At 43.0% G+C, this 57,671-nt stretch carries 48 protein-coding genes (1 of these 48 running past the window's edge); 22 read left to right on the top strand and 26 right to left on the bottom strand.

Annotation, left to right across the window (positions count from 1 at the left end; all coding sequences use genetic code 11):
• The 4 genes from ychF to B879_RS08440 form a co-directional block, all read right to left on the bottom strand.
• Nucleotides 1–176, bottom strand: partial view of a redox-regulated ATPase YchF gene (gene ychF, locus B879_RS08455; RefSeq protein WP_009184750.1) — the beginning only. It extends 922 nt beyond the left edge of the window; only the first 176 of its 1,098 coding nucleotides appear in the window; it begins with the start codon at nt 174–176; its stop codon lies beyond the left edge, outside the window.
• Nucleotides 177–192: 16 nt separating this feature from the next.
• A complete protein-coding gene (locus B879_RS08450; RefSeq protein ID WP_009184749.1) occupies nt 193–1,275 on the bottom strand; it encodes an AI-2E family transporter in 1,083 nt (360 codons plus the stop codon).
• A 119-nt stretch (nt 1,276–1,394) separates the two neighbouring features.
• Nucleotides 1,395–1,724 carry a DUF3276 family protein gene (locus tag B879_RS08445; RefSeq protein WP_009184748.1) on the bottom strand — a complete coding sequence of 110 codons (330 nt, stop codon included), beginning with the start codon at nt 1,722–1,724 and terminating at the stop codon, nt 1,395–1,397.
• A 184-nt stretch (nt 1,725–1,908) separates the two neighbouring features.
• The gene (locus B879_RS08440; RefSeq protein ID WP_009184747.1) at nt 1,909–2,256 is read right to left on the bottom strand and encodes a 4Fe-4S binding protein; all 348 of its coding nucleotides are present in this window, start codon (nt 2,254–2,256) and stop codon (nt 1,909–1,911) included.
• A 154-nt stretch (nt 2,257–2,410) separates the two neighbouring features.
• Here B879_RS08440 and B879_RS08435 point away from each other — a divergent pair, with 154 nt between their 5' ends.
• Nucleotides 2,411–3,427 carry an aldehyde dehydrogenase family protein gene (locus B879_RS08435; RefSeq protein ID WP_009184746.1) on the top strand — a complete coding sequence of 339 codons (1,017 nt, stop codon included), beginning with the start codon at nt 2,411–2,413 and terminating at the stop codon, nt 3,425–3,427.
• Here B879_RS08435 and B879_RS08430 read toward each other — a convergent pair.
• Nucleotides 3,420–5,183, bottom strand: coding sequence for a sensor histidine kinase (locus B879_RS08430; RefSeq protein ID WP_009184745.1), 1,764 nt, complete (start codon nt 5,181–5,183; stop codon nt 3,420–3,422). The two genes, B879_RS08435 and B879_RS08430, sit on opposite strands and share 8 nt — an antisense overlap.
• Before the next feature lie 93 nt (nt 5,184–5,276).
• Between B879_RS08430 and B879_RS22980 the strand changes: the two genes are divergently transcribed.
• The 5 genes from B879_RS22980 to B879_RS08410 all read left to right on the top strand — a co-directional run bounded on the left by B879_RS22980 (nt 5,277) and on the right by B879_RS08410 (nt 13,756).
• Nucleotides 5,277–5,765, top strand: coding sequence for a TIGR00366 family protein (locus B879_RS22980; protein WP_009184744.1), 489 nt, complete (start codon nt 5,277–5,279; stop codon nt 5,763–5,765).
• Nucleotides 5,723–6,583: a TIGR00366 family protein gene (locus B879_RS08425; protein ID WP_009184743.1), complete on the top strand. Its 861-nt coding sequence runs from the start codon at nt 5,723–5,725 to the stop codon at nt 6,581–6,583. Before B879_RS22980 ends, B879_RS08425 begins: the two co-directional genes overlap by 43 nt.
• 127 nt (nt 6,584–6,710) lie before the next feature.
• Nucleotides 6,711–8,972, top strand: a complete 2,262-nt coding sequence (locus B879_RS08420) for an aconitate hydratase (RefSeq protein ID WP_009184742.1) — start codon at nt 6,711–6,713, stop codon at nt 8,970–8,972.
• A 397-nt stretch (nt 8,973–9,369) separates the two neighbouring features.
• Nucleotides 9,370–10,512: a porin gene (locus B879_RS08415; RefSeq protein WP_238542107.1), complete on the top strand. Its 1,143-nt coding sequence runs from the start codon at nt 9,370–9,372 to the stop codon at nt 10,510–10,512.
• Between the two features lie 202 nt (nt 10,513–10,714).
• Nucleotides 10,715–13,756 (top strand): PAS domain-containing hybrid sensor histidine kinase/response regulator, encoded by a 3,042-nt coding sequence (locus B879_RS08410; RefSeq protein ID WP_202949601.1) that lies wholly within the window; start codon nt 10,715–10,717, stop codon nt 13,754–13,756.
• On the opposite strand, the gene B879_RS08405 is transcribed toward B879_RS08410, so the two are convergent.
• Both B879_RS08405 and B879_RS08400 read right to left on the bottom strand, forming a co-directional pair.
• The gene (locus B879_RS08405; RefSeq protein ID WP_009184739.1) at nt 13,744–14,667 is read right to left on the bottom strand and encodes a tetratricopeptide repeat protein; all 924 of its coding nucleotides are present in this window, start codon (nt 14,665–14,667) and stop codon (nt 13,744–13,746) included. The genes B879_RS08410 and B879_RS08405 overlap by 13 nt on opposite strands.
• A 16-nt stretch (nt 14,668–14,683) precedes the next feature.
• A complete protein-coding gene (locus B879_RS08400; protein ID WP_009184738.1) occupies nt 14,684–15,757 on the bottom strand; it encodes an AI-2E family transporter in 1,074 nt (357 codons plus the stop codon).
• 136 nt (nt 15,758–15,893) lie between these two features.
• Here B879_RS08400 and B879_RS08395 point away from each other — a divergent pair, with 136 nt between their 5' ends.
• Entirely contained in the window at nt 15,894–16,886 is a 993-nt protein-coding gene (locus B879_RS08395; protein ID WP_009184737.1) for a cation diffusion facilitator family transporter, read from the top strand.
• Between the two features lie 406 nt (nt 16,887–17,292).
• Nucleotides 17,293–18,741: an amidohydrolase gene (locus B879_RS08390; RefSeq protein ID WP_009184736.1), complete on the top strand. Its 1,449-nt coding sequence runs from the start codon at nt 17,293–17,295 to the stop codon at nt 18,739–18,741.
• 92 nt (nt 18,742–18,833) lie between these two features.
• Here B879_RS08390 and B879_RS08385 read toward each other — a convergent pair whose 3' ends face one another.
• From B879_RS08385 to B879_RS08375, 3 genes are all read right to left on the bottom strand, one after another.
• Nucleotides 18,834–20,870 carry a M3 family metallopeptidase gene (locus B879_RS08385; RefSeq protein ID WP_009184735.1) on the bottom strand — a complete coding sequence of 679 codons (2,037 nt, stop codon included), beginning with the start codon at nt 20,868–20,870 and terminating at the stop codon, nt 18,834–18,836.
• Between the two features lie 797 nt (nt 20,871–21,667).
• Nucleotides 21,668–23,539, bottom strand: coding sequence for a CocE/NonD family hydrolase (locus B879_RS08380; RefSeq protein ID WP_009184734.1), 1,872 nt, complete (start codon nt 23,537–23,539; stop codon nt 21,668–21,670).
• 68 nt (nt 23,540–23,607) lie between these two features.
• The gene (locus B879_RS08375; RefSeq protein WP_009184733.1) at nt 23,608–24,255 is read right to left on the bottom strand and encodes a hypothetical protein; all 648 of its coding nucleotides are present in this window, start codon (nt 24,253–24,255) and stop codon (nt 23,608–23,610) included.
• Between the two features lie 76 nt (nt 24,256–24,331).
• Between B879_RS08375 and B879_RS08370 the strand changes: the two genes are divergently transcribed.
• The 5 genes from B879_RS08370 to B879_RS08350 all read left to right on the top strand — a co-directional run bounded on the left by B879_RS08370 (nt 24,332) and on the right by B879_RS08350 (nt 29,661).
• Complete coding sequence (locus tag B879_RS08370; RefSeq protein ID WP_009184732.1) at nt 24,332–25,570, top strand: tetratricopeptide repeat protein; 1,239 nt, start codon at nt 24,332–24,334, stop codon at nt 25,568–25,570.
• A gap of 209 nt (nt 25,571–25,779) precedes the next feature.
• Complete coding sequence (locus B879_RS08365) at nt 25,780–26,262, top strand: Lrp/AsnC family transcriptional regulator (RefSeq protein WP_009184731.1); 483 nt, start codon at nt 25,780–25,782, stop codon at nt 26,260–26,262.
• 53 nt (nt 26,263–26,315) lie between these two features.
• On the top strand, nt 26,316–26,858 hold the full coding sequence (locus B879_RS08360) for an NUDIX domain-containing protein (RefSeq protein WP_009184730.1): 543 nt from the start codon (nt 26,316–26,318) through the stop codon (nt 26,856–26,858).
• 11 nt (nt 26,859–26,869) lie between these two features.
• A complete protein-coding gene (locus tag B879_RS08355; protein WP_009184729.1) occupies nt 26,870–28,234 on the top strand; it encodes an MATE family efflux transporter in 1,365 nt (454 codons plus the stop codon).
• A 65-nt stretch (nt 28,235–28,299) separates the two neighbouring features.
• On the top strand, nt 28,300–29,661 hold the full coding sequence (locus B879_RS08350; RefSeq protein ID WP_009184728.1) for a M24 family metallopeptidase: 1,362 nt from the start codon (nt 28,300–28,302) through the stop codon (nt 29,659–29,661).
• A gap of 380 nt (nt 29,662–30,041) precedes the next feature.
• Here B879_RS08350 and B879_RS08345 read toward each other — a convergent pair whose 3' ends face one another.
• The 14 genes from B879_RS08345 to B879_RS08280 all read right to left on the bottom strand — a co-directional run bounded on the left by B879_RS08345 (nt 30,042) and on the right by B879_RS08280 (nt 42,594).
• The gene (locus B879_RS08345) at nt 30,042–31,262 is read right to left on the bottom strand and encodes an MFS transporter (RefSeq protein ID WP_009184727.1); all 1,221 of its coding nucleotides are present in this window, start codon (nt 31,260–31,262) and stop codon (nt 30,042–30,044) included.
• Nucleotides 31,263–31,358: 96 nt separating this feature from the next.
• Nucleotides 31,359–32,460 (bottom strand): peptide chain release factor 2 gene (prfB, locus tag B879_RS08340; protein WP_157231565.1). Its coding sequence is split into 2 segments (ribosomal slippage): nt 31,359–32,399 and nt 32,401–32,460, totalling 1,101 coding nucleotides; the frame shifts between segments, so codons are not numbered across the junction.
• A gap of 61 nt (nt 32,461–32,521) precedes the next feature.
• The gene (locus B879_RS08335; protein WP_009184725.1) at nt 32,522–33,037 is read right to left on the bottom strand and encodes a hypothetical protein; all 516 of its coding nucleotides are present in this window, start codon (nt 33,035–33,037) and stop codon (nt 32,522–32,524) included.
• A 399-nt stretch (nt 33,038–33,436) separates the two neighbouring features.
• Nucleotides 33,437–34,504: a branched-chain amino acid aminotransferase gene (locus B879_RS08330; RefSeq protein ID WP_009184724.1), complete on the bottom strand. Its 1,068-nt coding sequence runs from the start codon at nt 34,502–34,504 to the stop codon at nt 33,437–33,439.
• 4 nt (nt 34,505–34,508) lie between these two features.
• Nucleotides 34,509–35,057, bottom strand: a complete 549-nt coding sequence (locus tag B879_RS08325; protein WP_009184723.1) for a cob(I)yrinic acid a,c-diamide adenosyltransferase — start codon at nt 35,055–35,057, stop codon at nt 34,509–34,511.
• Nucleotides 35,058–35,136: 79 nt separating this feature from the next.
• Nucleotides 35,137–35,859 carry an ABC transporter ATP-binding protein gene (locus B879_RS08320; RefSeq protein WP_009184722.1) on the bottom strand — a complete coding sequence of 241 codons (723 nt, stop codon included), beginning with the start codon at nt 35,857–35,859 and terminating at the stop codon, nt 35,137–35,139.
• 78 nt (nt 35,860–35,937) lie between these two features.
• Entirely contained in the window at nt 35,938–38,745 is a 2,808-nt protein-coding gene (locus B879_RS08315) for a tetratricopeptide repeat protein (RefSeq protein ID WP_009184721.1), read from the bottom strand.
• Nucleotides 38,745–39,032: an Asp-tRNA(Asn)/Glu-tRNA(Gln) amidotransferase subunit GatC gene (gene gatC, locus B879_RS08310; RefSeq protein ID WP_040400381.1), complete on the bottom strand. Its 288-nt coding sequence runs from the start codon at nt 39,030–39,032 to the stop codon at nt 38,745–38,747. Before gatC ends, B879_RS08315 begins: the two co-directional genes overlap by 1 nt.
• A complete protein-coding gene (locus tag B879_RS08305; protein WP_009184719.1) occupies nt 39,029–39,793 on the bottom strand; it encodes a lysophospholipid acyltransferase family protein in 765 nt (254 codons plus the stop codon). Before B879_RS08305 ends, gatC begins: the two co-directional genes overlap by 4 nt.
• 2 nt (nt 39,794–39,795) lie before the next feature.
• Nucleotides 39,796–40,170 (bottom strand): globin domain-containing protein, encoded by a 375-nt coding sequence (locus B879_RS08300; protein WP_009184718.1) that lies wholly within the window; start codon nt 40,168–40,170, stop codon nt 39,796–39,798.
• A gap of 187 nt (nt 40,171–40,357) precedes the next feature.
• The gene (locus B879_RS23175) at nt 40,358–40,540 is read right to left on the bottom strand and encodes a four helix bundle protein (RefSeq protein ID WP_010608189.1); all 183 of its coding nucleotides are present in this window, start codon (nt 40,538–40,540) and stop codon (nt 40,358–40,360) included.
• 59 nt (nt 40,541–40,599) lie between these two features.
• Nucleotides 40,600–40,854 carry a GIY-YIG nuclease family protein gene (locus B879_RS08290; RefSeq protein ID WP_009184717.1) on the bottom strand — a complete coding sequence of 85 codons (255 nt, stop codon included), beginning with the start codon at nt 40,852–40,854 and terminating at the stop codon, nt 40,600–40,602.
• Nucleotide 40,855: 1 nt separating this feature from the next.
• Nucleotides 40,856–41,020, bottom strand: coding sequence for a four helix bundle protein (locus B879_RS08285; protein WP_009184716.1), 165 nt, complete (start codon nt 41,018–41,020; stop codon nt 40,856–40,858).
• A 203-nt stretch (nt 41,021–41,223) separates the two neighbouring features.
• Nucleotides 41,224–42,594 carry an NfeD family protein gene (locus B879_RS08280; RefSeq protein ID WP_009184715.1) on the bottom strand — a complete coding sequence of 457 codons (1,371 nt, stop codon included), beginning with the start codon at nt 42,592–42,594 and terminating at the stop codon, nt 41,224–41,226.
• 164 nt (nt 42,595–42,758) lie between these two features.
• Here B879_RS08280 and B879_RS08275 point away from each other — a divergent pair, with 164 nt between their 5' ends.
• From B879_RS08275 to B879_RS08265, 3 genes are all read left to right on the top strand, one after another.
• Nucleotides 42,759–43,934, top strand: coding sequence for a LysM peptidoglycan-binding domain-containing protein (locus B879_RS08275; protein ID WP_009184714.1), 1,176 nt, complete (start codon nt 42,759–42,761; stop codon nt 43,932–43,934).
• A gap of 383 nt (nt 43,935–44,317) precedes the next feature.
• Nucleotides 44,318–44,872, top strand: coding sequence for a hypothetical protein (locus tag B879_RS08270; RefSeq protein ID WP_009184713.1), 555 nt, complete (start codon nt 44,318–44,320; stop codon nt 44,870–44,872).
• A 1-nt stretch (nt 44,873) separates the two neighbouring features.
• Nucleotides 44,874–45,629, top strand: coding sequence for a TIGR02757 family protein (locus tag B879_RS08265; protein ID WP_040400380.1), 756 nt, complete (start codon nt 44,874–44,876; stop codon nt 45,627–45,629).
• A 712-nt stretch (nt 45,630–46,341) separates the two neighbouring features.
• Here B879_RS08265 and B879_RS08260 read toward each other — a convergent pair.
• Nucleotides 46,342–49,503, bottom strand: a complete 3,162-nt coding sequence (locus B879_RS08260) for a VPS10 domain-containing protein (RefSeq protein WP_009184711.1) — start codon at nt 49,501–49,503, stop codon at nt 46,342–46,344.
• A 336-nt stretch (nt 49,504–49,839) separates the two neighbouring features.
• Here B879_RS08260 and B879_RS22625 point away from each other — a divergent pair, with 336 nt between their 5' ends.
• Together B879_RS22625 and B879_RS22620 are read left to right on the top strand one after the other, a co-directional pair.
• Nucleotides 49,840–49,992, top strand: coding sequence for a hypothetical protein (locus tag B879_RS22625; RefSeq protein WP_157231564.1), 153 nt, complete (start codon nt 49,840–49,842; stop codon nt 49,990–49,992).
• A gap of 558 nt (nt 49,993–50,550) precedes the next feature.
• Entirely contained in the window at nt 50,551–50,703 is a 153-nt protein-coding gene (locus tag B879_RS22620; RefSeq protein ID WP_157231563.1) for a hypothetical protein, read from the top strand.
• A 314-nt stretch (nt 50,704–51,017) separates the two neighbouring features.
• Here the strand turns inward: B879_RS22620 and B879_RS08255 are convergent, their stop codons facing one another.
• The gene (locus B879_RS08255) at nt 51,018–51,749 is read right to left on the bottom strand and encodes a hypothetical protein (RefSeq protein ID WP_157231562.1); all 732 of its coding nucleotides are present in this window, start codon (nt 51,747–51,749) and stop codon (nt 51,018–51,020) included.
• A 923-nt stretch (nt 51,750–52,672) separates the two neighbouring features.
• On the opposite strand from B879_RS08255, the gene B879_RS08250 reads away from it, so the two are divergent.
• From B879_RS08250 to cysQ, 4 genes are all read left to right on the top strand, one after another.
• Nucleotides 52,673–53,668, top strand: a complete 996-nt coding sequence (locus B879_RS08250; protein WP_009184708.1) for a mannose-1-phosphate guanylyltransferase — start codon at nt 52,673–52,675, stop codon at nt 53,666–53,668.
• Between the two features lie 911 nt (nt 53,669–54,579).
• A complete protein-coding gene (locus B879_RS08245; protein WP_009184707.1) occupies nt 54,580–55,890 on the top strand; it encodes a nucleotide sugar dehydrogenase in 1,311 nt (436 codons plus the stop codon).
• 138 nt (nt 55,891–56,028) lie between these two features.
• The gene (locus B879_RS08240; RefSeq protein ID WP_009184706.1) at nt 56,029–56,379 is read left to right on the top strand and encodes a four helix bundle protein; all 351 of its coding nucleotides are present in this window, start codon (nt 56,029–56,031) and stop codon (nt 56,377–56,379) included.
• A 200-nt stretch (nt 56,380–56,579) separates the two neighbouring features.
• Complete coding sequence (cysQ, locus tag B879_RS08235; RefSeq protein ID WP_009184705.1) at nt 56,580–57,332, top strand: 3'(2'),5'-bisphosphate nucleotidase CysQ; 753 nt, start codon at nt 56,580–56,582, stop codon at nt 57,330–57,332.
• Nucleotides 57,333–57,671: the final 339 nt, after the last annotated feature.

Genomic DNA, 57,671 nt, shown 5'->3' with positions numbered 1-57,671 from the left:
TTTACCAAACCCTCCAGGATTTTAAGCCTGTTGTCAGGAACTGTTACCACACCCACATTGGGTTCAATCGTACAGAAAGGAAAGTTGGCTGCCTCAGCCTTGGCACTGGATAGCGCATTGAAAAGGGTAGATTTACCTACGTTGGGAAGTCCAACGATACCACATTGTAAAGCCATTTTTTGATTTTTTCTTTTACAGTTTAAAGATGCTGTATGCCCTGTAACCTTTGTAGAACTCCAAAAAGGATACCCTAAATATTGTGTAAACAGGTATCGCAAAGATCATCCCTAGGATGCCTGCGATTTTTGCACCGGCAAAGATAATAACAAAAATTTCAAGAGGATGCGCTTTTACCGATTTAGAGAAAATTAATGGCTGAAGAACCACATTATCGGTCAATTGTACCACTGAAAAAACAGACAGTATCTTAATGACCATGAATAGAATCTCATTAGAGGCCTCAAAGCTTCCCGTGGAAAGGCCCACAATAACACCAAAAGTGGCCCCTAAAATAGGACCTGCATAAGGAATCAGATTGGCAACTGCTGCAAACATGGCTATGGTGAGCGCATACTCGATGCCCATTAAAGTAAGGCCAATTGCAGCCAAAGAAAAGATACAGCTAAGCTGTATGACTAAACCCACAAGATAATTGGAAAGCAATCGCTCTACTTTGTTGAATGTCGCTACTGCCAATTCAAAATAAGCATTGGGTACCAAATTCATGATATTTCTTCTCAAAAGGCCATTTTCGAGTAACAGGAAAAAGGTGATGAATGAAACGGCCATGAAACCCAATAAAATAGAGCTGGTGGTACTGAATATGGTATTGATGATTCCCTGTACATTGAGACTACTAAAGCTGCTCACCATATTCTCCCTGACCTGTTTGATCAGAAAACCGGGCTCACTATTGATGATCTCATATTGAAGTAATAAATCTTCTAGTTTTCCAATGGGATTTTGTATCTGCTCGTAAAGGTAATCCAAATCATAACTGCTAATGACCTTGATTTGGGTAGAGATCAGCGGTACAAATAAAGCGCCTATCAAAAAAACAATAACACCTACCACCGCATAGGATATAAAAATGGCAATCCACCTCGGTACGTGCTGTCCAAATATATGAAATGCGTTAATCCTGTTCGTCAAAGGACGTAAGATCGCAGCAAGAACAAGAGAGAAAATGAAGTATAATGTGATATTGGAAAAATACCAGCCAACTGCAAACAGTAGCAGTAAGATCAATAAAAGGATTAGAATTGGCTTTTTCATATATCAACAAAAAGGAGAAAGAGGCGACCTTTACAACCCATTAACCCAACAGGTTGAAAAGAAGACAAACAAAGTCTGTCATTTAGCTTCTTTCTCCTAAATAAACTAAAAAATGGGAATTAATCCCATTTCAATTCATCGTCAAACTCATTTTCTGACTCTTCCCTGTCAAATTGAGAGAAATCAAAATCTGACATCAAATCATTTTTAACATGGTCTACTGCATCCTGTAATGCCTCGACGAATTTGGCAAAGTCTTCTTTGTAAAGAAAAATTTTGTGCTTCTCAAAGGTGAAAGTGTCATCTCTCATCCTTCTTTTACTTTCTGTGATCGTCAAGTAATAATCATTGGATTTTGTTGACTTTACATCAAAAAAATAAGTCCTTTTACCTGCTTTTACTCTCCGTGAGAAGATTTCTTCTCTGTCGTTGCCTCTGTTGTCTTCCACTTTCAAAAGAATTTATTGTTTGTATTTGGAATGATTTGCGGAACAAGTTACGGGATTTCAAAAAATAAATTCAAGGGATTTATCAGATTTTTTAAATAAATGCAGGTTTTTTTAAAGTAAACAGCTAAATATCAGAAGTATTTGAAAGAATCAGCTGCAAAAATAATGGGGACTTAAGCCCCCATTATTCTCCATGCATGTAAATTTTCTTGGCCAAAAGCTCTTCCTCTGACTCTCTATGGTCAGGATCATCTACGCAGCAATCGACTGGACATACAGCAGCGCACTGCGGCTCTTCGTGAAATCCGGTGCATTCAGTACATTTGTCTGTAACTATGTAATAGAACTCGTCAGAAACTGGTTCCTGCTTTTCATTGGCATCCACAACAGTACCGTCTGGAAGTGTCACTTCTTTTAAGTTTGTGCCGCCGGCCCAAGTCCATTCTATACCACCCTCATATATTGCCGTATTAGGGCATTCAGGCTCGCATGCACCACAATTGATGCATTCGTCAGTTATCATTATAGCCATAATAGGTTCAATTTAATTATTCAAATTCCCTTCAAAATTACTAAGCAAATAACATTGGATGCAAAAAAAAAGTTGTCATGCTAAGTAATTTATATTCATTCTATCCAAAGATACTTCTTTTGAATTAGATATCTTTGCGGCAGATTTGAAGCTTATGACTGTAGAAGAAAGAATAAAAGCATTTGGAGAATTAGGAAAGGCCATTAAAAGCCTGAAAGAAGAGGATTTTCAACACATAGCTGACAGGATTGAAAACAACAACAATTGGTTTACACCACAACATACCCGATTGGCTTTTCAGGCCCTGTCTTTACAATTGAAAGAAGACCAAATCAGGCAATGGGTAGCACCCTATGATCTTAAAGATATACCTAAACCAAAAGATATCGGAATTCTAATGGCTGGAAATATACCTGCTGTAGGCTTTCATGACCTTTTGGCTGTTTTGATCGCAGGTCATCATGCTTCGGTAAAATTGAGCTCTTCGGATCAGGTATCCATACAATGGCTGGTAGACACTTTAATTGCCATCGATTTCAGGTTTGCGCAAGCTGTTTCTTTTGAAGAAATGCTCAAAGGAAAGGATGCTTATATCGCAACTGGCAGTGATAATTCTGCCCGGTATTTCAATTATTATTTTGGTAAATATCCTCACATCATTAGAAAAAACAGGACTTCCATAGGTATCCTCAATGGAGAAGAAAGTACAGCCGATTTACAGGCTTTGGGAATGGACGTACTCCAGTACTTTGGTTTAGGATGTAGAAACGTTTCCAAAATATTTATCAAAGAGCAACAAAGTCTTGAAAAGTTTTTGGATAGCATCAGTGGCTTCCATTTGATCGCCAGTCATCATAAGTACCTCAACAATTATGATTATAACAAATCAATTTATCTGGTCAATCAGGAAAAACATCTGGACAATGGGTTCTTGCTCCTTAAAGAAAGTGAGGAATTGGTTTCACCCATAGCCGTGCTGTATTATGAATTTTATAAGGATAGCGATGACCTGGCCATGAAATTAGATGTGGTTAGTGAAAAAATTCAGTGCATAGTCAGTAAAAATGCTTGGTATAAAAATAGTTTTGCTTTTGGAGAAGCCCAATGTCCAGCCCTAGATGATTATGCAGATGGGGTAGATACCTTAGCATTTCTAAAAAGCCTTACATGACAAGCATATCATTTTTGGGTAGGCTGAAACTGAAGGCACTTCCCTTATTCAATTCACTTTCAATATGGAGCACACCACCATTCTTGGCTATGTAGTCCCTGACCAAAACCAAACCTAAGCCTGTGCCCTTTTCCCTGTTTTTACCAAAAGTGGTGAAAGAAATGCCCTTTTTTAACTTTTCGAGGTTTTCCTTGCTCATTCCGGTACCCGTATCTATCACTTGTATAAAAACAGAGTTTCCCTGATCTGTAGCTGATAGTAAGACCTGATCCCCCCTTCCACAATATTTAAGGGCATTGCTGAGGAGGTTACGGATGATGAGGTCTATCATATTCCTATCGGCAAATACCATGAGCATTCCTTCTTTTTCCAATTTGATCCTGGTTCCCCTATCTATTGAAAACCGTTCAAATAAAGTCAGGTGTTGATCCATCATTTCCCCTATGTCGAATGCTTTTTTCCGTATCAACTCTCCCTTCATCTGGGTGCTCGTCCATGCCAAAAGGTTTTCCATTAAAATGGATACTGCATCCAAATTTTTAGAAATTTCCGGCATCAGGTCAAAAAACTCCTTTTGACTGACCATTCCTGTGCTTGTCATTTTTATCAGTTCGCGTAAACCAAAAATCGGGCCTTTTAGGTCATGAGAAATGATGCTGAAAAGCTTGTCTTTTAAGTTGTTGAGGTCTTTAAGTTCCTCGGCTTGCCGCTGAATCCTTTCGGAATTTTTTCTTTCCTCAGAAATGTCATCAAAAAGAAGTATGATTCCATTCAGTCCCTGGTTTTTATCAAAAACCGGAGTGATGTTGACCAAGAGCCGCTTATGAACCCCTTTTTGACATAGAAAATCAATTTCGAATTTTGGGCTGATTTGATGGTCCTTCAATTGTGAAAATACTGTCTGCTGAGGAAAAACTTCTTCAAGTCTTTTCCCTACTAATTTTGACCTGCGTAAATTAAGAAGTGCTGACATGAAGGGATTGATGTCTACAATTCGGTTTTTAGGGTCTATTACCAATATGCCTTTGTCCAATGATTCGATTACCTTGTCCCTGAATATGGGTTTGATATCGAAGAGCCTAAACCGCAGCAAAGCAATTCCTACCAAAATATACATCAATAAAAAGGCAAAAGGGGTCAGGTCTATATGGCCAAAAGGTTTGAAACCTAAGATATAGGCCAAATTAAACATCCAGGGAAAAAAACCTGCACTACTGAGTAAATAGGTCTGTTTTCTGTATAATGCATTCCCGTGCTTAAATCTTGTCAAGAGAACAACATTCCCTAAAAACAAACTCAAATAAAAATAACCAATATGTACATAATACCAAGGACCGGTTTCGATATGGAGCAGAGGAAATGGACCTGAACTGTCCACCGTAGTTTGTGCATAATACCATCCATGGTAACTATTGCTAAGCACCAGCAGGTAAGTAATTGTTGGGACAATGAAAATCAAGTAAAAAATCTTTCCTTTCGTCCACCGTTCTAAACCTGCATAGGAAATTGCAAACCATAACCAAGTGGCGGGAGCAAAAGCAATTCCTATATATTCTATTTTGATCCAAAAAAGCATACGCTCCAGGCTTTGGCTGGACAATTCAAATCCATAGGCCAGGGACCAAACCGATACCAATAACATGGTAAGGGCAAACCATCGTATGACTCCTGTATGCTGACTGATCAAAACGCTGGAGATTCCAGCAACCAAGAGTCCGGAAACCAATAGGATGATAGAGAATAAGTTAAGCTCCAACTTTTAAGTTTTAAATATTAAAGTTAAGTAAATCCGATTTTTTTACCCAAAAGAAATTTTAATATTAGCCCTGAGAAATGGACCCTAGCCGCTATGCAACTTGTAAAAAGATTTTCATTTCCTTCTACTTTTGAAATTGCACTTCTACTCAGTTTGATTGTTTTTGTTGCTGCTATATGGTGGACCAGGCCGTCAGATGTATCTTATATTGAATATGGTTACACTGTCCTTAGCTTTTGGAAATCGGGTTTTTGGGACCTTTTGGAATTCACCATGCAAATGGTCCTTATATTGGTGTTTGGGCATACGCTGGCACTATCCAAGCCTGTTGATAGCCTGCTGAGAAAGCTTTCTGGGATGGTGAATTCAAACACCCAGGCGGTACTGTTGACGGGAAGTATGGCCATGGCTGGAGGTTACCTCAATTGGGGTTTCGGTTTGGTTCTTGGGGCGATTTTAGCCCGAAAAATAGGGGAATCTGCGCAAGAAAAAAAAATTCCATCAACTATCCATTGGTTGCTGCTTCAGGGTATCTGGGAATGTTGGTCTGGCATGGAGGCCTTTCCGGCTCATCCACCCTGAAAGTAGCAGAGTCCGGCCACTTCCTTCAAGAAGTCATTGGCTTGGTACCCATAGACCAAACTGTTTTTTCTGCTTATAATTTATGGGGCAATCTTATCTTGATACTTGTACTACTGGGAGTCATGTTTTGGCTTTCACGCAAACAATATGGAAAGGTAGCATTGCCATCGATCACATTCATTTATGAGGGCAAAGAGGTAGGAAGAGACAAAACTGGCCTGCTTGTAGGTGCTTTGATGGCTATGCTTATCATTGTCGAAATCCTCAAAATCCGGGACCAAGACTGGTCATTTATTGATCTGAATTTTGTTAACTTCACCCTTTTGGCTTTGGGTTTGATGTTTTTTGGTAGCCTGAAATCTTTTGCCTCAGCCCTGAGCCATGCCGTGAAGGGAGCTACGGATATCATATTACAATTTCCTTTCTATGCCGGTATTTTGGGTATGATGAAATATTCAGGATTACTACTTATGCTCGCCGAGGATATGGTGTTTCGTTCTGGCCCACAAACTTTCCCAGTGTTATCATTTTTAAGTGCTGCACTGGTGAATTTTTTTATCCCTTCAGGGGGAGGTCAGTGGGCTATCCAAGGGCCAGTCATGATGGAGGCAGCCATAAAAATGGGGCTGGACATCCCCAAGATGATTATGGCATTTGCTTACGGGGATCAGTTGTCCAACATGCTACAACCCTTTTGGGCTTTACCATTACTTAGCATTACCGGGGTGCCCGCTAAAGAAATTTTCAGGTATACGGTGTATTTTTTTCTGGCCGCAACCTTGGTTTTTGGCTTTTCCGTTTGGCTTTGGGTTGCTTAAGCCTCTTTTTTTAAATTGGTTATAAATAAAACTGTCTGGCAGAATTTCGCTTCCATTTTTGCACTGAATTTTTATCTTTGCGGACGATTTGTAACCTAATGAACATTTACCTCTAAATATATTTGAAATGGCTTTTGATATAGAAATGATCAAGGCGGTCTACGAAAAATATCCCTCTAGGATAGCGGCTGCCAGAAAAGCTGTGGGAAGACCACTGACCTTGACCGAAAAAATATTATATGCACACTTGACAGAAGGAGATGCCGCTGCAGCTTACGAAAGGGGAGTGTCTTATGTGGATTTCAACCCTGACCGTGTGGCTATGCAGGATGCTACTGCACAAATGGCCCTTTTGCAGTTTATGCAGGCAGGCAGGGATAAAGTAGCCGTTCCTTCTACTGTTCACTGTGATCACTTGATTCAGGCTGAAGTAGGTGCTACCGCTGACTTGAATAAGGCTAAAGATAAAAATAGGGAAGTGTACGACTTTCTTGCTTCTGTTTCCAATAAATATGGGATCGGATTCTGGAAGCCTGGGGCGGGTATCATTCACCAAGTAGTCCTTGAAAATTACGCTTTCCCAGGAGGTATGATGATCGGAACAGATTCACATACACCAAACGCAGGTGGTCTGGGCATGATCGCCATAGGAGTGGGTGGAGCAGACGCCTGCGATGTGATGGCCGGCTTGCCCTGGGAACTGAAATTCCCCAAACTCATCGGTGTTAAATTAACCGGAAAATTATCGGGCTGGACTGCCGCTAAAGATGTCATCCTCAAAGTGGCAGGGATACTGACTGTTAAAGGTGGAACAGGTTCCGTTGTAGAATATTTTGGTGAAGGAGCTACCTCACTTTCAGCAACCGGAAAGGGGACAATCTGTAACATGGGTGCAGAAATTGGCGCTACAACTTCAATTTTTGGTTATGATGAAAAATCTGAAGCTTACCTAAGAGGTACAGAAAGAGGAGATATTGCCGATATGGCCAATGCCATCAAAGAGCACCTAACCGGTGATCCTGAGGTGTATGAGCAGCCTGAAAAATATTTTGATCAGGTAATTGAAATTAACTTATCGGAGCTAGAACCCCATATCAATGGTCCTTTTACACCGGATCTGGCTTGGCCACTTTCCAAATTTGCTGCAGCAGTTAAAGAAAATGGATGGCCGGCAAAATTAGAGGTAGGGCTTATAGGCTCGTGTACGAACTCTTCTTATGAAGATATTTCCAGGGCAGCTTCTCTTGCCCAACAGGCAGTAGATAAAAAATTACTGGCCAAATCAGAATACACCATTACCCCAGGATCAGAGCAGGTACGCTTTACCGTAGACAGAGATGGCTTCTTGGATATTTTTGGAAAAATGGGTGGTGTAGTCTTAGCCAATGCTTGTGGTCCATGTATAGGACAGTGGGCTAGACACGGTGCTGACAAACAGGAAAAAAACTCTATCATCACCTCTTTCAACAGAAACTTTGCGAAGCGTGCGGATGGTAACCCTAACACCCACGCATTTGTGGCCTCTCCTGAAATCGTAACGGCCTTGGCCATCGCGGGAGACCTTACCTTCAACCCAGTGACTGATACTTTGACCAATGAAGAAGGTCAGCAGGTCAAATTGGATGAGCCAAGAGGTTTGGAGTTGCCAACAAAAGGGTTTGCTGTGGAAGATGCAGGATACCTAGCCCCGGCAGAAGACGGTTCTCAGGTGGAGGTTCTTGTGGATTCTAAATCTGAAAGGTTACAGTTATTGGAGCCCTTCCAAGCTTGGGAAGGAACAGATCTTCATGGCCTGAAGCTGTTGATCAAAGCCAAAGGCAAGTGTACCACGGATCACATTTCCATGGCAGGACCATGGCTGAGATTCAGAGGACACCTGGATAACATTTCCAACAACATGTTGATTGGGGCAGTCAATGCTTACAATGGTGAGACCAATAAAGTCAAAAATCAACTGACTGGAGAGTATGGAGAAGTTCCCGCCGTTCAACGTCAGTATAAACTTCAGGGCATAGGTTCAATTGTGGTGGGCGATGAAAACTACGGAGAAGGTTCCTCAAGGGAACATGCTGCCATGGAGCCTCGTTTCCTTGGAGTAAGGGCGATTTTGGTGAAATCATTTGCCAGAATTCATGAAACTAACCTGAAAAAACAAGGTATGCTGGCATTGACTTTCGACAACCCTGCAGACTATGACCTGATTCAGGAAGATGATGCGATTGATATCTTGGGCTTGACCTCTTTCGCTCCAGGGAAGCCTTTGACAGTGGTGCTAAACCATGCCGATGGAAGCAAAGACGAAATCAAGGTCAACCATACCTACAATCAGGGCCAAATTGCTTGGTTCAAAGCAGGGTCTGCATTGAATCTGATCAAGGCAGGTGTATAAATCTTGAGGGGATGACCCATTACCGGCCGGTTGAATTTCAACCGGCCTTTTTTTGCGCTTTCTTGAACCCGAATTATGCATTAGGGTTTGTAATAGAAATTCTAATTCATATTTCGGGTTGAAAGTATGAGAGGATTTTTCCACGCTTCTGTTGGGTTGCAAAACTTTGCTTTGCCATGGGCCGTTTTAGTAATGCTGAATTTTTAAATCCTCAAAAATGCATTACAATGTTTCAAATTGTCTTTGTTTAACAGAGCGTATCAATATTTGTAAAATTCATTTATATTTAATCCGTTTTGAAACCAAAAAGTAGGTGGATACTATGATCCTTAGAGCTGGTAAGGGGGTTGTATTTTTGATAACTCTTTTCTTTTATTTTCATTTTTTTTCATCCACAATGGCACAAGTGGTGGAATCCGATGAAAGGGCTTTGATAACAGTTGAAGATGGGGTCAGTTTTTCCAAGGACTCTTTGTTTTTGATGAATTTTAGATTCAGGATGCAAAATCGAGCAGGGTTAAATACCTTGGAAGGTGATGACTTTAGGGTCAATCAATACGAAATGCGGGTGAGGAGACTTAGGTTGCGGTTTGATGGTTTTGTCGGCCACCCCAGGTTGCAATATTATATTCAACTCGCATTTTCCCGGGCAGATCTGGATTTGGAAAATGCCCTGATTGCACAGCCTGTGAGGGATGCGATTGTATATTACATCGTAAATGACAATCTGTATTTTGGGTTTGGACAATCCAAACTTCCAGGCAACAGGCAAAGGGTAAACAGTTCCGGTAACCTGCAATTTGCAGATCGTTCCACGGCTAATGCGCTTTTCAATATTGACCGGGATTTTGGCTTGTTTGCCTATAAAACTTTTCCCTTCAGAAAAGGTGGGGAATTGCAGATAAAAGGAGCTTTGACCACAGGAGATGGCAGGAATGCGTCAGCTGTTGATGATGGGTTGAGCTATACTGGGAGGCTCGAGTATTTGCCTTTTGGTTCATTCAGGAATAATGGTGATTATTCGGAAGGGGATCTTGAATTTGAGCCAAAGCCCAAACTTTCAATTGGGCTTACCCTATCCGCCAATGAAAAAGCAAATAGGACAGGAGGCCAATTGGGGCCAAGCCTTTTTGAACCCAGGGATATGAACAGCTTTATAGTGGATGGTGTGTTTAAATATATGGGTTGGGCTGTATTGGGAGAATATTTGGAGAGAAGGTCCCCAGATCCATTTACAAGTAATGATCTCGGTGAACTCCGGATTGTGCAGGTAGGGTGGGGAATCAATACCCAGGTCAGTAGAATGTTGGACAGAAAAAATGAACTGGCTGTAAGGTATTCTAAAGTGACACCAGATGCGGAAATCCTGCAGTTTCAGGATAGGGTAGATGAGGTATTGCTTGGCTTTTCTAGGTACGTCAATGGCCATAGGATTAAGTTTCAGGCTAATGTAGGCTACAAATGGTTAGAAGGCCTCTCAAGGTTTGACAATGCAGGCAACTCCTGGACTGCTATGTTTCAGGTAGAATTCGGAATTTGATGGCTAAAAAACAAAAATATAGATTTTAAAAGCAAAATATTTGGTATAAAAAACAATTTGATGTATGTTTACACGGATTATTGTATAGTACCGCAATTTTCACCCATTAGTGTACAGTTACAGACAGTTTTATATATAACTTCCGATGAAGGAAAGAGGTATAAATAATACTTTTAAGAAGATAATATTCGAATCCAGCGAAATGGTTTTTTTAGCTGATGATTCCTATCCCTATAATATTTTTTATAGCAATCAGGCTTTTGAAAATCAGATAGGACAGTTTTTGGATGAAAGAAATCTGGTGGGACTAGGACTGGACATCAACTCCTACATATTCAATGAAGAGCTGATTTTGACCTTTATGGGTGTGGAGTATACCTTTTTCCTGGAATTACCTCAGGAGAATGCATCCAATTACTTTTTATTTTATAAAGGAAAGGAATTGAGAGGTCAGGGCCTGCCCAATAAAAACGATTCACAGTATTTCTTCAGAAATGCCATCGATCTGATTGGTATCGGACAGGAGTCTTTTCTTACCTGGGTCAGTAGTTCCATAAAACCCATCTTGGGTTACAGCCCGGAAGAAATCATCAACATTGAACTTTGCAGTTACTTTCACCCTGATGATCTAGAAAAGGTTAAATCCTTGCTTTTCGATATCAGACAGGAACGAAAAAACACCAACTTTGAAGCTAGATTATTAAGTAAAAGTGGAGCATATCGCTGGTTTGAGTTCAATGTACACTTTATTGTGGGTAAGTTCTACGCCGTAGCCAGAGACATAACCGCATTTAAAACCACACTTGAGCAAAAGCAAGAGCTCAATGAGCTATATGCTTTAGGAGAAAAACTTAGCCATCTAGGCTTTTGGGAGATCAATACAGCGAGTAACAGCGTATATTTCTCCGATGAACTTTGTGCCATTTTCGGTTTAAAGAAGTATACTGAATTACCATTGGAGGGGATGATAAACCTCTTTCAGCCAGTAGATAGGGCCTTGGTAAAAAATGCCATTTCCTCCTTGATTTCTTCCAGTAAGGAAGTTGACCTGTTGTTGCAGGTAAAGGCTGGGGAAGATGGCTTAAAATGGATACAGCTTTCCGGAAGGGCACAGGTGCTGACCAATCAGCCTTCCAGAATTTTTGGGACCATTCAGGATGTCAGCAAGGACCAGGAATACCTTAACCAACTGGCCTTGTTCAAAGAAATCCTGGAGGCATATCCCGATGGGGTCTTCTTGACCAACCTTTCTGGGGAAATCATATTTTTCAACAAAGAAGCAGTCAAAAAGTATGGAGCTGAGGATGCCCAAAGTTTCCCTAAGGAAATTGCAAAGCTTGAGCCTTTGTTTGAACAGAAGGAAGTATGGGAAAATCATATCAGTCAACTCGGCTCAGAAGGTATAAAAACCTATCAAAGCAAGATTCATCAGGAAAGCGGTGAAGACCTGAATGTTGAAATTGCGGCGAAGCTGGTGCAAATTCAAGAGACCAGCTACATTATTTCCAGTGTAAGAGAGATATCAGAAATAAGGCAAATATCCCAAACTGAAAAGGTGCCATCAGATTTTCTTACTCATTTGACCGAACAGATTCCCGGTGCACTTTATCAGTTTGTTGTCGATAAGGAAGGGGAAATGAAGTTTTCCTACATGAGCCCGGGAATAAAAAATCTATTGGGATTGAAGGATAACGAGCTGGCAGATTTCAAAGATGTGGGCAAAGCCATTTCCAAAGTCCACCCTGAAGATATGGCCAATGTACTCACATCAACCGTTTCTTCCGCTAGAAAACTCAGTCCATGGACATGTAAGTTCAGGATTATAAAGCCGGAGAGCCAAAACTATAAGTGGGTTTTGGGAGCCGCCAAGCCTGAGCTTTTGGAAAATGGAGATGTGGTATGGTATGGCTACCTCACCGATATTACGGATCAGAAGCAATTTGAGGACAAACTTAAGGATGCCAAAGAAGAAGCTTTGAAAGCCAGTCAGATCAAATCGGAGTTCTTGTCCATCATTAGTCATGAACTTAGAACACCGCTCAATGCCATTTCAGGATCAGTGTATTCTTTGCTACAGGATGATCATACCACTGTGCAGGCTGCTGCTTTCAATACCATCAATTTTGCAGTAGATAACCTGATTACCATGATCAATGACCTGCTGGACTTCCAAAAAATTGAAGCCGGGAAACTGACCCTGGAGGTAAGCCCAATGAATTTGGAAGAGGTCATCAAGCATGTGATCAGCGGTTTGGAATACCATGCAAAAGATAGTGGCAACAAACTGAACCTTCATTTCAATAAAGACATCAACATGGAGGTCAAAGGTGATAAAGTAAGGCTTTCTCAAGTGCTAAATAACCTGATCACCAATGCCCTAAAGTTCACAGATAATGGTAACGTTGACCTGACTGTAGATGTAAAGAAGAATGAAGCTGATCGCATTAGGATTTACTTTGAAGTCAAAGACAATGGCATAGGTATAGCCCCTGAACATAAGGATAGGATTTTTAACGAATTTGATCAGGTTCAGCATTCCTTCAGTAAAAAATACGGAGGCACTGGCTTAGGGCTTGCCATCACGAAGAAGCTGTTGGGACTTATGGAAAGTCAGATCAACCTTCACTCTGAAATCGGAGCCGGGTCAACCTTCTTCTTTGAAATTGAATTTGAAAAAGTATTTGGCCAACCGGGCTTGGAGGCCAATACAGAGCATAAACCTGTAGTTGAAATCAAGCCGGCCAAAGTTGAAGCCGCACCACAGGTAGAAGCCGAAAAAGAAGCACCTGAAACTGAAACCCCTCAGGTTGAAAAGGAAGAAACTGTAGCAGAGCCGGAGAAGCCTGAAGTGAAAAGACCAAAATCTTTGGCTGAAGTCAAACTTTTGATGGCAGAAGACAATGACGTCAATGCCTTGGTACTGGGGAAAATCATCAAGAAATGGGGTATCCAATACCACAGGGTGAGTAATGGTAAATTGGCGGTGGAAGCCGTTCAGGATGGTGAATATGATTGTATCTTAATGGATATTCAAATGCCTGTCATGAATGGATTTGATGCCACCGAAAAGATAAAAGAAATAACCGATGTACCCGTATTGGCACTTTCTGCAGCAGATAAGGTTGAAGTCATGGAAAGGATTGAAAAGACGGGTTTTGATGGTTATGTAGCCAAACCTATTGATGCTTCGGAGCTCTTAAGGAAAATCAAAGAGGTACTGAAAATTGCGAGTCAAAGCGCTTGAGTTAACTTAAGGTAAGCTTCAACAAGCTCCATGTCAGGGGCTTTTTCATAAACATCCTCCAAATACCTCAGGGCTAACTCTTTTTGGCCTTTTTTAGCATAATAGATGCCTTTGTTTCTCAAGGCATACAAGTTTCTGGAGTTTTGTCTTAAACTGAAGTTGATGTCTTCCAGACCACTTTCCAGATCGCCTAAATAGAGTTTGTATAGGCCTCTGTTATTGAAGTAATAAGCATCCCTTGGGTTGAGGCTTATGGCTTTTTCTACTTCTCCCAAAGCCAAATCAACACGCTCTTCCTCGAATAAGATCATTGAACGTAAGTTGTAAATATTGGCCTCCTCAGGGTTGATTTTTTCTGCCTTTTGAAGTGTTTCCTTGGCCTCACCAAAATTTCTTTGCTGAAAGAGTATGATGGCTTTATTCACCAAGAGATCTGAATTTTCCGGTTCGAGCTGAAGCCCCTTTTCAAAAGCGGCCAAAGCATCGTCATGATTATTTAACTGTTCCAAAACCAAACCATGGAGGAAATGGCTTTGCCAGTTATCGGGAAAAAGCTGAATGGACATTTCGGCATCTGATAATGCCTTATAATATTCACCATTATCCAATAGGGCAAGCCCTCTTTGGAAAAGAGAAGTCCTGTGCGTCCTTGAAATAGCCAATACTGCACCATAGTCCCTAATGGCTTCATCCAGCCTATTGGTCCTTTGATATACCAAGGCCCGATTATAAAGGGCATCGATAAACTCCGGATCAATTTTAATGGCTTCAGAGTAAAAGTCTATCGCCGATTTGGTGTCGTTCTCTTTGAGTTTCTCATTCCCTTTCAATAAAAAACGACCTTTTTTATCTTCCTGACTGTCACAGCTTATCAGGATTCCTGTAAGCAATAGGGCCAAAAGCCATCTCATTGTCATGATCTTTATTCTATGTTTGATTTTCTCTTTCCTCTCCTAACAACAAAGCAAAGGGCAAAGTTGCCTCATTCAGTTCAAAAATTTGACGGAGTACAGCCAAAGTTGGAATGATGATAATCATCCCGGCAATGCCCCAAATGGCTGCCCCAACCATCAAGCCTAGAAAAGTGACAAAAGCATTGAGGTTAACATTGCTGCCAACAATTTTTGGGGTAAGGAAATTACTTTCTATCAGTTGTATCACCTGAAAGGCTATGACAATGCCTACCGGATACCAAAGGCTGTCTTTTGTAAGAAACGCAAAGATGGTAGGTAAAATAGCGCCCAGAAAAGGACCCAAAAAAGGAATGATATTTAAAACCCCTGCCAATACGCCAAAGAATATCGCATGCTTGATGCCAAAACCAAATAGTATACCTGTATTCAAAACGGCAAGAATGGCCATAACTTTCATGACACCTATGATATATTTTTGGATAACCTTTCTCAGGTTTTTGATTTCATTTTCTACCTTTTCAGGATCATGATCTTTGAAAAGATGGGAGATAAACCGTGTAAGGTGATCTCTATAGAGTAAGAAAAAAAACATGAAAACAATCAAAAGGACAAATGAAGTCAAAGACCCCAAAGTCCCAAAAATAAAATCTGCTACACTTCTGCTGTTGTCCTGTAATAGACCAATCAGGTAATCCTGATCAATCCCCTTGCCTATACCTGTCTCAATCTTTAACTTATCAGAAAGGAAAACTTCCAAATCTTCCAAGTACTTGTTAAGCCTTTCCCCTACATTGCCCAAGTCTCTGCTGAAGCTCGCCACCTGCAGGGCAATGAAGGTCAATAAACCCAAAATCCCTAATACTGCGGTCAGCATAGATATAACGGCACTCAATACACGTGATATTTTTTTCCGCTCTAGCCAGTTGCCCATAGGTACCAAAAGTGCTGATATGTATCCTGCTAAAAATAAGGGGATTAGAAGGTTTTTTCCCAAAATGAGAATAAACACAATCACAATAATCAGCAAAAGTACCGACAATACTTTTAAATGTGTGGGTAGCTGTAGTTTGTTTTTATCACTCGTCATATCAGCGAAAAGGAACTGTGGATAACAATTAATATGTTGACAGGTTGATACTTAGCTAGGGATTTCATATATGAAACCGTGAAATCCGAGGCAATTCTTAAATTTAGTTTAATTTTGGCACTTTAACCCCAAAGGAGTGGAAAGAGAAAAGTCGTTTTGGATAAAAATTTCATTTTTGGTCAGTGTATTACTACTGATTGTGAAGTTTTATTCCTTTTACATCACCAAGTCCACCGCCATACTAACTGATGCCCTGGAAAGTATCGTCAATGTGGTGGCGGCAGCTTTTGCTTCTTACAGTATTTATCTCAGCTCCAGACCCAGGGACGATAACCATCCCTATGGGCATGGTAAAATTGAATTTTTTAGTGCCGGTGTGGAGGGAACGCTCATTATGCTTGCGGGTTTGTTTATTATTTATCAGTCTATTTACAATTTCTTTTTTCCCAATGAACTGGAACATTTGGTAGAAGGAATTGTCCTGATTACCCTTTCTGGTTTTGTAAATGGGGTAGTTGGTATGCTTTTGGTGAAAAAAGGCAAACAGCTCAACAGCATTGCCTTAGGTGCCAGTGGTAAGCATTTATTGGTAGATACCATGACATCCCTGCTCTTGATCGTAGGTGTGCTTGTCATGTATCTGACAAATTTGTTTTTCCTGGATTCTGTCATTGCCATATTATTTTCGCTGTATATCCTTTATTCAGGTTATGGCTTGGTCAGGAAGTCAGTAGCGGGTTTGATGGATGAAGCAGACCCTGTTGCAGTAGAAGCTACAGTGGATGTGATCAATAGACATAGAAAGCCCAATTGGATTGATGTACACAATATGCGTGTCCAACAATATGGGGGAGACAGGCATATTGACCTGCACCTTACCCTGCCATACTACTTGGACCTTGGGCAAGTGCATGATGAAGTGGAGGAACTTGAACAAATATTAGAGGAGGATTGGCCGGGTGTGATGGAGGTTTTTGTACATGCCGATCCTTGTATTCCTGAAAAATGCTGTCATTATTGCCAAATTACAGACTGTCCAGTAAGAAAATTCCCTATGGATATCAAGATTGATTGGAATGCCAATAACATGTCAAAAAATCAAAAACATTACCATGAATTGAGCAGTTAATCAAAAAAAATCCGTAATTAAAAAGAAAATTTTTCGTTTATTTGATTCACTACAAAATAATTTGTATATTTTGCAAAAAAAAAGCTATGAACGAGGAAAAACAATTCAAAGTACTGTTGGCGATTTCGTCAATCGTGTGGTTGATCCTTGTTGGGTTACTCATTGTGGTCTAACAGGATCCAAGGAGTGCTAAGCTACTTGCACAAGACAGCTGATGCTTTTCAAATGGATTAAAGAGTTAAAAAAGAGAATGCCATGATGCGTTCTCTTTTTTTATTACCCTAAAAAAACCTTTTATCTCATTTTTCTGGGTTTAAATCAACTTTTAAAAAATTCTATTTTGTTTTACCATAGCTTAATCTATTTTTATAAATCAGATGAATAGCAAAATAAATATTATATAATCATGAAGAAAATCATATTTAGTTTCATGGCAGGTCTGCTGTGTCATGTCGGGCTGGCGCAGGAAACTTCCCACGATGCCTTTATTGTCAAGAATCTGGACAACAATACCGAGAGGTTTTCTAAAGTGGCCAGGGAAATTTGGGAAAATCCGGAATTAGGCTATTTGGAGTTTACCAGCTCTAAAATCCTGGTTGAAGAACTTAAGGCTGCCGGTTTCAAAGTTGAAACCGGCTTGGCAGGTATGCCAACCTCTTTTTTAGCAACCTACGACAAGGGAGGTCCGGTCATTGGGTTCTTGGCCGAGTACGATGCGCTTCCCGGTCTTTCTCAGGATGCAGTTCCTTTCCGATCTGTTTTGGTAGAAGGGGGTAACGGGCACGGTTGTGGCCATAACCTATTTGGTACTGCGGTAGTTGCTTCGGGTGTGGCCCTCAAAGAATGGATCGATGCCAATAATATCCAAGCCACCATAAAAATATTTGGAACTCCTGCAGAAGAAGGAGGGGCAGGAAAAGTATATATGGTCCGCGAAGGCTTGTTTGAAGATGTAGATGCAGTCATCAACTGGCATCCTGGTGACAGGAATGCAGCCAATGCCTCTACCTGTACCGCTGTCATGCAGGGTTACTTTAAATTCCATGGTCAGACCTCCCATGCTGCGGGTGCTCCTGAAAGGGGACGTTCTGCACTGGATGGGGTGGAAGCGATGAATATGATGGTCAATATGATGCGGGAGCACGTGGATCAGGAGAGCAGGATCCATTATGTAATTACCAATGGTGGCTTGGCCGCCAATGTTGTTCCTGACTATGCTGTTGTAGAATATATGATCAGACATCCTGATGTGACTGAAGTAAAAGACATGTGGCAAAGGGTCATCAAAGCGGCTGAAGGCGCAGCGATGGGTACAGGCACAAGGGTAGAAGTTGAAGTAGTGGCTGGAATCTATGGACTTTTGCCCAATGAAACTTTGGCCAAAACCATGCATAAAAATCTAAGTATAGTAGGGGGAGTGGAATATGACGAATCAGAAATGGAGTTTGCCAAGCAAATCCAGACTACCTTCAATTCTCCAAGGGTACCTCCTCTTTCCGTAGCCAAAGAGGTTCAGCCTTATAAATTAACCCATTTTCCAGCTTCTACCGATGTGGGAGATGTAAGTTATGTGGTGCCTACAGTTGGCCTCAGTACGGCTACCTGGGTACCTGGTACTGCAGCCCATACCTGGCAGGCGGTAGCCGCGGATGGCATGAGCATAGGATACAAAGGCATGATGGTTGCTGCCAAAACCATGGCCCTCACAGGTAAAGATCTGATTTTAAATCCTTTGTTGATCAAAGAAGCCAGAAAGGAATTTGACGAAAGACTGGACGGACTGGTTTATGAACCTTTGATAGGGGACATGGATCCCCCTTTGCACTTCAGAGCAGATCAAAACAAAGTGCGATAATTCCGGTTCAAAGAATGGGCAATTAACTTCTGTTTTTTGCTTGAATTCCCTGTTGGGCATTTACTTCGATAAATGCCCAACAGGGATTATTTTTAGGACTGTGTCAAGAGTCCCGCCCTTTTCAATAAGGCCTCCGGTTTGGGCGCTCTTCCCCTGAATTTTTGATACAGAATGCTTGGATGCTCACGCCCTCCCGCCGACAAAATGTGTTCCTTAAAAGCATCCGCAGTTTGCCGGTCAAATATACCTCGCTCCAGAAAAAGCTCAAAAGCATCAGCGTCCAATACCTCTGCCCATTTGTAACTGTAATAACCTGCAGCATAACCCCCTTGGAAGATATGGGAAAAGGAAGTACTCATCAAAGTTCCTTCCACCTCTGGAAGTAGTTGCGTTTCCTTCATGGCTGCTTTTTCGAAGGCAGGAATATCCTTTACCTTTTTGGGATCTGTACCATGATAGGCCATATCAAGTAGACCAAAACTAATCTGCCTTAGGGTCTGATAGCCTTGCTGAAAATTAGCAGCGTTTTTGATTTTTTGTATCAATTCTGCTGGTATAGTTTTTCCGGTTTCATAATGTTTGGCAAAAAGATCCAAGCACTCTTTTTCATAACACCAGTTTTCGAAAATCTGTGAAGGCAACTCTACAAAATCCCAATATACACTGGTACCGGAAAGTGACTCATAGTTTCCTTTTGCCAACATGCCGTGAAGGGCATGGCCAAATTCATGGAACAAGGTAGTTACCTCATTGAAGGTCAAAAGGGAAGGCTTAGTCTTGGTGGGTTTGGTGAAATTGCAGACAATGGATACATGAGGTCTATGATCTTTCCCATTGATGATTTTTTGGCCACGGAAACTGGTCATCCAAGCCCCGTTTCTTTTTCCAGCCCTTGGGAAAAAGTCCGCATAAAATACCGCAAGATGCTTGCCATCTGAATCTACGACTTCATATGTGGTTACCTCAGCATGGTATTTGGGGATTTCTGAATTCTCGACAAAGCGGATACCAAAGAGCTTTTCTGCAGTGGTGAAGACCCCTTCAATCACATTTTCCAACTTGAAATAAGGACGCAGCAACTCATCATCAATTTCATATTTTTCCTTCTTCAGTTTCTCTGAGTAGTAGGCGAAATCCCATTTTTCCAATTGTGCTATACCATCCAATTTTTTTGCAAAATCTGCCAATTCTTTCACTTCCTCTTCGGCTTTGGATTTGGCTTTTTCCAATAGGTTTTGCAGAAAGTCGATCACTGCTGGAGCACTTTTGGCCATGCGCTCTTCCAGTACAAAATCGGCATAATTGGCATATCCCAACAGTTGGGCCCTTTCATTTTTCAACCGCAGCATGTCCTTGATGTGCTGTTGGTTATCCAGCTCATCTCCTTTGCTGGATTTGGTATTATAGGCAATGAAGAGCTGCTTTCTCAATTCCCTGTTTTCCGCATAGGTCATAAAAGGGATATAACTGGGGAAAGCCAAGGTGAAGACCCATTTTCCAGCCTGACCTTTTTCTTCAGCCGTTTGTGCAGCCGCCTCCTTGATGGCTTCAGGCAGTCCTTTCAGGTCATCCTCTTTATCGATTACCAATGTATATTTGTTGGTCTCAGCCAATACGTTTTCGCCAAATTTCAGCCCAAATTGGGACAATTCCCGGTCTATCTCCCTGAGCTGGGCTTTTTGTGCCTCATCCAGTTTGGCCCCATTGCGAACAAAAGCTTTGTAGGTTTTGTCCAGAAGTGTGGTTTGTTCTTCTGTTAGCGGCAGATCAGATTTTTGTTCATATACCTGTTGGATACGGCCAAAAAGCTCCTCATCCAAAAGGATGTCATTGCCATGGGCAGTCAGGAGGGGAGAGATTTCTCTGGCCAAAGCCTGAATGGTGTCATTGGTTTCGGCACTGTTGAGGTTGAAAAAAATAGAAGAAACGGTATTGAGTTGCTCTCCAGCTCTATCCAAGGCCACAATGGTATTGTCAAAATCAGGGACCGGTACAGCTTTTATCGCCTCAATCTCTGCCTTGGCCAGTTGGATGGCTTCCTTGATAGCCGGTAAATAGTGTTCATTGTTAATCAGATGAAAAGGTGCAGTTTCAAATGGGGTGTTGAATTTTTCCAATAATGGATTCATAAAATCTTTGTTTTGTCTTCTTGATATTAACAGAGACAAAGTTAAAGAAGTTTATCGGAAAGCAGGAAAAGGAAAAACGCCAAAGGAAAAAGTGAAAGCGAAGCACTGAGCTTGTCGAAGTGTAAAAAGTAGGATCTGCGTTGTAAGGAGAGACAGAGGGACGCAGGCACGAAGAGACTTTTTAAGAAGAGAAGTTTAAAAGCTTAAGGATTAAAGTTTAAAATGCTGTGTACGTTGTCACGCGTTTCCGAACGCGGGACTATTGAATTCTGCGTTCTCTAACCCAGTCAATACCTGAGCTAAAAGCTCAGCAAGCAGCTGTCCAGAGTTGAAAACTCCGGACAACAGATTCGGCAAGAGAAAACGGTGCGTTAAAGAAATAGAATTCGTGTACGCTGTCACGCACTTGCAGCGCGGGACTATTGAACCCTGAGTTTTCTAACCCAGTCAATACCTGAGCTAAAAGCTCAACATCCAACAGTCCAGAGTTGAAAATTCCGGACAATAGATTCAGCAAGAGAAAACGGTGCGATAAAGAAATAGAATTCGTGTACGTTGTCACGCGTTTCCGAACGCGGGACTATTGAATTCTGAGTTTTCTAACCCATTCAATACCTGAGCTAAAAGCTCAACATCCAACAGTCCAGAGTTGAAAACTCCGGACAAGAGAAACACCTTTCGAACCACGCTAACAGGATAACAGTTGAACATTTACTTCACGAGATTTGCCACTTCGGCCCCAGTCTGCTTTCTCCTTTCCCCCTTTCCCATTTTCCTTTCTCCTTTTTTCCTATTTTTTATTTTAAAACCTGAACATGTATGGCGGTAGGTTGATCCGCATCATGGTAGACCTTATGGGTGGCTTTGATAAAATCTTCATCATCGGCTTTGAAAATGTTTTCAACATATTTTTGCGGATTCCTGTCTATCAAAGGAAACCAAGTACTTTGAATCTGAATTTGAATCTTGTGGCCTTTCTTGAAAGTATGCATGACATCCTGCAGCTGCAAAGGAACTTCGGTTTTCTGTCCTGAAACAAACGGCTTGGGATCAGAGAAGCTTTCCCTGTACCTGCCACGGATAACTTCTGAGCGTACCATCATATGGTAATTACTCAGGTGCGTGCCCTGTTGGACCCTTTCATGGTCAGGGGTATCATGGGGAAACACATCTACCAGTTTGACAATCCAATCGGCATCGGTTTCCGAAGTAGAAACCATCAGCTTGGCCAGAATTTCACCTGCCAAAGTCACATCTTCTTCCAGAACATCTGTCTCAAAAACCAGTACATCAGGTCTTCTGGCAGCAAAACGCTGGTCATCAGCCATGTATTTTCTGGGAGTGAAATTGAATTTGATATCCGGACTGTATGGGACAGGTTTGGACGGGTCGGATATAAAAACCGACTCATCATTGCCTTTGGGTGCTTCTGTACTCAGTGTACCATTAGCATGGGGGTAAAAAATTTCATGCTTTGCCTCTTTAGGAGGCCAAGCGTCAAACATCCTCCATTCATTTTTCCCCGTATCAAAAATATAGGCTTCAGGAAGCTTGGTTCGCCCATCTGCGGGTCCTTTGAGAAAATGCTCAAAAAAGACGGCTTCTACATGATGTTGGTACCAAGTAGAGATTGAATCACCGAAGTATACGTTGGACACTTGCTGAAAACCTCTCTCCCTGGACCAATCTCCATGGGACCAAGGCCCCATCACCAAAGTATTATAAGAGTCAGGATTGTTTTTCTCTATGGTCTTATAAATTGTCAAAGGACCGTAGAGGTCTTCCGCATCAAACCAACCTCCCACGGTCATTACCGCAGGTTTCACCTCGTTTAAGTGTGGAATGATGCTTCTTTTTTGCCAAAATTCATTGTAATCAGGATTTTCTTTCAACTGGGTCCAGAAGAAATTGTCTTCTCCGTAGTATTTATCGGCATTTTTTAGAGAACCCATATCCATAAAGAACTGGTAAGCATCTTTGGTGCCTGGGTTGACCATCTGATACCAAGGTTTATCCGTAGGACCATCATGCTGATAGCCAAAAACAGAGGTGGCCACCCAGTAGCTTAAAAAGTAAGCCCCATTGTGGTGGAAATCATCAAAGTAGAAGTCTCCAATAGGTGCCTGAGGAGATACAGCTTTCAAGGCAGGATGGGCAAATGGTAGGGAAGCAGCAGAATAGAAGCCAGGATAGGAAATACCCCACTGTCCAAATTTTCCATTGTGGTTTTGAATATTTTTCAAAAGCCATTCTATGGTATCATACGTATCAGTGCTTTCATCGATTTCCTTACTACCTTTTTTTCGGTGGGAAACAGTTGGCCGCATGTTGTCATAGTCTCCCTCAGACATCCAACGACCCCTCACATCTTGATAAACAAAAATGTAACCGTCTTTCATCATTTTTTCTGAAGGCCCGAGGAGTGTTTTCATTTTTCCCTCACCATAAGGGCCGGAACTGTAAGGTGTTCGTTGCATGACAAAAGGGTAGGCTTGCCCCTTGTCTTTTGGGCTATATACCACCGTATGTAGTTTCACGCCATCACGCATGGGGATTTGATATTCCTTTTTGTCATAATTTTCAGCAACAAAATCGGCATTTTGTGCCTGAACGTTAAGATTGATAATAAGCAGTATCCAAAACGGAATAAAAAGGTAGGACTTTTTCATACGATTAGGTTTTTTGTTGAATTTAATATCTCTCTACAGAAAGAGGAATGCTTTTTTGTGGAATGGACTTATTTGTACACCAAAATATAGAATAGTAGCCAAAGCAGAAAGAAGGATACATAGCTGCCCAAAATGACCAAAAAGGAGGTGGGAATTTTTTGCCTGCTGATGCTGTGAAAGCCCAGGGTAAGAAAACCTATGTAGATAAGCTCAAAAATATTTAAGGACCGCAAAGGATAATGGTACTGTTTAGGGATTTCGACTGAATTAAAGAGTGAGTAAAGGGAAAGGGGATAAAAATCCCGGATCTCCTGAAACGAGATGCCTTCCTGTGGCTGTATGAAGTAGATCAGTTTGATGATTTCAGGCAATAAAAAGATCAACTCCCCAAAAAGTGCCAGGTGCCAAAGTTTCATAAAAGGGACTTTATACCCAAAGGCAAAGGAACCCGTCCAGATGATAAATGCAGTAAGGGTAAATTTCCAAAGCAATGAAAATGGTGTCCAAAGGTAATTGAGCGTGTTGAAAATATGGAAAATGGTAAAACTCCCTTCCCCTTCCAGCTCACTATAGCCCGGGATGGATCGGAGAATGATGTCATTGGTGAGAAAACGCACCACAAGAAAAAATATCACGAGAATTAAAAAAAATACCCTTTTGTCGAAATCCAAAAGGGATTCTATACGTTGAGAGATTGTGGTCCTTTCCTGCATCATAAATTGAAATAAATCTTATCAAATCTAAACGATTGTTTGGAATACCCCATAATTTTGCAGGAAATTTAGAAGATGTATGCTATTGGGTAAAAAAATGGTGCTTTTACAGATTTTGGTTTTGGTTTGGATGATTCCCAACCCTGGGAATTGGATTGCGCATGCTTTTCAGTCACCGGAACTTTCCCCAAATGAGACAGTCGATACGATTGGAGAGGCGGGTACATCTTACTTACTCCTGGATAAAGGTCTTCAGTTTAGGATTACAGAGCATGTGAATGCTTTATATAATTTCGAGTTTGAGCGGGCAGAGCGAGGCTTTAAAGTGATGCAGTATCAATATCCTGAACATCCCCTTCCTTATTTTCTTCAAGGTTTAAGCACATGGTGGAAAATTGCCCCTGATATTGAAAATAAGCGATTGGATGATCTTTTTCTCAAACAAATGGATCAGGTCATCGATAAAGCTAAAAAAATATTGGATAAAGAACCGGATAACAAAGAGGCGGCTTTTTTCCTGGCAGGAGCTTATGGCTTTCAAGGTCGTCTGCTGAGCGAACGGAAAAGCTGGACCAAAGCTACTTTTGCAGGAAAAAATGCACTCAAATACCTCAACCTGAGCAAGGGGGAAGAGGAGCTTAATCCTGAATTGCTTCTGGGTGATGCACTTTTCAACTATTTCTCTGTTTGGATACCTGAAAATTACCCCATTCTTAAGCCTGTGGTTGCGCTCTTTCCGAAAGGGGACAAGGCTTTAGGTTTAAAGCAATTGGAGGATGTATCCCAAAATGCCTTCTATGCCAGGGTAGAAGCCCAATACTTCCTTTTCAGGTTGTATGCCTCAGAGGAAAAGCAACCCTACAAAGCTTTGGCCATTACGGATTACCTGCACCATAAATTCCCTAACAACCCATATTTTCATCGCTCCTATGCCAGGCACTTGTACACAGTAGGGCGCATGATGGAATCCAAAGAGCAATCGGAGGAGATATTGAGAAGAATTGATGAAAATTGGACAGGTTACGAAGCCAACAGTGGCCGTTATGCTGCTTTCTACCTTGCCCAATATTATGACCGCATCAATGACCGTCCCAGCGCCAAAAAATATTACCTGCAGACGCTTTCCTATGGGGAGGAATCGGAAAGCCAGGAAAGCGGTTATTACCTCTATGCCCTGATTGCTTTAGGCAAGATGGCCAATGAGGACAAAGACAAGGCCAAAGCCAAGGATTATTTCCAGAAAGTAAAAAAGTACGCAAAGCGTAAACACCCGGCACATAAAGAAGCACGAGAATATATCAAAAAGAATAAACTTTAATTCAGTTTTTACGTAGGACCTAATAAAATTCAGCAGATAATTACATTATCTTTGATTCAATGCCTTCGTTTGCAACAAAAAATTTCAAAAAACTGACATTCCTGCAAGAATATTTCGAAAACAGGCAAGTTTTTTGCTTCTATTTGCTTTAAAATAATAGTAAAATATATTACATTTGTACCGCATAAAATTTTGAAAATTCTTAAAATATGGATACTAGTATAAAAGTAAAATTTGACAAAATCGATCGTAAGATCCTAGAAATCCTTCAGGCTAATGCAAAAATCACCAATGCGCAGCTTTCTAAGGATATTGGACTTTCTCCTGCACCAACCTTGGAGCGTGTAAAGAAGCTGGAACAATCCGGTATTATCAAAAGCTATCATGCCAAACTGGATGCTGAAAAGATCGGTCTTGGAGTGAGTACTTTTGTGTTGGTAAGCCTTATAGGCCACAACAAAGGCAATATCGATGCCTTCATGAAAGAAATCAACGGAATTCCTGAAGTGATTGAATGTCACCACATCACAGGTACCGGTGATTTTATCTTGAAAATCATCGCTAAAGACATCACTGCTTATCAGAAGTTGATGTTGGAAAAAGTGAGTGAGATCAGAGAAGTGGATTCCATGCAGTCCATGGTAATTCTTTCTACATTCAAAGATAGCAAGGTGTTGCCTATTCCTGAATAAGCTATAAAATATTAATTTTGAAGGGTGGCCTAAAGTCACCCTTTTTTTGTGCGATGGAAAATAATCCCTGGACTACCAAGTCTAAAAAAACAGTATACGAAAATCCCTGGATTATCCTTGAAGAACACGAGGTGATCAATCCGGCAGGAAATGATGGGATCTATGGAAAGGTCTCCTTTAAAAACAAAGCCTTGGGAATCATTCCATTGGATGATGATGGGAATACTTGGCTGGTTGGCCAATACCGTTATCCCCTGGATGAATATTCTTGGGAAATCCCGATGGGCGGTGGGCCCATAGGCCTGGAAATCTTGGATTCTGCCAAAAGGGAACTGAAAGAGGAGACTGGTCTGACCGCAGAAAAGTGGACCGAGATCATGCGGATCCATACTTCCAATTCGGTGACCGATGAAGAGGGATTTATCTTTTTGGCGGAAGGACTGACGGAAGGTGAAACTGATTTCGAAGAAACCGAGGATTTAAAAGTAATCAAATTACCTTTGCAGGATGCAATCCAAAAAGTGATGGCTGGTGCAATTACCGATGCCATCAGCATTGCCGGATTGCTGAAACTTGCCCGGATGAAAGGGCTTTGAATGCGGTAGCCATGATCAATAATTTCAAAAGTAATTTTTCTAAGACTTTTTCTTTGGCTTTTCCGGTGATGCTGAGCCAACTGGGGCAGGTTTTGGTCGGTGTGGCAGACAGCATGATGGTGGGAAGGTTGGGGGCAGAACCACTTGCCGCGGCTTCATTGGCCAATAGCATTTTCTTTGTGGTCCTCATGTTTGGTATTGGCGTATCCATGGCTATTACACCTCTGGTGGCCATGGCTGACGGGAAAAACAACCCCAAAAGGATATCAAGATTATTTAACCATGGTTTTACCATCAACTGGATTACCGGTACCATGCTTTTTTTTCTGATTGTTTTGGGATCTCCTTTGCTCTATCACCTCAATCAGCCTGAAGAGGTAGTGGTTTTGGGTATTCCTTACCTGGCCATCATTACCCTTTCCCTATTGCCGTTTATGATTTTTCAGACTTTCAAGCAATTTGCCGAAGGGCTGTCCCAGACCCGTCAGGCCATGTACATCACCTTGTTATGCAATGCGGTCAATATTTTCCTGAACTGGGTTCTCATTTACGGTAACCTGGGTGCCCCTGCTTTAGGACTTAATGGTGCCGGTTGGGCAACGTTAATTTCCAGGGTATTGATGGCTTTGATGATTGGTTATTACATCATGAAGTCAAGGCGATATGCTCCATTTGAATTGAGCTTCAAGTTAAAAAAACCCAGTTTTCCCATGGTCAGCAAAATGCTTAAAATCGGTGTGCCAACAGGGTTTCAGTTCATTTTTGAAGTAGGGGCTTTCAGTTCGGCTGCGATCATGATGGGTTGGATTGGTGTCAATGCCTTGGCTGCCCATCAAATCGCCATTAACCTGGCATCCATCAGCTATATGATGGCTTCCGGATTGTCCACGGCGGCCATGGTTAGAGTAGGCAACCAACTTGGAAGGAAGGATATTCCAACATTGCGTGAGGCCGGATTTACCAGCTTTGTCATGGTGGCCATGTTTATGAGTTTGACCGCCGTGATTTTCGTCCTCTTCCGCGAATTTTTGCCATCCTTGTATATAGATGACATGGATGTAATCAAAATGAGTGCTAGCTTATTGGTCATTGCGGCCCTATTCCAGCTTTCTGACGGCATACAGGTGGTAGGCTTGGGTGCCCTGAGGGGCATGGCAGATGTCAGGGTGCCTACCATTGTGACCTTAGTGGCCTATTGGGTAATTGGCCTGCCCTTGGGCTATGTGTTTGCTTTTGTAATTGGCATGTTGGAAGTGGGTATCTGGTATGGTTTATTGATTGGTTTAACCGTAACGGGGATTATGTTGCTCTACAGGTTTCATGCGCTTAGCGCCAAATTATTGCGCCAAAGCAGTCCACAAGTGTCAGCCCTGTAGTTTTCCTTTTTATTTCTCATTTTCTTTTTTATTTTTCTCAGGATCTTACATTAATAAGCAATCCTATGAAAATAAAAACTTTACTCGCTTTGGCATTGGTTGGGCTTTTGGCCTTTCAGGAATCCATGGCACAAAAATTCCATGTGCTTTCACAAAGGGAACAGGCAGCCGTAATTGACCAATGGCTGGAAGAAAGAATTGAAACCTTATTGCCGGCTTTGATGGACAGGGCAGGTCTGGACATGTGGGTGATCATTTCCAGAGAATACAATGAAGATCCCGTCATCCGTACTTTCCTCCCTGCTACATGGCATGCTGCGAGAAGGAGAACCATGTTGGTTATGTATAAGGCCCCAGGTTCAGATAAGGTGGAGACCTTAGCGGTAGCCCGTTATGATGTGGGAAAAGCATTTAAAAAGGCATGGGAACCAGATTCGGAGCCAGATCAGTGGAAAAGGCTGACCGAATTGATCGTGGAGCGTAATCCGCAAAAAATCGGTATCAATATGTCCAAAATATACGGCCATGCGGATGGCATTAACTTGACCGAGTACAACACTTTGATGGAGTACCTGCCCCGTAACCTGCACAACCGTGTAGTGTCTGCCAATGATTTGGCCGTCGGTTGGTTAGAGACCCGTACTGCCTCTGAAATGGCCAGCTACAGACACATTCAGGCCATTGCCAATGACATCATTGCAGATGGGCTTTCTGAAAAAGTCATCACCCCTGGGGTAACTACCACAGAGGATGTGCAGTGGTGGTACAGAGAAAGGATCAAGGAACTGAAACTGGATACCTGGTTTCACCCTTCTGTGGATATTCAGCGGGCAGATCCTTCCAATAAGGAAAGTGAGCGCAATTTTGCTGTGAAGGCAGAAGCTGATGTCATCATGCCCGGAGATATGCTGCATATTGACTTTGGGATCACGTACCTGAGGTTAAATACGGACACGCAGCAGTTGGCCTATGTACTCAAACCAGGGGAAAATGAGGTGCCACAATACCTGAAAGAGGCCTTTAAAGTGGGCAACAGGCTTCAGGATATATTGACCTCCAATTTTGTCACAGGGAGAACCGGAAATGAAATTCTTCGGGAAACCAGAAAGCAAATGGAAAGAGAGGGGATAAGGGGCAGTATTTATTCCCATCCTTTAGGTACACATGGGCATGCATCAGGTCCTACCATTGGAATGTGGGACAATCAGGGCGATACCCCAGGTGCCGGTGATTATCCCTTGTACCCCAATACCGTCTATGCCATTGAATTGAATGCAGTGGTATTCCTAAAAGAGTGGAACAAAGATTTCCGGGTGATGCTGGAAGAGGGAGCCTTCTTCGATGGAGAGAAAGTCATTTATCTCAATGGCCGTCAGAAAGAAATCATGCCAATACCAAGACCTCAGCCCCATCTGCTGAATTGGTAAAAAGCAAGCAGTCCAGCGTTGCCAAAGCTGGACTGCTGTTTTTTGCGTTTTTAGCTCAGACTTTATTTGCCGATTACAAATCCGCTTTAGCTAAGTATTCATCAAAATTGAAAGAAATTTTTCTCCAATTGGCGTTTTTCAGCACGCCCTAAATGAACTTTAAAGTATCAACATCCCAAACCTATCAAGCACTCATTCTTCATTTATCATTTTTCATTCTACATTGCCAGCCCCACTTTTTTACTTTGAAACCCACCCTGCACCCTGGCCCCTCGCTAAAAATGTCCTCTGGACATTTTCTTAACGCTCGGTCCTGAAATCCGCCTTTCGAAATTCCACTTCACCATTAACCATTTAAACTCTTAAACTTTAAACCTCTCTCAGTCCCCTTGTCCCCATTCACCACTGCTGTCTTCAGGAACCAAAAACCTTTGCTCTTTCGGAATGAAGAATAGATAGATAAAAGCAATGCCGGATGTGATGGCACCGATGGAAAAAACCAAAGGGAAATTTTCTACTTGGTTGGCAAAGATCCAACCCGAAACAAAAGCACCGATCCCAATGCCCGCCTCTAAGGCAATGTACATAGTCGCCAAAGCCCGTCCGCGGAAAGCATCCAAGGAGAGGTCAATCGTCCAAGCGGAGATGGTAGGGGAGTTCATGCCTACTGAGCAACCAAAAATTACACCTCCGAAAAGCAACATGGCTTTGCTCTGGGCAAAGGCAATGATCAACATGGCCACAACCATAGACAAGGTGGCTACCTTCATCACAGGAATACGCCCATATTTATCCGATGTTTTGCCAGCGACTATCCGTATGCCTAAGGAGGAAAGGGTAAATACGGCAAAAAACAACCCTTTATTCGCAATCCCCAGATAATCAGAGTAATCAGGGATTATGGTTAACACTGTTCCAAAAGAAAACACTGTTAAAAGTAATACAAATGAAGGTTGTAACACCCGTTTTTCGATAATTTCATAGCGGTGTAAGCGGAAATGTTGCCTGTTGAGTTTTTCCCGGTCTTCTACCGTTTCTTTTAACCGGATGATGACCAGAATGGAAAGGATGGCGGTGAAAGCAGAGGCATAGAATAGGGGTTCAATCCCCCAGATGTTTCCGATGAAACCTCCAAAAGCAGGACCGGCAGCCATGCCCAAAGAACCGAAAAGGGACTGAAGTCCCATCGCTTCCCCACGCTTGTTGAAAGGGACAATGTCTGCTACATAGGCGGATACCCCGGTAGGCGTAAAGCCAGTTGAAAAGCCATGTATGAAACGAAGGAGTAAAAAGCCTGCTGCCGAAGTGATAACAGGATACATCAGACTTACTACAAAACATATACTGGCTCCGAAAACCATCACTGGTTTTCTTCCAATTCTATCGGCGAGTTTACCCGAAAAGGGTCTGGATAATCCAGCCGTCAGGGTAAATAGGGAAATGATCAGTCCTTTGTATTCTTCTCCCCCCAATGAACTTAAATAGGCCGGGAGCTCGGGAATAATCATGTTAAAGCTTGCAAAAAATAAAAATGAACTCAAGCAGAGCAGGAAGAAGTTCAAGGTGAAAAAAGGAGGTAACAAGGTCAATTTTTTGGACATAGGATTGAGCGATGGGATAAAACGGGGAATCTAAAGTTTACACCCGGCTATATGACGAAAAAACCTTCCGGTAATTAAATCCGGAAGGTTTGATGATCAATTTTTCTGGGCCTCCTCTTCACTTTGGGCCAAAAGGAAGGCCTTGATAAATTCATTCAGCCCACCATCCAATACGGATTGTACGTCTGAAGTTTCATGTCCTGTTCGGGCATCCTTGATCAATTTATAAGGGTGCAGTACATAGTTCCTTATTTGGGAACCAAAATCAATTTTCATCTTGCCGGATTCGATTTTAGCCCTTTCTGCATTCCTTTTTTCCATTTCCATTTGATAAAGCCTGGACTTCAACATCTGCATGGCACGCTCTCTATTGGCCAATTGGGAACGCTCTATCTGACAGACTACCACGATGCCTGTTGGCTTGTGGGTCAATTGTACCTTGGTTTCCACCTTGTTTACATTTTGTCCACCGGCACCACCTGAGCGGGAGGTGTGGAGTTCCACATCCGCAGGATTGATGTCAATTTCAATGGAGTCATCCACCACGGGATATACATACACAGATGCAAAGGATGTATGCCTTCTGCCATTGGAATCAAAAGGGGAAATCCTGACCAAACGGTGTACGCCTGTTTCCGATTTCAGAAAGCCATAGGCCAAAGGACCATCAATTTGTAAAGTGACCGATTTGATACCGGCTACTTCACCTTCCTGCAGGTCAACTTCGGTTACTTTATAACCGTTTTTCTCCCCCCACATGATGTACATACGCATCAATATGGAAGCCCAGTCATTGCTTTCTGTTCCGCCGGCACCAGGGTTGATTTCCAACATGGCAGAAAGTTGGTCTTCTTCATTGCTCAACATTTTCTTGAGCTCCAACTCCTCCACCTCTTTCAGGGCTTTTTTATATTCGGATTTGATTTCTTCCTCTGGCACCTCATCCATGGAATAGAAATCATATAATACTTCCAGGTCCTGTAACATGACATCTACCTTCTCAAAAGAGGTAGTCCACCCTTTCCTTACCTGGATTTGTTTCATGGCTTTCTCTGCTTCTTCCGGGTTGTTCCAAAAATCAGGTTGGGCAGATACGGCCTCTAAATCTTCTATCTCAGCTTTCTTTTTATCGTAGTCAAAGATACCTCCTCAAAGCCGAAACGCGGGCTTTCAAGTCTTTCAACTGGTCTGTAGTCATAATTTTATTGTTTTTTTGAGGTGCAAAATTCGTAAAAATAATCCTTTAAACCTAAGGCTTTTCAATCCTCATAGAGAATGACCAGTTGTATTTTGTTTTTACCCTTATGTTTGAAGGTTTTGTATTTCATTTTGGAAATTAAAAAACCAGTGGCAAAAAGGCCTATGGGCCAACCTATGGTATTGCCCACTTCGCTCAGGTCTCCCTGCTGATAAAGGCTGTTGACCGTCGTCCCGACCAAAAAAAGCACTCCCGCCCCCATGCCCAGGTAACTGAAGTTGGAAATGGTGATGTTACGGGGATCTTTATCAATGATCTCAACAGCGGTAATGTCACTGGGTAAAAGTACATTTTCTGTTAAGATAATCGCAGCTGGGGTAATGTCCACAATTCTGTCTGTAACGAAAAAGTCCACCGACTTGGTTTTATAGGTGAAGTTTTCACCGATTTCAAATTTTAAGCGGGTCTTCTGGTTCTCTCCCCGCTGCAGTAGAATGAATTTTTGTGCATATGCGGTTTCAAGTCCTAGGAAAAAGGAAAACAACAATAGAAATAGGAAACCTGTTTTTTGTATCATCTTCAGAATTCTGCATGATTTTGCCCTAAAAATAAACGAAAAATTTAAACTGGTCTTGTTTTTTTCGTTGAGCTTTAAGCTCAGGTATTGACTGAGTTAGAAAACTCAGGGTTCAAGAGTCCCGCGTTCGGAAACGCGTGACAACGTCCACGAATTCTATTTCTTTATCGCATTGTTTTCTCTTGCTGAATCTGTTGTCCGGAGTTTTCAACTCTGGACTGTTGGATGTTGAGCTTTAAGCTCATGTATTGACTGGGTTAGAAAACTCAGGGTCAAGAGTCCCGCGTTCGGAAACGCGTGACAACGCTCCCCCTCCTTTAAACTTTAAGCTGTTAAACCCTTAAACTTCAACCTTCTCTCCGTCTCTCAGTCTCCATTCTTCATTCTTCATTGCCCAACCTACACCTTCATGATCCAACCCCGCTTATCCTCAGTTCTGCCGTACTTGATGTCATCCAACTTTTTAAGCACCTGATGGGAAAAGGCATAATCGGGTTTCTCCGGAAGCTCAAAATCTGTCCCATTGACATTGATCTTGGAAATGTGGGCAATAGTAGCCGCTGTCCCGGTTCCAAAAGCCTCCTGTAAACTTCCGTTTTTAAGGGCAGCTTCCAGTTCAGCGACTTTGAGAAAACGTTCTTCTACGACATAGCCCATTTCTTTGGCAAGATGTAAAACAGAATCACGGGTGATTCCTTTCAGGATGGTTCCTGTATGGGTAGGTGCGGTAATCAGCGTATCATTGATCATGAACATCACGTTCATGGTGCCAGACTCTTCAATGTTTTCATGGGTTTTGGCATCTGTCCATAACAATTGGTCATAACCATTTTTCTGGGCCAATAATGCTGGGTATAAGGAACCGGCATAATTGCCCGCTGCCTTGGCAAAACCAGTGCCGCCTTCTGCTGCTCGGGTATATTTTTGCTCTACCTTCACACTTACCGGTTTGGCGTAATAGTGCCCCACAGGACAAGTGAAAATCATAAACCTGTAGGTTTCAGATGGCCTTACCCCCAGGTAATTATCCATGGCAAAAATAAAAGGACGGATATACAGGGAGTATCCAGGTTTATTGGGGATCCAATCCCTATCCAAATCCAACAAGGTCATCAGGCCCTCCATGAAAATTTCTTCCGGTAATTCCGGAATACACATCCTTACTGCAGATTCGTTCAGCCTCTTTTGGTTGGCATCTGCCCGGAACAATAAAATTTCACCTGCTTCATTTTTATAAGCCTTCATGCCTTCAAAAATGGATTGTCCATAGTGGAGGGTAGCATTTCCCGGATCCAACATCAATGGTTGGTAAGGCTCAATTCTGAGGTCGGACCACTCGCCGTTTTTGTAATCGGCAATAAACATGTGGTCCGAAATGGATTTGCCAAATACCAGGTTGTCAAAATCCGTAGCAGCCAGTTTGGACTGCGTTGTTTTGCTTATTTCTATTTGTAAGGTAGTTTTCATGGGATTACATTCTCGGTTTCCAAGTGACTTCTTCCACTCCTAATTCCTGGGCAATCAATCGCCCTAATACAAAAAGATAATCGGAAAGCCTGTTCAAATATTTAACTATAATTTCATCTACATGTTCGACCTGCATCAGGTCTATCACGCACCTTTCTGTCCTGCGGCAAATGGTACGGGCAATATGGCAAAAAGACACCACTTGATGGCCACCGGGCAGTATAAAATGCCTAAGCGCCGGGAGCGAACTTTCCATGGCGTCAATTTCTTTTTCCAACAACTCCAGGTCTTCCTCATGCAGGTCAGGTCTTTTGACATTTTCCTTGCCCGGTTCAGTGGCCAAAGTGGCGCCAATGGTAAAAAGCCTGTCCTGAACCTCTTTGAGCAAATCCCCTCTTTTGGCGTTGACCTCCTGATCCCTCAATAGTCCGATAAAACTGTTTAATTCATCGACAGTGCCATAGGCTTCAATTCTTAAATCGGACTTGAAAACCCTTCTCCCCCCCAGCAAGGAAGTTTTGCCGGTATCTCCTGTTTTGGTGTAAATTTTCATTTTTTAACAATATGGTTCCAAAGGACCAATTCCTTATCCCGACAAAAGTAAGCATTGATTTTCAAAAACGTAAGGAAATTTACTCAGTAACTGCTACTGCCCTTCCCCTGGTAGGGTTGGGGTTAACTGTATCAGACTCCACCAATCCATCTCTCAGCCTTATTATCCTGTGCGCATAATGGGCGATGTCATCCTCGTGCGTAACCATGATGATGGTATTGCCTTTTTGGTGCAATTCGTGGAAAAGCTCCATGATGTCATAAGAAGTTTTCGAGTCCAGGTTTCCTGTTGGTTCATCTGCCAAAATAATACTGGGATCATTCACCAAGGCTCTTGCAATGGCCACACGCTGACGCTGCCCTCCGGAAAGTTCATTGGGCTTGTGGTTGACCCGATCACCCAATCCCACATTCTTCAGGGCCTGAAATGCTTTTTCACTTCGTTCTTCTTTGCCAAAACCAGCATATATCAGTGGCAAAGCTACATTGTCCAGGCAAGATGCCCTAGGCAAAAGGTTAAAGGTCTGAAAAACAAAGCCTATTTCTTTGTTGCGTATTTCCGCCAGTTCATTCTCTGTCATGTCACTGACATCTTTGTCGTTCAATATATAGGTGCCTGCAGTAGGAGTGTCGAGACAACCAATGATATTCATCAAGGTGGATTTCCCGGAGCCTGAAGGCCCCATAAATGCCACATATTCTCCTTTATTTACCGTGATGGATACAGATTTCAGGGCTCTTACTTCTTCTGAACCCATGCGGTAAGTTTTTTGAATGTCTTTGGTCTCTATGATCTTTTTCATCTGGAAATTTTTAAAGTCCTTAATTTAAGCTAAAAAATTAATGGGAGAAAAACTTAATTGCATAAACGGCATTTTCAATCAGAAGTTCTCCATCTGTAACTTCTCCAGCTGTGCCCCGTCAATCCAAGTCCGCATGGTAGACAATGCTTCAGATGCATAGTTGTCCAGACCCATTTGCCTGCTGTATTTCACATACTGTATCCAAAGCATAGGGTCCTTGTTGAACTGTATGGCCTCCTGAAGGATCTCATACTTCCCAAGGATTTCAGCGCTGTCTTCAACAGCCTTCATGACCAAGGGTCCCCAGTAGGCATTTCTGGCCAATCCCAATTCAGGAAGAAGCAAGGCCTCGATTTCTGGCAATAGGCTGTCGGTCTCTCCATGTACATAAGCATACCAATTGTCCAACTGTGCCTCGGTCCAAGGGCCTTGTATTTCTTCCAGCAACAAGGCTTTGATTTGTAGGAAATCGCTTGGTGAAATGACGTGCAACTTATGTCGTAATAAGCCCATGGCCCAATCGGCCCGCAACATTTCAGCGTCTATCTGTGCCAGAGGCAATAAAAGTTCTTCAGGCAGCATGCGGTGTAGTCTCCCTACAGCCTCCCAAAACTGTACTTGTTCATTTTCATCAAGCCTTCCACTTTCATTCCATACCATCCATTGGGGAAAGTCTATGGCTTTAAGTGTATGGATGCGTAATGCATCAATAGGTTTTTCCCCAAAATACAGTATGGCCAGATGCAATGGTTGAAAGTTGTCAAAGCCCTTTTCTTCTGCCATCAGGATGTCTACAGCAGCTTTTTCAAGATCCCAATTTCCAGCCAGGATTTTCGAAGCCAGGATATGGTAGTAGCCTGCTGAATTGGGGAATGACTGCACCATACCATTCAGGTATTTGAGGGTTTCATTCAGGAAATTATCCTGTAAAGTCCGCAATATCCTGCTTTCTCTGTAATTACGCTCTTCAAAACTCATCTGCTCCATAGCAATCAAGCTGTCCAATTGCTCAAGGTCTCCCTTCAGGTCACGGTTGACTTGGTTACTCCATTGGTTTCTGAGTAAGGCGGTTTGCAGGTGGAAATTGCTGGGTAGGTTTCTGGTATCCAGGATAAAGGGAGCATAGTTGCCTTGCCTGTTGGCATGGGCCAGATAATTGATGCGATAAGGCAGGTCTTCCCGGTCTTCCAACCCTTCCTGCATGCCCATTCTATGTTTGACCATGAGGCCCAGCATGTTGGCTTTGGCCACATCTTTTTCTTTTTCCATGGCCTGAAGTGACTGCATTGCTTCTTGTGCGCGGTTCAGCTTAGAGTATAATAGTGCGCGGTTATTTTGTAAGCGCGCATCTCCTGGAAAGATTTCCAGGCCATTTTCCAGGTAAAATAAAGCCTCAAAGATCTTATCCTGTCGGTGAAGCCTATCGCTGAGCAAAAGAATGTTTTGGACGGAAGGAACGTAGTCAAAATTTTGAAAGAGGTGATCCATGGCCTCATTGGTATTTTTCAACTGAAACCTCAGGTGAGCTGCTGCATTTTTTGCTTTCGGATTTTTGCGGTATTCCAGCCAGCTGTTCTCATACAAGATGGCAGCTTCCAGTGGTTTTTGTGTTTGATAATAATAATCAGCTGTGATTTGACTACTGAAGGCAGGAATCTGCATACCGACCACAGCATCTGCGAAAATCACCAAAATCACCAAGGCCATGGTGGCACCAATGCGCATATGGAAGTAGGCGAAGAACTGTGGTTTGAAGAGGATTTTTTCGACCTCTTTCCCTGAATTGATCACTTGGTTAAAATTGGCCAGTAGATAGAGGAAAAAAAGCAGGCTCAGTGCAATTTGTCCGTAAATGAAGGTATGGCTTAAGAATTCAAAAAGCGGTTGATTACCTGAAAAATCCGCTTTCGTCCAGGTCCAAGCTGCTATGGCAAAACCAATCCAGTAAAAAGCCTTTCCCACCAGGGGAATTTCATATACCTGATCCGTTTGTTCAGCCTTTAATTTCATTACGCCATAACCCAAATATCCCGCTGCCAAAAACAAGATAAATGGCGGTAGGGTAGGGAAGGGCAGGTTGACAGCCCCCATGATGGAAAGCAGGGAGAAGAGCAACAGGAGAAAAAAGAGTACAAAAATAACCAGCAGGTGCCAAATGATTTTGATGCCGGTGCCTTTATTGAGCCGGATCAAAAAAACAGTAGTGCTGGAAATGACAGCATGGCCAATGTGCATGAAAAACAGTACCGAAAGCATGGCCGCAGGGAAGGTGCTGTTCTCTGCCAGCCATAAGGCGGGTTGCTCAATGTCAGCAAAGTAAATGAGGACAAATAGGGTAAGGAATGAGGCAAGGGCCATAATGGCCAAGCGCTGCAGTATCCCCCATGAAGGGGCAAAAAAAGAAAGCAGGATTACGGGCAAAAGGGTACCTCCCAATAAGAGCAGAAGGGAATTGTTGCTGTACAGGCCGCCGATGTGCAGGCCATTGACGCCGCTAAAAGTGAAAAGAAAGATGCAAAGTCCTGTGGCCACGATAAAGTACATCCTTTTGAAGGTACTGATCAGGGTAAGCCCCAGTATGAATAATATCCAAATCAATAGGCCATAAAGGAGGCTGAGTTGGGGAAAAGCACTTGGGGCAAGGGATTGGAAATTTTGAAAAATAAGGAAATTATCCATTTCGAGTGCAAATACCTCAGCACCAATGCTATAATAACTGATGGGTACGTTGATGGATTCGGAAAAAATACCCGGAATTACCGGCATGATGCTGTCTTTCCAGAAAAAATGACTGGCCAATAACAACAAACTTCCCAGCAGGCTTAGGCTGAAGGGCAGACCCTTAAAGAGTATGTCGCCGGCTTTTCTGCTTATTGGAGCAGCCATTATTCAAGCACCTTAGGTACCCTAAAATAGTCAGAATCTTTTTGGGGGGCATTCAGCAGGCCTCTTTCATGGGAAAGGTGTTCGCCAACCTCATCCTCCCTCAGGACATTGACTTCACTCGACATAGTGGTAAGAGGTTCTACGTTCTCCGTATCCACCTCATTGAGCTGTTCTTCCCAGTCCAGGATTTGGGTCATGTCTTTTTGCATTTTTTCTGCCCCCTCTTCGTCAAACTCCAACCTTGCCAAGTGGGCAATTTTTTTTACAGTATTTAAATCTACTTTCATGTGGTCTTGATAATCGTTTTTTCTGTTTCTGGAAGCTGATTGTCCTTCCATAACTGATCCTGAATGAGCCGGTAACAATTCTCTTTCAATTGAGGAAGGTCTTTGGAATTCAGTCCCTTGGTATCCAAAGGCGGATGGATGACTATTTTCCCTTTTTTGAAGTTTAACAATAACCTCCCGTCATCCGGTAAAATTATATGATTATATGATAAGGTGACAGGAATAAGAGGGATTTGTTTGTCAATGGCCAAAGAAAATGCCCCGTCTTTAAACCGGTTCATGTGAGGTGGCTCACCGGTGGTGATGCCTCCTTCCGGAAAAATGACAATACTGCTGCCCTGCGTGATGGCTTTTTTGGCCCTGATCAAAACCTCACCCCGGCTTTTGATGGAAGCCCTATTCACAGCAATATGCAGCTTCTTAAAGTAATACCCGAACAGGGGGACTTTCCCAATGGAGCTTTTGCCTACAAAAACCACATCCCCAGGAATAAATCCCATAAAAGGAATATCCAGGTAGGAGAAATGGTTGGCTACAAAGACATAAGGCTGTCCTTTCTTGATGTGCTCGCTGCCCTCCATTTTCACCGGCATGCCGATCAACACAAAATAAATTTTTGCCCAGTATTGGTTGACCAAACGGCCGTATTTCTGCCACCCAGGTATCCAAGCTGCCATCAGGAATACTGGGAAAAGCAGGATAAAGGTGATCAGAAACACCAAAAAAGCATAAAATGTATATATCCTTCTAAGCAAAAGCATGTTTATCGATTGATCATGTGGTTGGCCACTTTGATAAAATAATTCATCAGCGCTTCCCTGATGTCCGTTTCGATTTCCACTTGGTCCATAGCCTTAAACATGCAATTGAGCCATACATTTCTCATTTTTTCATCGATGGGCCACTGAAAATGTCTGCGGCGCAACATGGGATGCCCTCTTTTTTCCAAATAGGTAGATGGACCGCCAAACACATGCACCAGAAACAAAAATAACCTTTCTTCGGCAGGAGCCAAATCCTTTTCCGGATAGAGCCGGCGTAATTCCGGTGTCTCGGCCACATAGAGGTAAAAATGATGGACCAATACCTTGATTTTCTCCTCTCCCAAAACTTCGTAAATGCTGCTGCCACTGTTCATGCCCCGAAAATAGGGGATTTTAATTTTTTGAGATCAAGAATATCCTATAAGATTCGAAAATCATTGAACATTTGAAGAAGGTAGTTTCAGAGTTAACTGTTAATAGTTAAGGGTTAAGGGTTAAGGGTTCATGGTTCAGGGTTCAGAGTTCAAGGTTCAGGTTTGAGAGTTATGTTCAAGGACTGCTTTAATACTTATTTCCTTTTCTGTCAGAGTTTTTGAGATATTTAATCAGGGAATTCAACTTCCCTTTAATACTTTCAGTTCTAGTTAAAATGTCCTTGAACTCTTCTTCACTTATGAATCCAGCATCAAAAGATCTGTAAGCTTGAGACCTAGTTTCTCCATTTGATCCTTTTGCAATCGACAAAAACTGAATGAATTCTTTGTTGCCATCTCTTTCAAATCCTTCAGCTACCCTGTGAAATACTATTCTAACAGGAAGTTTTTCAATCTGTTCTTCAAATATCTCTTGCCATAAGTCGATTTAAGGTATTTTTCTCTATGCATGGCATCTTGTTGATTTAAACAAGCCTCAAAATATACTAAATCAAATGGAATGCGATACTTTGTTGATGCAGATAGCCCATTATTGTGCTCAAGTAATCTTTTCTCCAGATTTTTAGTAAATCCAGTGTAGAATTTTTTATCCTTTTGACTTCTAAGAACGTACACGTAAAACATCTCAATATTTCACAGGGTCCATAATTGAACCAGAAGCGGAATTTATCTGAGAGCATAACTTAAAATCTTTTGAAAAATCTTTCTTTTTGGTTAGCTCTCTAATCGATTTACATAGCTCCCTAACTTCTTGCCAAATATCTAAATCTTCAAATCTGTAAATTTTCATAGTCCTAAAAAATTTTCAAAACTAAATTTACAGAATAGTTTTTTATTTGGCTTCTAAATAATCGGATAAGTTTGAAGTAATTCGGAGATTAAGGTTGAGGGTTCAGGATTCATGGGTTCAAGTGTACTTTATAAGATTAGTAAAACATTGAACATTTGAACCTTGAACTTTAAACCTCCCTAATTTCTTTCGTCCCCAACTTCTCACTCCCCCCCCACCTTCCTTACCCTCAAACTTGTCCCCTCAGTGCTGATCACTTTTACCTTTTCTCCCCGATCGATAAATTCTCCCCGAGAATAGGCATCATAGATTTCATCATCAATCATGACTTTACCGCTAGGCATCAGACGGGTATGGGTAAGGCCTTCTTTGCCCATCAAATCATTGGAATAAAAGCTGGAGGTATAGCCCTCATTACGCTGTTGGCTCCCAGCCAAAGCAATGCTGCTAAAGGCTTTCCATTGATTGACCTTGGGTGCCATAAAGAAAATCAGCCCAATAGCTGCCAAGGCAGCCAAGAGTACGGTCAATAAGGCGCCAAATAGCTCGCCTGTCGGAACAAAAGTGAAGTCAAAAGCATCATTGGGTACCATACCCAGGGTCAGTCCCACCAATATGCCTACGATGCCCAGGATTCCGAAAACCCCAAAGCCGGGCAGTACAAAGATTTCTACCGCTAATAAAATAAGACCCAATATGAATACGGCAATCTCCCAGTTGGTGGCCAGCCCCGTCAGGTAATAGGGTATGAAATACAGGATGACAGCCGTGATGGAGGCGGCTAAAGGGAACCCAACACCGGGAGTCTGAATTTCGAAATAAATGCCTGCAAAAATGACCAGGATCAAAAAACCGCTGACCATAGGGTTGAGGAAGAAAGCAATTACTTTTTCTATATCCGAAGTTTCATAGGCGATGATTTCGTATGTTTCGATGCCCAACTTATCCTCGATCACCTCTTTCATGCTGTTGGCCTGTCCTTCACTGAAACCGTTGGCGATGGCCTCAGAAACCGAAAAGGTGATCACGGAGCCTTTGGTGCTCACACCCTCTATTTCCAGGTTTTGGTCCACCATGGCCTCAGCAATTTTGGGATCCCTGCCTTTGGCTTCAGCCGTGCTGCGCATCATGGAGCGCATATAAGATTGGTATTTGTCAGGGGCAGCATCTCCACCTCCCCCCATCACCACGGTGGCGGCACCAATACTGGCACCCGGAGCCATGTAAATACTGTCGCAGGCAATGGAAATCAAGGCCCCGGCAGAGGCAGCGTCTTTGTTGATCCATACGTGGATAGGACGGTCCAATTCCAAAATCATGGTCCGTATATCATCGGCATCATTTACTGCTCCACCATAGGTGTCCATTTCTATGATGATCAGGTCAGCTTCCTGATTTTTGGCATCTTCTAAAGCCAGGCGTACCCGCCTGTTCATTCTTGGATCAATGTTGTCATCGATCAAAAAGGTATATACTTTCTTTTTGGATACTTCAGGAAGGGTATCGTTTTGGTCCTGAGCCTTTAAATCCAAGATCAATCCCAAAAACAGCCCTGCTAATACTAAATACTTCATCATTTAATGGTTTGGACGTTGAATATACCAATATTATCGGATATCCTAATTTAATAAATACACGTTAGTGTAAGGTAAACAAAAAAGCAGCATACCTTTCCCGGATCTGACTTGGAAATGATAAAATTAATCTGAAATTTGTGTTTAATAACCGTCCATTGATTATGAAGAAGTTGATTGCCTTTTGCGTAGTATTATTTGTTTTTACCCAAACCCAAGCTTATGAAGTTATCGAAATGGATTCCATTGGTATCGAAAAGGTGGGTGATAAGACTTTTATTATCCATCAGGTAGATCAAGGGGAAACATTGTTTGGCATTTCCAGAAGATATAATACCGCTGTAGGTGAAATTTTGTCCAGCAATGAACAGTTACAGGAAGGTTTGAAGATTAACCAAAGGATCAGAATTCCTTATATCAGTCCCACCGCTGTGCCGGAAGATTCCAAATTACATAGGGTGGCTCCGGGAGAGACCTTATTTTCCATATCCAAGCAATACGGGGTAACAGTCAATGACATCATGAGCTGGAATGAGCTCAAGGGGAATGACCTGAGCGTAGGTCAGGCCTTATTGCTCAAGGGAATAGTGGAGCCTAAGCCCGAACCTGTTGTAGCACAGGCTACTCCCGTCCCGGTGACGCCACCGTCTACATCACCCGCAAGGACAGATACAAAAGCCAGCCAGGAAAAACCTCCTGTGGAAAAGGTGGAAGCCAAGGCCAGAGAAGAGGTGAGGGCCAATGTGCCGCCTGCAAGCCCGCCAAGTGGAACACCTGCATCGGCAGCGAATAGAAATTTACCAGGGGAATGGATTTCCCATACCGTGGCCCAGGGAGAAACGCTGTTTTCCATCGCTAAAGCTTATGATGCCAAGGTGGATGATTTGATCACTTGGAACTCACTTGCCTCCAATAACCTTAGCATAGGGCAAAAGTTAAAGGTGGGCAGGGAGTCTTCATCTGACGTTCCGGTTGTGACCGCTTCCGTGCCCATAGTGGTCAATAACCAAAGGGCTGAGGGTCAATTGTCCGTTACGGGCACTACTGTTGCAGGTCAAAATGCAAGTACGGCCTATAAAAACATGAAGGAAACCGGACTGGCCGAAGTAATCGAAGGTACGGGTAACCACAAAAAATACCTGGTCCTCCACAGGACAGCACCTGTGGGTACCATCATGCGGATCAGGAATGAGGAAAATGATATCGCTATTTTTGCCAGGGTAGTGGGTAAACTTCCAGATACAGGGGATAACAGCAGGTTGGTGATCAAACTGTCCAAGGCCGCTTATGACCAATTGCGTGCGGTAAATGCCCGTTTTCCGGTGGAAGTGTCTTATTGAGGAATGTTTAAAGTTTAAGGGAGCTTCACGAAATTTGCAATTTTGTGAAGCGATAAAGCGGATTTGTAATCCGCAAATAAAAAAGATCAGCCAAGATATATTAAATAGAACGCCGATAAACGCTGATGTAGCGGATTCACGCTGATCTGAGCCGGGACAAATCTGCGATCATACGCTCAATCTGCGTACTTTAACTTAGCAAAGTCCAGAGTTGAAAACTCCGGACAACAGAAACACGGTTCGAACCACGACAACACGACAACATTCAAGACACCAACTTTTGCCTTTTTACTTTTGCCTTGGCTCTTACTATTCTTGTTTAATTTCCCGCTTTTTGGGAATCCAAATGCTTCGCCTTACCTTTGTAACAGTATTGCCTGCCCATGAGTAAAACAAGATTGATATTTCATAATATTTTTAGGTTCCTATGGAACGCAATTTTCGTATTGTCTTATCCAATCATGGCCACTTTTGGGATGATATTCGTCGGAATGACTTATGTTTTCTCAGCCCTTTCCCGCTTATTGGCCAGTTTGAGCCCCAAACAGGAAAAAGTTAAGGTACAAAATAACGATTGGGAGGAATTGCCACAGACCAAGGGCCTTTTGGAAGCCAAGGTGCACAAGCAGATTATGTTTGGCCCCAGCTGCTTTCAAATAAGAAGAAAAGACGGCGTCCCTTCTGTTTTGGAGGACCATTATTTTGGCAGTAAGATTAAGTTTATCGATGAGGGGTTGATCTTGGAAAAATGGAATGCGACAGACTCCAAGTTGCTCCCTGATTTTGACATTTGCCTGTATGACCCGGACAGTGATTCCCTGACTTCCCTCACCAATATCAAATGCTTCGATTGGCACCTTTCTGAAAGGAAAGAAAATCAACTTCACTTTAAATGGTTTGATGGCACCCAAGGGGGAGAGGTCAACGTTGCGCTCTGAGATGGAATTGAAAGATTTTTTAGACCAAAAAGTGGCCCAGTTCAACCAACCTGGATTTATTGCCCTGGACCCTATTTCTATTCCCCACCGTTTTTCCAAAAAGCAGGACATTGAGATTGCCGGTTTTTTTGCTGCCATTTTGGCCTGGGGACAGCGGAAAACTATCATCAACAAATGCCTGGAACTTTTGGCGATGATGGACAATGCACCCCATGACTTTATGCTGCACCATCAGGAGGAGGACCTTAAGCCTTTCCTGAATTTCAAACACCGCACGTTTAACGACATTGACACCTTGTATTTCATCGCTTTTTTTGCTTGGTATTACAGAAATCATCAAAGTTTGGAAACTGCCTTCACCTTGGAATGGACAGATGATCCTGATGTGATGGAGCAGCTTTTGGTCAATTTTCACCACTTTTTCTTCAGTCTGCCCGATGCCCCACAAAGGACAAGGAAGCACATTGCCACGCCGGCACGCAAAGCGGCCTGCAAGCGGATCAATATGTTTCTCCGCTGGATGGTGCGTAAGGACGATAAAGGCGTGGATTTTGGGATATGGAATACCCTGAAACCCTACCAACTCATTTGCCCTTGTGACCTGCATGTGGATCGGGTAGGGAGGGAGTTTGGGCTGATTACCCGCAAGCAGACAGATTGGTTGACGGCAGTGGAACTCACCCAGCGGCTTCGGGAATTAGACCCGAAAGATCCGGTGAAATATGACTTTGCGTTGTTTGGAATGGGAGTTGGCTAGTGATTAAGAGCCAAGGCAAAAGGAAGAGGAGATCTGCGTTGTAAGGAGAGACTTGGAGACGAAGCGACGGAGAGACGCAGGGACTGGAATGTAGGGCTGGAAATGTAGAATGATGAATTAGGAATGAAGAATGGGTTGAAGCTTTGAAGGTTTGGGAGATTTGTATTGTATGGTGGGGCGAATTGTGCCAGAGGCACAACCCATTGTTAGCATAAAAGCCATAACCATTCCCATCCGTCCTGTAGGGACGGCCTATGTTGTGGGTTTGTCGAATGGAAATAAGGCAAAAGGAGAGAGAATGTAGAATGAAAAATGATGAGTGAAGAATGAGGTGCTTTGTAGGTTTGGGATGTTGGTACTGTAGGACGTAATTTAATAGCCAAGGTGAAAATGGGTTAAAGGTTTAAAGTTTAAAGGAGGAGATACGTTGTCACGCGCTTGTAGCGCGGGACCCTTGAACCCTTAGTTTTCCAACTCAGTTAATACCCGAGCTAAAAGCTCAGCAATCAACAGTTCTGAGTTGGAAACTCCGGACAACAGAGCAAAGAGAGTTTAAGGGTTAATAGGTTAAAGCTTACTCCGAAGTTTTTCGGAGGTTTAAAAGGACCGTGTCCTTTATTGCTGTTAACACGTTAACCATTAACCTAAAATGCTTTTCTTGGGTCGAAACCATAAAAAAAGCCCCGAAACTGGGGCTTTTTCATTTTTGGATTTATTTATCAAGGAGCTGGAAAATGTCTATCTCCGTGGCTTTCACCTTTTCCTCAAAAGGCTTCCAGTCATTCTCGAAGAAAGCCTTCCATACTTCCATGGCTTCCTCTGCACTTTCCTTGGCATGCTGCATCAACCTGTCCTCGGTGTCTCCAGGAGCACCAAAAGATGAACCGGCATACCTTCTTGGGGCAAATAACATGGTCATGGTCGTCGGATACAGGTTGCGCACAATGCCCTGACCTTCTCTGGTCGGTCCATAGAATGCTTCCCTGGTAGTATCCACCTTTTTCTTGGTCTCATTGGCCAATTTCACCAAAGCCTTCACCTCTTCGGTATCCACATCTTTGGCATACGTCAATACCCTGTCGATGAGCTTCTTGGCATCATCCAACTGTCGGGTGGCTTTCATCACATCTGCACCCAACAATTCAGCCTCCTTCAAGAAGGCTTCCCTTGCCTGCAAATCTGCCATCTGTGCACTGATTCTTGGATCCATGTGGACATTGATGCTGGTTTCCGAAGAAGCATCGCCATAGGTAAAGACCACTTTGTAGGTGCCCGGCAAAGCAGGCCCTCCACTTGGTTCAAAGAATCCTCTGCGGCTACTTTGTCCACCCCAACCTGCAGGCATGTCGGCGGCAGACTTTCTGTCCAGGTTCCAAATGACCTGATTCACCCCGTTTTGTGGTACGGTTTTCAAAGTCCTGATCTGTTCGCCCGCTGCATTAAAAATACCAATGGTCACAGAATCCATTTTTTCCTTACCCGGATCATTGATGATGAAATGCAACCTGCCTCCAAATGGTCGGTTTTCTGCGGCATATTTGGCATCAGCAGCAAAACGCTCTCCATGAGGTTGGTGGATTTCCGCCTGATAAGCATCGGAAGGCTCCACAGCTGTGATTTTTCCGGCAGGGACCTTGCCTTGGTTTTTGGCAAATACCCTTAGCGGACGGATGTCATCCAATACATAAATGGAACGTCCAAAGGTACCAATGACCAAATCTGCCTCTCTTTCCTGAATGACCATGTCATAGGTGGATACAGCATTGGGGTACCCATGTCTCCACTGATTCCAGGTCTTGGCATTGTCGAAGCTGACATATAAACCATATTCTGTGCCCAAGAAGACCAAATTGGGTTCTACCGGATCCTGTACCATGGAGAGGGCATAACCCCAAACTTTCGCATCATCAGCCACACGCTCGTAAGTGTTACCATAATTTTTGGTGCGGTATGCGTAAGCTGAGAAATCATTGTTTCTGTAATTGTTGGCCACAATCCAAGCTTCACCCGCATCATATCGGGAAGCTTGAATCTGAGGAATCCAACTGTTTTTAGGCAGTCCGGTCAGTTTGGCTGCGGTATTGGTCCAGGTTTTACCGCCATCACGGGTCACCTGTACATTGCCGTCGTCCGTACCTACCCAGATGACATTGGGGTCAAGTGGACTTGGTGCTATGGCAATGATGGTGGTATGGTTTTCCGCACCGGTAATATCAAAGGTCAATCCTCCTGTTTCCTGTTGCTTCTGCTTTTCAGGATCATCGGTGGTCAGGTCCGGAGAAATGATCTCCCAGGTTTCTCCCCTGTCGGTACTTTTATGTAGGAATTGACTACCATAATAAATGGTGGCTGCATCATGCGGACTTTGGGCAATTGCAGCATTCCAGTTGAATCTCAGGAACACATCCTTGTCCGGATGGGTAGGACGGATCACACGCTTATGGCCGGTTTCTTTATCGTAACGGGCCACATTACCTCCTTGGGACATGGCATATCCAAACCTTGAATTTTCAGGATCAGGAACCACGTCGAAACCGTCCCCGAACATGATTTCCTGCCAGTAAGTATTGCGGATACCATCTCTTCTCCACACATAAGCCGGACCTACCCAGCTGCCGTTGTCCTGTAGTCCCCCATAAATATTGTAAGGCAGTTCGTTGTCCACATTGATATGGTACCACTGACCGAGTGGGAGGTTTTCAGCAAAATACCAAGTCTTGCCCCCATCCCGGGTGATGTTCAAACCACCATCGTTGCCGTCTATCATAAAGCTTGGATCCTCCGGATGGATGTACCAGGCATGGTGATCTGGGTGTACGCCTTCATAAGTGAGCAATTGCGTAAAGGTTCTGCCCCCATCTTCAGACATGCCTACCCTTGAGTAGAGCGTGTACAGCCTGTCCTGATTTTTGGGGTCAGCATAGATTTCGAAGTAATAAAAGGGACGGTCTCCGATTTCTGGTTTGTCATTGACCATTTTGAAATTGTCTCCCCCATCTTCTGACACATAGAGGGCATTTTTGCTGGATTCCACCAAGGCATAAACTTTATTGGAATTGGCTTTGGATATGGCCAGCCCCATACGGCCAAGGTCTCCTTTGGGCAAGCCATTTTTATCATCCAGCTTTTTCCAATTATTCCCCCCGTCAATGGTCACAAACAGACCGGAAGAAGGACCTCCGGACTTAAAGAACCAAGGATAGCGCCTGTGTTCCCACATGTTGACAAAGATCTTATTGGGGTTGTTGGGATCCATGATCATTTCACCTACCCCCGTTTTAGTATCTATGTAGAGGATTTTGTTCCAGGTTTTACCGCCGTCGGTGGTTTTGTAAACACCCCTTTCCTCCTGTTCGCCCCAGGGAGAACCTATGGCGCCCACATACACCGTATTGGGGTCGTCAGGATGCACGATGATGCGGTGAATGGCACGCGTTTTTTCCAATCCCATCAATTGCCAGGTTTTACCGGCATCCAGGGATCGGTATACGCCATAACCCAAGTTGAGAGAGTTACGGGGATTACCTTCTCCCGTACCTACCCAGATGATGTTGGGGTTTTTCTGGTAAATGGAAATGGCACCAATGGAATGCACCTTTTCTTCATCAAAGATGGGTGTCCAGGTGATACCTCCGGAAGTGGATTTCCAAAGGCCGCCTGAAGCGGAACCCGCGTAAATGATATTTGGGTTGGCATGCACGGCATCAATGGCCGTAACCCTGCCACTCATGCCTGCCGGGCCTACGCTACGGGTTTTCATGACCTTGAATTGGTCCATGTCCACCTGTTGGGCCTGTAGGGGGAAGTTCCATGCCAAAAGCAGGAATATCCCCAGCCAGGTGATTTGGGTAAATTTTCTGTAAAGTTGCTGCATCGTTTAGATGGTTTTTTATTGAATACTCAAATAAAACTACAAAAACCAATGTAAATAATGAATTGATACGATTGGGGAATTGGTTTGATGAATGGGTAGGGCTGGCAATAAAGAATGAAGAATGAAGAATGAAGAATGATGAATTAGGAATGAAGAATGAGGGGTGTAGGGACTGAGAGACGAAGGGACGAAGAGAAAGATAGGCCAGGGCCACAGGATTTAGGGGAGGAATAAGAGCCTAGGCAAAAGGAAAAAGGAGGATCTGCGTTGTAAGGAGAGACTGAGTGACTTAGGAACTGGAATGTAGGGCTGGAAATGTAGAATGATGAATTAGGAATGAAGAAGGATTGGAGCTTTGAAGGTTTGGGAGATTTGTCTTGCATGGTGGGGCGAATTGTGCCAGGGGCACAACCCATTGTTAGCATAAAAGCGATAACCATTCCCATCCGTCCTGTAGGGACGGCCGATGCTGTGGGTTTGTCGAATTGAATTAAGGCAAAAGGAGAGAGAATGTAGAATGATGAATGAAAAGTGAAATGAAAGAAGAATGGTAGACAGAGGGCGGTTTAAAGGTTTAAGGTCTAAGTTCTTTCAGGGCTTCTCGGATTTTCAGGGCTGAAGGCCCTGGATAGCAGAGGGGCGGGTGCAGCCCGTCCCCTGGGGGATAAACGGTTATATTGATGTCCCGGGGCTGCAGGCCACGGATAACTTGGTAATAATGGCTAAGCCATTAATCAGATATCCCGTCCTTTCAGGCCGGGGATTTTTTAGAATAGGCGTCGTTGATGACCGATGGCCTTCGACCATCGTTTTGTTATCGCGCCCCTTCAGGGCTGGTAATGAAGAATGATGAATTAGGAATGAAGAATGAGGGGTGTAGGGACTGAGAGACGAAGGGACGAAGAGAAAGATAGGCCAGGGCCACAGGATTTAGGGGAGGAATAAGAGCCTAGGCAAAAGGAAAAAGGAGGATCTGCGTTGTAAGGAGAGACTGAGTGACTTAGGAACTGGAATGTAGGGCTGGAAATGTAGAATGATGAATTAGGAATGAAGAAGGAATGGAGCTTTGAAGGTTTGGGAGATTTGTATTGTATGGTGGGGCGAATTGTGCCAGAGGCACAATCCATTGTTAGCATAAAAGCGATAACCATTCCCATCCGTCCTGTAGGGACGGCCGATGCTGTGGGTTTGTCGAATTGAATTAAGGCAAAAGGAGAGAGAATGTAGAATGAAAAATGATGAGTGAAGAATGAGGTGCTTTGTAGGTTTGGGATGTTGGTACTGTAGGACGTAATTTAATAGCCAAGGTGAAAATGGGTTAAAGGTTTAAAGTTTAAAGGAGGAGATACGTTGTCACGTGCTTGCAGCGCGGGACAAATGAGTCCTGAGTTTTCCAACTCAGTTAAGACCTGAGCTAAAAGCTCAGCAATCAACAGTCCAGAGTTGAAAACTCCGGACAACAAACACTTAACGTTTAACCGTTAACACGTTAACCCCAAACCCTCTCTTCCAATCTAAAAATACCGCATCAGCATCAGGTTCAACTGTACCATATGGTCATTGCGGTTATTGAATCCAATGTTGCCATCCAAATCATCGGCAAAGGTGTGAAAGAAAGTGCCTTCCAAACCTATATTGTACAAATATCCCACTCTATAACTGATACCGGCCCGTACTGGAATATAAGAAGTCAGTGTACTGACACGTCTGGAATTATTGCCATTCCCGTTTATCGTTTCTTGTCTGCGATTCACGAAAATAGCTCCCAATCCAACGCCCCCATGGGCATTGAATCTGGGCCTATTGCTGACATGGTCCTGGGGAAATAGCAGAAACTGGGGCATGATATCGAAGTATAAGGCCCCTCCCTGAAAGGAAGCCGCCTGTCCCCTGGATCCCCAATTTTCCATGGTTCCAGGCCTGAAACCATCCCAGCTCACCAAGCGCTGATATCCGGAGGTAAAACGCAGTTGCAGGAAATTGACCAGGTTTTTGCTGTAACCTAATGCAATATTGGGTCTTACCGGGAATTGCATAGAAGGATAATCCCCGCCATTGTCCCCATAAAAGGCAGATGGACCAATGCCCAGATAGGCGATTTGACTTTTGTCACTGGCCTGCTTCTGAAAATTTTGGGCCTGAATTTGTACGCTAAAACTATGGATGAGTCCTAAAAGCAATAAGGATTTTCCGAAATATCCCAGATAACCGGAAAATTTTTTCTGGAGGTAAAAATGAAGCTTCATTCGGTCGAATAAAATTAATTTGTTAATACAATTTAGTAAAGGAAAAGTAGTATGCAAATAATTGTATGCATAAAACACGAAATTATATGTTTTTAAAAAAAATTATGTTTGTCATAAAAAATTGTTATGACATCAAATTTGAACATAATTTTTTCATAAAAAAATGACAATAGTGCTGCTGGGAAAAATTACAGGTTTGAACCAAGATACTGATTTGTAGCTGTTTTTATTCCAATATCAATAGTACTTTTTTTATTGATAGTTATATAATATCTTAAAAAAGGTAAAATTAACACCTAATTATTCCTTTCATTTACAGGAATTTGGTCATTTTTTGCCAATTCTTTTTTTGAGTTTATATTGCCTAAGCTGATTTGAGCATCTATATTTGACACTTTGTTACATCAGATGGCGACCATAAGGAGCTATAGCAGCAGGTTCGGATTTTTGCACAAGGTGTTGCCATAACCTGACCTTTAAACCACACTTAAAACTAAGCCATCTCTATCTTGCTAAGCACAGCTGCTTTTTTAAAAGCGGATGTGACTGAAAGAGCGAAGCTGTGATCGACGGAGGGGCCAGATTGCAGGGCGGAAAAAAAGACTTAGAGACTTAGGGACGGAGGGACGAAGAGAAATGGAGAGGGAGAGACTTTGGGAATTGCGGTGAAATTTTGAGTTTTATTACTATGTTTTTAGAGACAAAAAAACTATTATTACAGGCTTTAATACTTTAATCTCAATTTAATTTTATTGTTTTATTATGGGTAAAATAAGAAGTCATGAAGATTTAGAAGTTGGGAATGAATCCAGATCAGTGGACTTACTAGATACCCTTCCCAACCTCTCTAAGTCTCTTAGTCCCTTAGTCATTTTATACTTTTCAAATTTCAAATTGCAAAATGCGTATCTACTTTTGAACAAATGAAAACCATCAACGTCATCCTCAGCGGTGGAGTAGGGTCCCGCTTGTGGCCTTTGTCCCGAAAAAACCGACCCAAACAGTATTTACCGATTTTTGAAGGGGAAACACTTTTTCAAAAAACAGCCAAACGCAATCAGCCTTTCTGCGATGAGATGCTGATTGTGGGCAATAAAGACAATTACCTCTTGTCCAGAAAAGACCTGGAAAAAGCGGGTATTTCCGAGTACAGGGAACTCATTGAGGCCTGTCCTAGGAATACCGCGGCGGCCATTACCTTTGCCGCTTTGGTCTGTGACCCAAAAGATATCTTATTCGTTACCCCATCTGATCAGCTGATCGAAGGTGATGCTGCCTATACACAGGCCGTGGAAAGGGGCATTGCCCTGGCCAAAGAAGGTTTTATTGCAACCTTTGGGCTGCAGCCGACCCGGCCTGAGACAGGTTATGGGTATATTGAAGCCGATGGAGAAGAAGTAAAAGCTTTCCGGGAAAAGCCTGATCTGGCTACAGCAAAGGGTTTTGTGGAGCAGGGCAATTTTTATTGGAATTCAGGAATGTTCTGTTTCCAGGCAGGGGTGTTTTTGGATGAACTGGCCAAATTCGAACCGAATGTTTACCTCCGCTCCTTTATGGCCAAGAGGGAAATGGAAAACGGGTTGCTCCCGGAGGAATTATCCCTGGAAATCCCCTCCATTTCTGTGGATTATGCGGTAATGGAGCGAACTGAGAAAATCAAAGTGGTGCCGGCTTACTTCCAATGGTCAGATATGGGTTCCTTCGAAGCCATCTACGATTATTTGATAGAGAAAGGGCATCCCACCGATGAGTTGGGGAATATGGTCATCGGGACCAACCTGCATACAGAATTCACCGGGCTGACCAACACCATCCTGATCGAAACAGAAGATGCCATTCTTGTCCTCCGCAAAGAAAACGCCCAAGAAGTTAAACAGGTGTATGAGCGGCTGGTGAAGGAAAAACCGGGGTTGGTGTAGTAGTGATGAGTGGAGAGTGATGAGTGGAGAGTGTAGAGTGTAGAGTGGAGAGTGGAGAGTGAGGAGTGATGAGTGATGAGTGACGAGTGATGAGGGGTGAGTGTTAAGTGTTAAAGGTTCAGTGTTCAGGTGGGATTTCGAAAGTCGGATTTCGGAATGGAACCGTGGAGAAGTTAAGGATTTCATTAAGAAAAAGCCTTTAAAAAACTCAGCAGGTCAATTAGTGCCAAAGGCTTTACCTTGTCACCTCGACGAAGGAGAGGTCTATTAAGAATACAGAGAAAACCATTAAGGAGTTAAGGTTTTAAGAATTTCCGAAAAGGCCTGAAGGGCCGCTCTGTGACAGCCCAGGGTGAAGCCCTGGGGATAAGGTACAGTCAAATTGAACCAGAGGTCTGAAGGACCGAATTTTGAAGTGGGATATCGAATTTCAGAGCATCGGGAAAGCAGCTAGCGCTGGGGTACCAACCTTTGAGGTTTTTGAAACCTCGAAGGTTTTGAAAAATAATTAAATAGAACGCCGATTGTTCGTAAGCTCACAACAAAATAGAACGCTGATACTTCGACTTCGCTCAGTACAAGTGACGCTGATTAGGCTGATGATCGCGGATGGTTCGGCAAGCTCACCAACCATGGTTCGACAGGCTCAAAAAAAATAACCACAGATAAATAGGATGGACACGGATGGTTCGCGGTGCTCACGGTGTTGGAACCCTGAAACCCTCCGAATTACTTCCGAGCAAGCTGAACAATGAATGCGTTAACAGCTAATAGTTAACAGTTAACCCGTTAACTGTTAACGTTTAACTTTTAACGTTTAACCCTTAACCTTTCCCCTCTTTACCCTATATTTGCACACTGAAACCATTTCACATAAAAAAATACAAATATTTTTATCCTAATAGTACACCATGTTAACACCATTACAAGATTCTAAAATCGCCATTATAGGCCTGGGCTATGTGGGCCTTCCGCTGGCGGTAGCTTTTGCAGAGAAATTCAAAACCGTAGGTTATGATATAAATTCCAAAAGGGTGGACGAACTCCAAAAAGGTACTGACCGTACCCTGGAAGTGGAGGATGCACTTTTACAGTCTGTTCTTGTGCCCAATTCCGTGGCACTGGAGGAAAAAGGAAAAGGCTTATTGGTCACTGATGCCGTATCGGCCATTTCCAATTGCAATATTTTTGTGGTGACCGTACCCACCCCTACAGATAAACATAACCGCCCCGTATTGACACCCATGATCAAATCTTCAGAGACGGTCGGGAGACTCCTCAAAAAAGGAGATGTGGTGATTTATGAGTCCACGGTATATCCTGGCGTTACTGAAGAGGAAATGGTTCCGGTATTGGAAAAACATTCCGGCCTGAAATACAATGTAGACTTTTTTTGCGGGTATTCCCCCGAAAGGATCAACCCCGGCGATAAAGAACATACGGTCACCAAAATCCTGAAAGTTACCGCAGGTTCCACCCCTGAAGTGGCGGAGTACGTGGACCAACTCTACCAATCTGTCATCACTGCAGGTACCCACCTGGCCTCCTCCATCAAGGTAGCGGAAGCTGCCAAGGTGATCGAAAACTCCCAAAGGGACATCAACATTGCCTTTGTCAACGAACTCTCCAAAATCTTCAACCTCTTGGGCATAGATACCCAGGAAGTCTTAGAAGCTGCTGGCACCAAATGGAACTTCCTGCCCTTCAAACCCGGACTGGTAGGCGGCCACTGTATTGGCGTAGACCCTTACTACCTGGCGCAAAAAGCACAGGAAGTGGGTTACCATCCCGAAATCATCCTGGCAGGAAGGCGCTTGAACGATTCCATGGGCAGGCATGTGGCCACTGAGTTGATCAAACACATGATGCGCAAAGACCTGAAGGTGATTGATTCCAAGGTGTTGATTTTGGGAATTACTTTTAAAGAAAACTGCCCCGATATCCGTAATACAAGAGTGATAGACATTTACCATGAGCTGAAGTCTTTCGACATGGAGGTGGATGTGTATGACCCTTGGGCTTCCCCTGAGGAAGTGATGCATGAGTATGGCATTTCTATTTTGAACGGAGACAATCCATTGGATATCAGTCAATATTCAGGTGTTGTCCTCGCCGTATCCCATGACAAATTCAAAGGTCTAAATATTAACAAATCTGATAGCTGTGTGGTGTTTGATGTGAAAGGTTTCTTGCCGAAGGAGGCAGTCGACGCGAGGTTGTAGTGATAAAGAGCCAAGGCAAAAGTAAAAAGAGCCAAGTGGTTTGAAACACTGAGAAGAGCCAAGTGAAAATAATATTTAGATAAGTGGCAAAGCAATAATAAAATCAGGGGGCAATTAGTTGGAAGTTAAGCTTAAAGGATGAAAGAAAATGATCTTTTAGAAAGGACTTTTAATTTTGGCGTAAGGTGTTTGAAGTTACTCAGAAACTTGCCAAACACTTCTGAATTTCAAATCATTAAATACCAATTAGGGAAATCATCAACATCTGTCGGAGCAAATTATGAGGAAGCCCAGGCAGGTTCTTCTAAAGCCGATTTTAAAAACAAAATTAGAATTGCTCTGAAAGAAGCTAGAGAATCTAATTATTGGTTACGGGTAATCAATGCGATAGAAGAAAGGCCCAGTGAAGATTTAAATTTCTTGGTTGCTGAAAGTAAAGAGATAAAAAATATTTTAGCCAGTATTCTCAAAAAACTGAACCAATCATAATAGACTTGTCTGAGAATTAAGTGTCACTTTTGCCTTGGCTCTTAGTTTCCCGCCCTGCATCCTGGTCCTGGCCTAAAAATGTCCAAAGGGACATTTTCCTAACGGCCAGTCCTCTTTTGCCTTTTTACTTTTGCCTTGGCTCTTATTTACGCCCTGCACCTTGCCTCTTAATCCTTGGTGCGCTTAGTGGTTAAAAAAAAATGAATCTTCACCAACTCAGCTCCCTTGCTCAATCCACCGCCCTTGAAGCAGGCCGTATCATCCTCTCCATCTACCATGGTTTTGATATGGAGGTGGGGTACAAGGAGGACGATTCTCCCCTGACCAAGGCGGATAGGGAAGCGCATGAGGTGATCGTAAAGTCCCTGAAGGAAACGGGTATCCCCATCCTCTCCGAAGAAGGGGCCAATGTGCCTTATGCCATACGGTCCAACTGGGACTATTACTGGTTGGTAGATCCGCTGGACGGCACCAAGGAATTTATCAAGAAAAACGGGGAGTTTACCGTCAATATCGCCCTGATCCATCAGCAAAAAGCCATCCTCGGCGTAGTCTATGCCCCGGTGCTGGATTGGCTGTACTGGGGGAGTAAAGAAGAAGGGGCCTGGAAACAGGAGGGCAATCAACCAGCCGTCCAACTCCAAGTTGCCCCAAATGCCCCTGTAAAAACCATTGTCGCCAGCCGCTCACACCTGAGTGAGGAGACACAGGCTTTTATTGACCAATACCCCGGAGCAGCATGCATCAGCATGGGTTCCAGTCTGAAGTTTCTATTGGTGGCTGAGGACAAGGCCCAACTTTATCCCCGCTTTGCCCCCACTATGGAGTGGGATACCGCCGCCGCCCAGGCCATTGTGGAGGCCGCCGGCCGGCAGGTGCTCACCTATCCTGACCTGGAGCCGATGAAGTATAATCGGGAGGAGATGTTGAATGGGTGGTTTGTGGTGAAGTGAGAGGTGAGAAGCGAGAGGCGAGAGATAAGAAACAAGAGGCAAGAAATAAGACAAAGGGGGATGTCGGAAGGCGGATTTTGGAAGGGAGGTCTTTTGAACCATTAAGAAGTTAAGGGCTTTAAGGGGTTCATTAAGAGGTGAAATAAGAGCCAAGTAAAAGACTTGTCCCGGAGAATTTCGGGAGGTAAAAGGCAAAAGTGGGGTTTGGAATTAAAAAATAAGAGTGAGGAATGGTTCGATTACCTAGAAGGATTGCTAATGTCAAAGGCTTGTCCTTGTCACCTCGACGAAGGAGAGGTCTATTAAGAATACAGAGAAAACCATTTAGAAGTTGGGGTC

This window comes from Cecembia lonarensis LW9 (assembly GCF_000298295.1).
Lineage (GTDB): Bacteria > Bacteroidota > Bacteroidia > Cytophagales > Cyclobacteriaceae > Cecembia > Cecembia lonarensis.
This window is presented reverse-complemented; position numbering and strand designations above follow the sequence as displayed.

Coding starts and splice junctions, on each gene's coding strand:
- B879_RS08405 (WP_009184739.1), bottom strand. CDS start 14,667: ATGAGATGGCTTTTGGCCCTATTGCTTACAGGAATCCTGATAAGCTGT.
- B879_RS08335 (WP_009184725.1), bottom strand. CDS start 33,037: ATGATACAAAAAACAGGTTTCCTATTTCTATTGTTGTTTTCCTTTTTC.
- B879_RS08365 (WP_009184731.1), top strand. CDS start 25,780: ATGGATACTAGTATAAAAGTAAAATTTGACAAAATCGATCGTAAGATC.
- B879_RS08290 (WP_009184717.1), bottom strand. CDS start 40,854: ATGTTTTACGTGTACGTTCTTAGAAGTCAAAAGGATAAAAAATTCTAC.
- B879_RS08415 (WP_238542107.1), top strand. CDS start 9,370: ATGGCACAAGTGGTGGAATCCGATGAAAGGGCTTTGATAACAGTTGAA.
- B879_RS22625 (WP_157231564.1), top strand. CDS start 49,840: ATGAAGAAGGATTGGAGCTTTGAAGGTTTGGGAGATTTGTCTTGCATG.
- B879_RS08285 (WP_009184716.1), bottom strand. CDS start 41,020: ATGAAAATTTACAGATTTGAAGATTTAGATATTTGGCAAGAAGTTAGG.
- B879_RS08370 (WP_009184732.1), top strand. CDS start 24,332: ATGCTATTGGGTAAAAAAATGGTGCTTTTACAGATTTTGGTTTTGGTT.
- cysQ (WP_009184705.1), top strand. CDS start 56,580: ATGAATCTTCACCAACTCAGCTCCCTTGCTCAATCCACCGCCCTTGAA.
- B879_RS08315 (WP_009184721.1), bottom strand. CDS start 38,745: ATGGCTGCTCCAATAAGCAGAAAAGCCGGCGACATACTCTTTAAGGGT.
- B879_RS08280 (WP_009184715.1), bottom strand. CDS start 42,594: ATGAAGTATTTAGTATTAGCAGGGCTGTTTTTGGGATTGATCTTGGAT.
- B879_RS08450 (WP_009184749.1), bottom strand. CDS start 1,275: ATGAAAAAGCCAATTCTAATCCTTTTATTGATCTTACTGCTACTGTTT.
- B879_RS08250 (WP_009184708.1), top strand. CDS start 52,673: ATGAAAACCATCAACGTCATCCTCAGCGGTGGAGTAGGGTCCCGCTTG.
- gatC (WP_040400381.1), bottom strand. CDS start 39,032: ATGAAAGTAGATTTAAATACTGTAAAAAAAATTGCCCACTTGGCAAGG.
- B879_RS08400 (WP_009184738.1), bottom strand. CDS start 15,757: ATGACGAGTGATAAAAACAAACTACAGCTACCCACACATTTAAAAGTA.
- B879_RS22620 (WP_157231563.1), top strand. CDS start 50,551: ATGAAGAAGGAATGGAGCTTTGAAGGTTTGGGAGATTTGTATTGTATG.
- B879_RS08300 (WP_009184718.1), bottom strand. CDS start 40,170: ATGAACAGTGGCAGCAGCATTTACGAAGTTTTGGGAGAGGAGAAAATC.
- B879_RS08260 (WP_009184711.1), bottom strand. CDS start 49,503: ATGCAGCAACTTTACAGAAAATTTACCCAAATCACCTGGCTGGGGATA.
- B879_RS08385 (WP_009184735.1), bottom strand. CDS start 20,870: ATGAATCCATTATTGGAAAAATTCAACACCCCATTTGAAACTGCACCT.
- B879_RS08265 (WP_040400380.1), top strand. CDS start 44,874: ATGGAATTGAAAGATTTTTTAGACCAAAAAGTGGCCCAGTTCAACCAA.
- B879_RS08435 (WP_009184746.1), top strand. CDS start 2,411: ATGACTGTAGAAGAAAGAATAAAAGCATTTGGAGAATTAGGAAAGGCC.
- B879_RS08240 (WP_009184706.1), top strand. CDS start 56,029: ATGAAAGAAAATGATCTTTTAGAAAGGACTTTTAATTTTGGCGTAAGG.
- B879_RS08255 (WP_157231562.1), bottom strand. CDS start 51,749: ATGAAGCTTCATTTTTACCTCCAGAAAAAATTTTCCGGTTATCTGGGA.
- B879_RS08355 (WP_009184729.1), top strand. CDS start 26,870: ATGATCAATAATTTCAAAAGTAATTTTTCTAAGACTTTTTCTTTGGCT.
- B879_RS08325 (WP_009184723.1), bottom strand. CDS start 35,057: ATGAAAATTTACACCAAAACAGGAGATACCGGCAAAACTTCCTTGCTG.
- B879_RS22980 (WP_009184744.1), top strand. CDS start 5,277: ATGCAACTTGTAAAAAGATTTTCATTTCCTTCTACTTTTGAAATTGCA.
- B879_RS08375 (WP_009184733.1), bottom strand. CDS start 24,255: ATGATGCAGGAAAGGACCACAATCTCTCAACGTATAGAATCCCTTTTG.
- B879_RS08420 (WP_009184742.1), top strand. CDS start 6,711: ATGGCTTTTGATATAGAAATGATCAAGGCGGTCTACGAAAAATATCCC.
- B879_RS08440 (WP_009184747.1), bottom strand. CDS start 2,256: ATGGCTATAATGATAACTGACGAATGCATCAATTGTGGTGCATGCGAG.
- B879_RS08305 (WP_009184719.1), bottom strand. CDS start 39,793: ATGCTTTTGCTTAGAAGGATATATACATTTTATGCTTTTTTGGTGTTT.
- B879_RS08380 (WP_009184734.1), bottom strand. CDS start 23,539: ATGAAAAAGTCCTACCTTTTTATTCCGTTTTGGATACTGCTTATTATC.
- B879_RS08275 (WP_009184714.1), top strand. CDS start 42,759: ATGAAGAAGTTGATTGCCTTTTGCGTAGTATTATTTGTTTTTACCCAA.
- B879_RS08345 (WP_009184727.1), bottom strand. CDS start 31,262: ATGTCCAAAAAATTGACCTTGTTACCTCCTTTTTTCACCTTGAACTTC.
- B879_RS08245 (WP_009184707.1), top strand. CDS start 54,580: ATGTTAACACCATTACAAGATTCTAAAATCGCCATTATAGGCCTGGGC.
- B879_RS08320 (WP_009184722.1), bottom strand. CDS start 35,859: ATGAAAAAGATCATAGAGACCAAAGACATTCAAAAAACTTACCGCATG.
- B879_RS08350 (WP_009184728.1), top strand. CDS start 28,300: ATGAAAATAAAAACTTTACTCGCTTTGGCATTGGTTGGGCTTTTGGCC.
- B879_RS08270 (WP_009184713.1), top strand. CDS start 44,318: ATGAGTAAAACAAGATTGATATTTCATAATATTTTTAGGTTCCTATGG.
- B879_RS08390 (WP_009184736.1), top strand. CDS start 17,293: ATGAAGAAAATCATATTTAGTTTCATGGCAGGTCTGCTGTGTCATGTC.
- B879_RS08425 (WP_009184743.1), top strand. CDS start 5,723: ATGTTGGTCTGGCATGGAGGCCTTTCCGGCTCATCCACCCTGAAAGTA.
- B879_RS08360 (WP_009184730.1), top strand. CDS start 26,316: ATGGAAAATAATCCCTGGACTACCAAGTCTAAAAAAACAGTATACGAA.
- B879_RS08330 (WP_009184724.1), bottom strand. CDS start 34,504: ATGAAAACTACCTTACAAATAGAAATAAGCAAAACAACGCAGTCCAAA.
- B879_RS08410 (WP_202949601.1), top strand. CDS start 10,715: ATGGTTTTTTTAGCTGATGATTCCTATCCCTATAATATTTTTTATAGC.